The organism is Rhodopseudomonas sp., assembly GCF_036404135.1.
Lineage (GTDB): Bacteria > Pseudomonadota > Alphaproteobacteria > Rhizobiales > Xanthobacteraceae > Rhodopseudomonas_A.
Map to the genome: position 1 here is coordinate 1 of NZ_DASWPE010000070.1, position 42549 is coordinate 42549.

Here is a 42549-nt window from a genome sequence, read left to right on the forward strand (position 1 = left end):
CAGGATCACCGGGCGGGTGCCGCGGCTGGTGGTGCGGACGAACGACTGGTCGATCTTGATGGTGTCGAACGGGAAGCGCTGCAGATAGGCCAGCGAGGAATGCCCGGTGCCGAAATCGTCGAGCGACAGCCCGGTGCCGAGTTCGCGGATCCGGTGCAGCATTTGCGCGGCGTGTTCCGGATTTTCCATCACCAGCGATTCGGTCAATTCCAGCTTCAGCGTGCCACGCGCCACCGTGGAGCGCGACAGCACGGTGCGGATGTCGTGCAATAGGTCGTGGCGCAGCAACTGCCGCGACGAGACGTTGACGCTGGCGAAGATCGGCTCGCGCGAGCGCATCGCGCGCTGCCAGATCGCCAGTTGCTTGGCGGTCTGGTCCATCACGAACATGCCGAGATCGATGATCAGTCCGATCTCCTCGGCGATGGCGATGAACTCCACCGGCGACATCCGCCCGAGCTTGGGATGATCCCAGCGCGCCAACGCTTCGAAGCCGGCGATCGAGCGATCCTCCAGCCGCACGATCGGCTGATACAGGATGGTGATTTCCTGGCGCTCGATGGCGCGGCGCAATTCGGATTCCAGCGTCAGCCGGTCGGTCTTGCGCGCCCGCATCACCGGCTTGTAGACGTCGATGCGATCGCCGCCGATCCGCTTCGAGTGATACATCGCCAGCTCGGCGTCCTTGATGATCTCGTCGGTGAGCTGCGCCTGCGGATCGGATAGCGCGAGGCCAATCGAGGCGGTGAGGAAGATCTCGCGGTCGTTGAAGGCGATCGGCGCGCGGATGGTCTTGCGGATGGTCTCGGCGAAGGCGGTGATCTTGGCGGGGTCCTGCTCCGACATCAGGATCAGGCCGAACTGATCGCCGGCGAGCCGCGCCAAAGTGTCCTGCGGCTTCAGAATTCGCGTGAGCCGGCGCGCCAGCGTCAGCAGGATCGAATCGCCGACCGCGATGCCGACCGAATCGTTGACCTGCTTGAAGCGGTCGAGGTCGATCACCATCAGCGTCGGTCGCAGGTTCGGCATCGACTTGGCGAAATTGGCCACCGCATTGAGCCGGTCGATGAACAGCTTGCGGTTCGGCAGCCCGGTGAGGTTGTCGTGCACGGAATCGTGCAGCATGCGTTCTTCGGCGTTCTTGATCTCGGTGACGTCGGTCAGCGTGCCGACCACGCGCGAGACTTCGCCATCGGAGCCGACCACCGGGCGCGCCTTCAGCGCGAACCACATGAAGCGGCCGTCCGGGGTGCGCAGCCGGAAATCCTGGGTCAGCCGGCCGCGGCGCTGGTCGAGCACCGAGTCGAGCGCGGCGCGAAACCGATCCTGGTCGAGCGGATGCAGCACTTCCAGCCATTTCGCCGCGGAGCCTTCCAGCGTGCCGCGCTTCAACCCGAGCAGGGTTTCGGTCTCTGGGCTGGTGAACACCTTGTCGGCGGCGACGTCCCAGTCCCAGATCAGGTCGCCGGAGCCGGTCAGCGCCAGCGCGCGGCGCTCGATGTCTGACACCACGCCGGTCGGCGCGCTGCCGCCGGCAAAAGCGTGCTGCATCACCGTGAAGCCGATCAGCATCACGATCAACACCAGGCCGCCGAGCAGCGCCGGGCCGACGATGTCGTTGGTGACGCTGCCGGCCACCGTCATGCCTGCAGCGATCACCCACACCACCAGCAGGAACCAGGTCGGGATCAGCAGCACCGCGCGGTCGAAGCCGTGGGTCGACAGATACAGGATCAGCGCGAAGCCGGCGAACGCGATCAACACCAGCGACATCCGCGCAATGCCCGACGCCACCGCGGGATCGAACAGCGCCAAAGCCACCAAGGATCCGAGAAAGACCAGCCAGCCCAGCGTGATGTGCGAATAGCGCACATGCCAGCGGCTGAGGTTGAGATAAGCGAACAGGAACACCAAGAGCGTGGCGGCGAGGATGGCTTCGCCGGAGGCGCGCCACACCCGCTCGGCGCCCGACGACATGTCGAGCACCTTGCCCCAGAATCCGAAATCGACGCCGATATAGACCAGCACCGCCCAGGCCAGCGCCGCCGCCGCCGGGAACATGATGCTGCCCTTGACCACGAACAGGATGGTCAGCACCAGCGCCAGCAGGCCGGAGATGCCGATCACGATGCCCTGATACAGCGTGAACGAGTTGACCTTGTCCTTGTAGGCCTCCGGTTCCCACAAATAGAGCTGCGGCAGCTTGTCGGTGCGCAATTCGGCGACGAAGGTGATCACCGCGCCGGGGTCCAGCGTGACCCGGAACACGTCGGCGGTGGGGGAATCCTGGCGCTCCGGGCGGTCGCCGGTCGACGGCGTCACCGTGGCGATCCGCGACATTCCGAGATCCGGCCAGAACAGCCCGGAGGAGACGATGCGATAATGCGGCGCGACGATCAGCCGGTCGAGCTGGTCGTCGGTGTTGTTAGCCAGCGCGAACACCACCCAGTTCTGGCCGCCCTCGCGGGCGCGCACCTCGATGCGGCGCACGATGCCGTCGGTGCCGGGCGCGGTCGACACCTGAATGCGGTCGGCCTCGCTGCGCTGATGATCGAGCACCGCGGTGAGGTCGATCGCGGGCGCGTCGCCGCGGACGCTGACCGCGTCGATGGCATTCGCCGGTGAGCCGGCCGCAACCATCATCAAGCCCAGCGCGGCGAGCGCGAGGCACCTGATCAGACGCAATGTCGGTTCTCCGCGTTGGTCGTCACGTCACGCGCACCCCTGTGCGGTTCTGACGCGCGATAAATGACATGAATGTGAGGGCTTTCAAAGGCTTTCCGGACCGCGCCGGGCCTCACAGCGTCAACACAATTTTGCCAATATGTTGGCTGGATTCCATCCGGCGGTGCGCCTCCGCCGCCTCGGCGAGCGGGAAGCTGCTGTCGATCAAGGGCTTGAGCCGGCCCTCGCGGAACAGCGGCAGCACCCTGGATTCGATCGCGGCGACCATCGCCGCCTTGTCGGCGTCGCTGCGCGCCCGCAGCGTCGAGCCGGTATGCTGCAGTCGCTTCATCATCAGCTTGACGAAATTGACGGTGGCTTTCGGGCCGTGAAGAAACGCGATCTGAACGATGCGGCCGTCGAACGCCGCGGCGTTGTAGTTCTTCTCGATGTAATCGCCGCCGACCATGTCGAGGATGACGTCAGCGCCATGGCCTTGGGTGAATTCCTTGACGATGCCGACGAAGTCTTCGGTCTTGTAGTCGATGGCGCGGTCTGCCCCGAGTTTGACGCAAGCCGCGGCCTTGTCGTTGGAACCGACGGTGACGATCACGGTCGAGCCGAACGCCTTGGCAAGCTGGATCGCCATGGTGCCGATGCCCGAGGAACCGCCGTGAATCAGCAGGGTTTCGCCGGGCTTGAGGCCGCCGCGTTCGAACACATTGTGCCACACCGTCATCAGCGTCTCAGGCGTGGCGCCGGCCTCGATGATCGACAGCCCGACCGGCACCGCCATCGCCTGGGCGTCCTGGGCGATGCAATAGGGGGCGTAGCCGCCGCCCGCGACCAGCGACATCACGCTGTCGCCGAGCTTGTGCCGGCTGGCGCCCTCACCGAGCGCGACCACTTCGCCGGCCACTTCCAGGCCGGGCAGATCGCTGGCGCCGGGCGGCGGCGGATAACTGCCGGAGCGCTGCGCCACGTCCGGCCGGTTGACGCCGGCGGCCTGCACCTTGATCAGGATTTCGCCGGGGCCGGGCTGCGGCACCGGGCGGGTCTCGGGCAGCAGCACCTCGGGACCGCCCGGCTTGCTGATTCCGATCACGGTCATTTGCGCGGGTACGGGTTCCATGATTTGTCCTTGCGAAGCGGGTAGGGCGGGAGAAGATCGGCTAGGATTAGACAGCCGGTGCCGCACTGGCAACCGTTCCGGATCACGCAAAAGTGGGGCAAAGCCGATGGCGATTGAGGACGACGACAAGCCGAAGAAGAAATTGAGCCACGAAATCGGGCAGGATCTGTCGCTGCTGTCGGTCGAGGAACTGAACGAGCGGATCGCGCTGCTCACCGCGGAGATCGATCGGCTGCAGGCGGCGATGACGATGAAACGCGCCACCCGCGACGCCGCGGATCGGATCTTCAAAACCACCCGCTAAGCGCGGATCACTTCGCCGCCAGCCCGAGTTCCCGCAAAATGCAAACCAAACCTCAACAAAACCGTTCATTTACGCGATATTAAGCTTTCCAGCCTATTACTCTGATTGTCCATCTTTGGACGCCGAGTGGCTCCTGTCCACTCTGCTTTGACGCCTCCCTGTTATCAACTTCAAAGCCGCCGGCAACGGCGGCTCTTTTTTGCGCTCCGGTTTTCTACGGAGCGAGGGACGCGATGTTAACCCTTGCAGGCGACGCGGCTGGACTCTGCCCCGCGGGCGCGCAATGATTTGTTCATCATAACCGGCTGGCAAAACAGGCTGGGGACGGAACAGGTGGCGTGAGGCGTTAACGATGTCGGATTCAATGCAGGGCGACTCCGCTCTCGTTCATTTCAGCGAGCGGCTGACCAATTCCGCAGCGTTCAGTGCGCTGTTTCGCGACGGCATGGATCTGGTCGAGGAAACCGCCGCCTATCTGGACGGCATCGGCCGCTCCGAGGCCAAGACGCTGGATCGCTCCGTCAGCCTGACCTATGCGACCGAAAGCATGCGGCTGACCACGCGGCTGATGCAACTCGCCTCCTGGCTGTTGCTGCATCGTGCGGTCAAGGAAGGCGAGATGACGCTGAGCCAGGCCAACCGGGAAAAGACCAAGGTCAAGCTCAGCGCCGCTGAGCCCGGCCCGGCCGAGATGATCGCGAAACTGCCCGAGCAGTTGCAGGAACTAATCGCCCGCTCGATGCTGCTGCAGGACAAGGTGCGCCGGCTCGATACCACCATGCACGCCGACGGGTCAGACCGCGCCCCGATCGGCAATCCGCTGGTGCCGCAGCTCAATCGGCTGAAGGCGGCGTTCGAGCGCTAGACTGAAAGGCCGGCACTGAAAGGCGGGGGCAGGGACACCGAGCCTGTCCTATATTCGGTGACAACAACTTTCGCCGAGGCGCCGATGACGGGTCCGGACTCAACGGACGACAGCGCAACGGTGACCAGCCATCTGCTGGCCTATTTGCGCTCGCATGGCAAAAAGCTCGACCTCATTCTCGATACCCTGGGCCGTCATCGCGAGCATCTCGGTCCTGTTGACCGCAACATCGGCGACGTTGGGCGCGACGTCGGCGACCTCCGGCGCGACGTGCAGGAGGTCAAGGGCGACCTCTTGCAATTTAGGTTGGGGTTGAAGCATCCAACCTCAAACCATCGTCATCCCGGATTGCGAGTTCGAAGAACGAGCAAGTCCGCGATCCATATCCCCTTCAGGGGTTACGGATTCCGGGCTCACTCGCAACTGTCGCTGCTCGAGCCCCGGAATGCCGGCCTATAAAATCTCGAAGCGCATCAACAGCCGGGAAGAGCCGCGCGTCCGTTAGCCGCAGAAAGCGAATATCTGCCGGCAACGCAAAAAAACGCCCCTGCAGGCAGGGGCGTTCGGTTTTCCAGCGATTGTGATCAGGTGAGGCAGCCGCCGAGCGGCCTTAGCCTCAGCCTTGGCCTCAATCCTTCTTGAGGAAGCCCGAAAACTTCTTCTGGAACCGGGACACCCGGCCGCCGCGATCGAGCATCTGCTGCTGGCCGCCGGTCCAGGCCGGATGCGACTTGGAGTCGATGTCGAGGTTCAGCTTGTCGCCTTCCTTGCCCCAGGTGGAGCGCGTCACGTATTCCGTGCCGTCCGTCATGACTACCGTAATGCTATGATAATCCGGGTGAATTTCGGCTTTCATGAATGATCCTTCGGGGCCTTTTGGCCCGCAACACGGCGAATTGAGGGGTGGATTTCCGCGTTCCTATATCGCACGACGCGGGTCAAGACAAGGTATTCACCGGATTTGCCAGCAGCCTTGCCCACGTCTATTTACAATCCTTCAAAAGTGACGCGGCGGTAAACATCGATGATCCAAAAGATCCGGCCCGACACCAAGTCAAAAGGCACCGTGATTGCGCTGTCGCTGGAAGCGATCGCGGAAAGCGAGAAGGTCGTGCCGGCGGGGCGCCCGGCGCCGAAGGCCGAGCCGCTGACCGATGGCGTGTCCGCGGCGAAGGCCGCGGCTAAGCCCGGCCGGCTGCGCCCCTTGTTGTTGCTGGCGCCTTACGTCGACCGCTATCGCTGGCGCGCCAGCTTCGCCTTCGTGGCGCTGACGGTGGCCGCGGCGACCACGCTGCTGGTGCCGCTGGCGGTGCGCCGGCTGATCGATTTCGGCTTCAGCCCCGAAGGCATCGCGCTGATCAACAGTTATTTCCTGGTGATGGTGGTGATCGTCGCGGTGCTCGCGGTGGCGAGTGCCGCGCGTTACTACCTGGTGATGACGATCGGCGAGCGCATCGTCGCCGATCTGCGCCACGACGTGTTCGCGCATCTCACCAAGCTGTCGCCGTCGTTCTTCGATTCGGCGCGCAGCGGCGAACTGGTGTCGCGGCTCACCGCCGACACCACCCAGATCAAATCCGCGGTCGGCGCCTCGGTGTCGATCGCGCTGCGCAACATGATGCTGTTCATCGGCGCGGCCTCGATGATGGTGATCTCCAGCCCGCGCTTGAGCGGCTTCGTGCTGGCGGCGATCCCGTTGATCGTGCTGCCGCTGGTGGCGTTCGGCCGCTGGGTGCGGCGGCTGTCGCGCAACGCCCAGGATACTTTGGCCGATGCCTCGGCCTATGCCTCCGAACTGGTGTCCTCGATCCGCACCGTGCAGGCCTATACCAATGAGGGGCTGTCGAACCAGCGGTTCGGCCGCGAGGTCGAGCAGGCCTATGAGGCGGCGCGTAGTTCCACGGGCGCCCGCGCTGTGCTCACCGCGATCATCATCTTCATCGTGTTCTCCAGCGTGGTGGCGATCCTGTGGGTCGGCTCGCACGACGTGGTGTCGGGCGACATCAGCGCCGGCCGGCTCAGCCAGTTCGTGATGTATGCCGCCTTCGCCGCCGCCGGCCTCGGCCAGCTCAGCGAAGTATGGGGCGAGGTCGCCGGCGCTTCCGGCGCCGCCGAGCGGCTGTTCGAAATTTTGCGGGTCAAGCCGGATGTCGCGGCGCCGGCCTCGCCGCGCGCGTTTCCGGTGCCGGCGCGCGGCGACGTCGTGTTCGACAATGTCAGCTTCGCCTATCCGATGCGGCCGGAGACCCCGGCGCTCGACGGCGTGTCGCTGTCGGTCCGCGCCGGCGAGAAGGTGGCGATCGTCGGCCCCTCCGGCGCCGGCAAAAGCACGCTGTTCCACCTCTTGCTACGGTTCTACGATCCCTCCTCCGGCAAGGTCTCGCTCGACGGCGTGCCGATCGCCGCCGCCGGTCCGCAGTGCCTGCGCGAGCGCATCGCGCTGGTGTCGCAGGAGTCGGTGATTTTCGCCGCCTCCGCGCGCGACAACATCCGGTTCGGCCGTCCCGACGCCAGCGACGCCGAAGTCGAGCGCGCCGCCGAACAGGCCCACGCCACCGAATTCATTCGCCGGCTGCCGCAGGGCTTCGAGACGCAATTGGGCGAGCGCGGCGTGACGCTGTCCGGTGGCCAGCGCCAGCGCATCGCCATCGCCCGCGCGATCCTGCGCGACGCGCCGCTCTTGCTGCTCGACGAAGCGACCTCGTCGCTCGACGCCGAGAGCGAAACCTTGGTGCAGACCGCGCTGGAAGAATTGATGCGGCACCGCACCACGGTGGTGATCGCGCATCGCCTCGCCACCGTGCTGTCCTGCGACCGCATCGTGGTGATGGAGCAGGGCAAGATCATCGAGCAGGGCACCCATGCGCAGCTGGCCGCCGCCGGCGGGCTCTATGCCCGCCTCGCCCGGCTGCAGTTCGAGGTGGCGTGAGGGAACGGACGCTCCGACACATCAAGCCGCGCGCCGCTGCTTCGGCCTCATGTCTGGTGGATTGCATTGAACAGGCGCTCACTGCGATTTACAGCGATGCGTAGGACATGCCGCCCGCCAGCCAAAATCGTTTACGCAACGGCGATGTGCGACTAGACTCCCGCGATGGCATCATTGAGCGGCACCGTGACATCGGATTTTGATCCGCAGCTATATCTCAGGATGCATCCTGACGTGCGCTTGGCCGCCGCCGATCCGGTGCAACACTATCTCAAATACGGGCGAAGAGAGGGGCGGTCGATTCGTCCGACCTTGCGTCACGAGAAGCTGTTATCATTCATCGATTACAACAAGCTCGGCTTGGAAGTGGGGCCAAGCCACAGCCCGATATGCCCAAGATCCCGAGGTTACAAAGTCGAGATTCTTGATCATCTCAGTCAACCGGACCTGAAGACGAAATACGCTCAACACGGCGTGGATTTGAATGCCATCGAAGCCGTGGATTTTGTCTGGAGCGGCCAGCGCTTTAAAGATCTCACACGACGGAATCACGAGTACGGTTGGGTTGTCGCGTCCCATGTGATCGAACACACCCCGGACTTGATTAGTTTTCTTCAGGGCTGCGACGATATTTTGCAGGACGACGGCGTGTTGGTCCTCGCGGTTCCCGACAAGCGATTCTGTTTTGACTATTTGCGGCCTGTCACATCTCTCGCCGCCATAGTTGATGCGTATGAAGCAAAGCGAACGGTGCATTCGGCAGGGACTGCCGCGGAATATTATCTGAACGTATGCCAGATTCCTCCCGGTAAGGCTTGGACCAAGGTCACGAGTTCCGATTTGCGGATCATTCATTCGGTGGCCGAGGCCAAATCCGCAATGGAGGCGGCCAGGAATTCAGTCTTCATCGACCTTCATTCCTGGTGTTTCACGCCTTCCAGCTTTCGACTGATCCTGCATGATTTGTTCACGCTTGGATTTATCCAAAGCCGTGAGGTCGGATTCTTCGACAGCAACGGCGGTGAATTCATCATCGCTCTCGGGCGAAAAGGGGCTGGGCCTGAAATTCCCCGCACTGAGCTTGCGTTGATGGCGGGACGCCCGTTTTCAGCTGCGCGAGGAGTCGGCGAGGCGGGAAATGTGGTCCTGAATATCGGACGGAGGGTTTCACGGCGCCTCCGCCGTCTAATCGGGCGACTTGGTCATGCGGTGCGATGATCAGCTACGGCTCCCACACCATGTTCAGCACCGCACGGCCCGAAGCGTTGGTCTCCTCGCCGGTCACGGCGAAGCCGTTGCGTTCGTAGAACTTGATGGCGCGGAAATTGTCGGCGTTGACCTTCAGCGTGACGCCGGTGGGCGATAGCCGCTTGGCCTGATCGACCAGCGTGGCCGCGAGGCCGCTTCCCCATTGCGCCGGCGCCACCACCAATTGATCGAGATAGCCGCTGCCATCGATGGTGACGAAGCCGGTCAATTCGCCGTCCTGCTCCGCCACCACGACGCTGGCGTTCGGCAACAGCTCGCCGCGCCAGCGCTCGCGCCACCAATCCAGCCGCGCGGCGAAGTCGATCGACGGGTAGGTCAGTTGCCAGGTCTTCAGCCACAGCGCGATCGAGGCGTCCTCGTCGTCGGCCTGATAGCGCCGCAGATCAAAGCCTTGCGTCATGCCTCAGCGCTCCGTCAGCTTCAATTCGATGCGGCGGTTGCGCTTGTAGGCGTCGTCGGTCGCGGCGACGTCGAGCGGCTGGAATTCACCGAACCCGGCGGCGACCAGCCGCTGCGGCGGCACCCCGAGCGAGACCAGATATTGCACCACCGAAATCGCGCGGGCGCTCGACAATTCCCAGTTGGATTTGAACTGCCCGGTGATCGGGCGAACGTCGGTGTGGCCGTCGACCCGCAAGACCCAGGCGATTTCCGCCGGAATCTGCTTGTCGAGATCGGTCAGCGCCGCAGCCAGCTTGTCGAGTTCGGCGCGACCCTCGGGCAACAGCTGCGCCTGGCCGGTGTCGAAGAACACTTCCGACTGGAACACGAAGCGGTCGCCGACGACGCGGATATCCGGCCGGTTGCCGAGGATGGCGCGCAATCGCCCGAAGAATTCCGAGCGGTAGCGTGACAATTCCTGCACCCGCTGCGCCAGGGCGACGTTGAGCCGCTGACCGAGATCGGTGATCCGGCTCTGCGATTCCTTGCCGCGCTGTTCCGAGGCGTCGAGCGCCTCTTCGAGCGCGGCGAGCTGGCGGCGCAGCGCCGAGATCTGCTGATTCAACACCTCGACCTGCGCCAGCGCGCGGGCCGAGAGCTGCTTCTCGGAATCCAGCGCCTTGTTGAGCTCGGTGGCGCGGCCGGCGGCGTCGTTGCCGGCGCCGGCGAGGCCGTCATAGAGGCCCTTGACGCGGTCGCGCTCGGTTTCGGCGGAGGCCAGGCCGGCGCGCAGCTGCGACAGCTGATCCTCGAGATTGAGTTTGCCGAGCTTTTCCAGCGACAATAGGTCGTTGAGCTGCGCGAGCTTGGCGTTGAGCTGCTCCAGCGCCTTGTCCTTGCCGGTGACCTCCTGCGACAGGAAGAACTGCACCACCAGGAACACCGACAGCAGAAATACGATCGACAAAACCAGCGTCGACAGCGCGTCGACAAAGCCGGGCCAGTAGTTGAAGCCGGGATCGTTGCGGCGGCCGCGGGCTAGCGCCATTCAGAGGTCTCCGCGGCGAGCGGCAGCGAGCGCGGAGCGCGCCCGGCGGATCAACAAGCCGTCGCCCTTCGAGGCCGTCGCTGCGCTCCGGCGCCTCAGGGTGACGGCGACCGGGTTCGCTGCGCGGGCGGCTACGACGGCGGAAGCGTCATCCTGAGGTGCGCGCCGCATTTGCGGCGCGCCTCGAAGGATGGCCACAAGTGAGGTCGGCATCCTAATTCTTCTCCGGCTGGCGGGCGAGGTGCTGCAGCAGCGCCTTGATCTCGCGGTTTTGCTCGCCCTGGCCGTCGGCCCATTCGCGGATCAGCTGCTGTTCGCTGCGCATGTGCGCGACGAGACTCTGGATCGCGTCGGCGAGGTTGGCCATCGCCGTGGTGGTGCGGCGGCTGGAGCCGTCTTCGAAGGCGCGGCGCAGCCGCTCGATCGCGCCTTGCAGCTCGGCGCTGCCTGCCGCGGCACCGGGCGCCGCGACCGCGCCGTCGCCGACATAGTCGCGCACCGTGGAGGCCAGCCAGTCCTCGAGGTCGGTGTAGAACCGGTTCTGCGCCTGGCTGGATTGCAGATCGAGGAAGCCGAGGATCAGCGAGCCGGCGAGCCCGAACAGCGACGAGGAGAACGAAATGCCCATGCCGCCGAGCGGCGCGGCGAGGCCTTCCTTCAGCGTGTCGAACAGCGAGCCGGCGTCGCCGCCGACCTTGAGGCCGTCGATCACCTTGCCGACCGAGCCGACGGTTTCGATCAGCCCCCAGAAGGTGCCGAGCAGCCCGAGGAACACCAACAGCCCGGTCATGTAGCGCGAGATGTCGCGGGCCTCGTCCAGCCTGGTGGCGATCGAGTCGAGCAGATGCCGCATGGTCTGCTGAGAAATCGACATCCGGCCCGAGCGCTCGCCGCCCAGAATCGCCGCCATCGGCGCCAGCAAAGTGGGGCGCTGCGGCAACGCCAGCCCCGGATCGCTGATGCGAAAATTATTCACCCAGGCGACCTCGGGATAGAGCCGGATCACCTGGCGGAACGACAGCACGATGCCGATCAACAGCACCGCGCCGATCAGCGCGTTGAGCCCGGGATTGGCGAAAAAGGCGGTGATGATCTGCTTGTACAGCACCACCAGGAGCAGCGCGCACAGCACCAGGAACACCAGCATGCGGATCAAAAAGATCCGCGGCGACGACAGCTTGTTGAACGCGACGTCGATCGCGGAGCGGGAGCCTTGCGCCATTGTTGGTGTCACCATTCGTTGCAGGCGAGGTGGTTGCGGCTTCAATATGGCACAGCGCTGGCCGGAAGGAAGCATCGCCCGGTGCAATCCTTTGGAACCCGGCCGATACCGCCGCAGCCGGCCGCGCCGCGCCCGCCGTTGCCGGCGAAGGGCGGTTACTCGCCGGCCTGCAGTTCGCGCCGCGGCGGCATGGCGAACAGGTCGGGCCGCGCCGGTTGCGGGCCGGGCGGAGCCGCCGGCGCATCATGGCTGAAATCCAGCTCCTCGATCCGGCCGGCGCGGCGCTCGATCTTGTCGGCCGAGATCAGGATCTGGCGGACGTCCTCATTGACCTGACCGAAATGGGTCTGCAGCTTCAGCACGCGGTCGCGTAGCCGGCTCAGATCGTCGCCGAGACTCATCACCTCGGTGCGGATCTGGTCGGCGGCGTCGCGCATCCGCGCGTCTTTCAGGATCTGCTGCATCACCTGGATCGCCAGCATCAGCAGAGACGGCGACACCAGCACGATGCGGGCGCGGTAGGCTTTCTGAATGACGTCGTCGAAGCGCTCGTGGATTTCGGCATAGACCGATTCCGACGGCACGAACATCAGCGCGGTGTCCTGGGTCTCGCCGGGGATCAGGTATTTTTCGGCGATGTCGGTGACGTGGCGTATCACGTCGTTGCGCAGCCGCTGCGACGCGGCGCGCCGCGCCTCCTCGGAGCGGGCGTCGCGCAGCGCGGTGATCGCCTCCAGCGGAAACTTGGCGTCGATGCACAGCGGCCGCTGATCGGGCAGGAACACCACGCAGTCCGGCCGCTTGCCGCTGGACAGCGTGTATTGGAACGCATAGGCGCCGGTCGGCATGCCGTCGGCGACGATCGCCTCCATCCGCGCCTGGCCGAACGCGCCGCGCGACTGCTTGTTGGCCAGCACGTCGCGCAGCGTCGTCACCTGCGCGGTGAGCTCGGTGAGGTTGTGCTGCGCGTCGTCGATGATGCCGAGCCGCTCGTGCAGCACCCGCAGGCTGTTGAGGGTGTGGCGGGTGGTGTGCTCCATCGACTGGCCGACCCGCTGGGTCACCGAATCCAGCCGCTCGCTGACCGCGCGTGCCATTTCGGCCTGCCGGCCGGCCAACGCCTGGCCCATCGCCGCGACCCGGCCGCTCGACTCGTGCTGCGCCCGCATCATCTCGGCCAGCCGATATTCCAGCTCGTCGGCGCGGGCGGCCTGCGCCATCGCCGTCGCGCTGCCGGTGCCCAATCCGCGGGCGATGATCACGGCAATGGCGGCGAGCAGCAGCAGCGTCACCGCGGCAAAGCCGATCGCCGCTTCACCGACGCTGACCGGCAAGTCGCCAACCGTGAACAGGATGTCGTTCATGTCAGCATTGTAGCAGACTAGATGCGGTATGAGAACGAAGGAAGAACATTTATGGTTAACCACGGCTTAAGGGATATGGTTAACCGCGGGCTAACCATCATGGTTAATGCCGGGTTAAAGATCCGCCCGGTCTGAATCGTTGTGTGGTAGCTAAAGTGGCATCCGCAGCGGATTGACCGGGGCGGTATCGCAGATTAAATCGCAACAATGGCCCTGCGCGAAATCATCATCATACCAGACAAGCAGCTTCGCTTGATCTCCAAGCCGGTCGAAACGGTCAGCGCCGAGGTGCGCCGGCTCGCCGACGACATGTTCGAGACCATGTACGAGGCGCCCGGCATCGGCCTTGCCGCGATCCAGGTGGCGCAGCCGGTGCGGCTGATCACCATGGATCTGGTCCGCAAGGAGGGCAACGGCCAGACTGAGCCGCGCGCCTTCATCAACCCGGAAATCGTTTCGGTGTCCGAGGAGATGAACGTCTACGAGGAAGGCTGCCTGTCGATCCCGGAATATTACGCCGAGGTCGAGCGGCCGAAACAGGTGCGGATCCGTTACACCGACCTCGACGGCAATGTGAAGGAAGAGGATGCCGACGGGCTGTTCGCCACCTGCATCCAGCACGAGATTGACCATTTGAACGGCGTCTTGTTCGTCGATCACATCTCCAAGCTGAAGCGCCACATGGTGATGAAGAAGTTCGAGAAGGCCGCCAGGCACGGCGTCAAATACGTCTGACGGTTTTGACCGGCGATGGCGGGTTTGATATCATTGATATCAAAGGAACCGCCGATGGCCGACCTGCTGATCCGCGACATCGATCCCGAGCTGAAGCGCCGTATCGAAATGAGGGCGCAGGAAACCGACATCAGTCTGTCGGATGCTGCGAAACTACTTATACGGCGCGGCCTCGCGGCGGGTGAAACTCCGCGCCGATTGGGCACCGAATTGTTCGCGCTGGTGCCGCCGGAACATCGCGTTGATCTCGACTGCGAAATTCCTGATGTGGCCAGCGAGCCCCCGGACTTTTCGTGATCATTCTCGACACCAACGTTGTCTCCGAAGCCCTCCGACCGAAGCCGAACCTCGGGGTGCGCGATTGGCTCGATACCCAGCCGGCTGACGCGCTTTTCATTTGCGCGCCGGTGTTGGCCGAGATCCGCTTCGGCATCGAACGGCTGGACGCCGGCGTGCAGCGGCAGAAGCTATTGGCCTCGGCTGCGCGGCTGGAAAGCGTGACGTTCTTCGACCACATCCTTCCGTTCGATGCTGTTGCGGCGACGATCTATGGGCGGATCGCGGCGCAGCGCCAATCGGCGGGACGGCCGATTGGCGTTATGGACTGCATGATCGCTGCGATCGCGCTCGCGCATCAAGCCGCCGTCGCCACGCGCGACAGATATGGCTTTGACGGCGTCGGCCTGACCGTTATCAATCCGTTCGAAATTTGAACGACCGCAGGATTCTCCATGCCGCTTCGCCTGATTTTCATGGGCACCCCGGATTTCGCGGTGCCGACGCTGCGCGCGCTGGCCGCCGCCGGCCACCAGATCGTCGCGGTGTATAGCCGCGAGGCGAAACCCTCCGGACGCGGCATGAAACTGCAGCCAACCCCGGTGGCGCAAGAGGCCGAGCGGCTCGGCATCCCGGTGCTGACGCCGAAGACGCTGCGCTCGGCGGAGGCCGCGGCGGAATTCGCTGGCTTCCACGCCGACGCCGCGGTGGTGGTGGCCTATGGCATGATCCTACCGCAGCCGATTCTGGACGCGCCGACATTCGGCTGCTTCAACCTGCACGGCTCGCTCTTGCCGCGCTGGCGCGGCGCGGCACCGATCAACCGCGCCATCATGGCCGGCGATGCGGAGTCCGGCGTGATGGTGATGAAGATGGACATCGGCCTCGACACCGGCGACGTGGCGCTGACCGGACGGATCGCGCTCACCGACGCGATGACTGCGGCCGACCTGCACGACGCGCTGGCGCCGCTCGGCGCCGAACTGATGGTGGAGGCGATGGCGCTGCTCGAGCGCGGTGCATTGCGCTTCACCAAGCAGCCTGAGGACGGCGTGACCTACGCCGCCAAGATCGACAAGGCCGAGGCGCGGATCGACTGGACCAAGCCCGCGCGCGCCGTGCTGCGCCATATCCACGGGCTGTCGCCGTTTCCCGGCGCCTGGTGCGAGCTGCCGATCGAGGGCGATTTGGTGCGGGTGAAGATTTTACGCTGCGCGCTCGCCGAGGGCTCAGGCGCGGCGGGCGCCTTGCTCGACGACCGCCTCACCATCGCCTGCGGCGACGGCGCCATCCGCATCCTGCAATTGCAGCGCGCCGGCAAGCAGCCTATGCAGGCGCAAGATTTCCTGCGCGGCACGCCGCTGCAGCCACCGCTGCGGGTGTGCTAGCCTGTTACCCGCGCCGTCACCCCGAGGAGCCCGCCGCAGGCGGGCGTCTCGAAGGGCGACGGCCTTCGTTATTCCTTTCAGCCGCCATCCTTCGAGGCTCGCCGCAAGCGCGGCTTCGCACCCCGGATCAAGTCCGGGGCAGGCTCTCAGGATGACGGCGCGTCTTGCCAGGATCGTCGCCGAACATGCCGCGCTACAAGCTTATCATCGAATATGACGGCAAGCCTTATTGCGGCTGGCAGATCCAGGACAACGGTCCCTCGGTGCAGGGCGCGCTGGAGGATGCGGTGAAGGCGATCTGCGGCAGCTTCGTCCGCGTCAACGGGGCGGGGCGCACCGACGCCGGCGTGCACGCGCTGGCGCAGGTGGCGCATTGCGACATCGCCAAGGAATTTGCGCCGGGCCGGCTGCGCGATGGGCTGAACGCGCATCTGCGGCCGCATCCGATCGGCGTATTGAGCGCCGAGATCGTGCCGGACACGTTCGAAGCGCGGTTCTCGGCGGTTAGGCGGCACTATGTCTATCGGATCAGCAACCGCCGCGCCAATCTGGCGCTGCAGATCGGCAAGGTGTGGCGGCTGCCGCGACGGCTCGATACCGCGGCGATGCACCAGGCCGCGCAGCGATTGCTCGGCAAGCACGACTTCACGACCTTTCGCGACACCGAATGCCAGGCCAAATCGCCGGACAAGACGCTGGATCAGCTCGACGTGATCCGCGACGGCGACGACGTTTCGATCGTCACCTCGGCGCGCTCGTTCCTGCACAGCCAAGTGCGCTCGATGGTCGGCTCACTGGTCTGGGTCGGCGAGGGGCGCTGGAGCGCCGACGATCTCGCCGCGGCGCTGGCGGCGCGCAACCGCACCGCCTGCGGCCCGGTGGCGCCGCCGGATGGATTGTATCTGGTGAAGGTGGATTATTGAGGCTCTTCTTCACCTCTCCCCGCTTGCGGGGAGAGGTCAACCGGCAGAGCGCAGCGCAGCCGGTCGGGTGAGGGGGCGTTTCAGCAGGTCACCGACTCACCAACCCCTCAGCCCAACCCTCTCCCCGCAAGTGGGGCGAGGGGGCTCGCCGCCGCTCTTGCGATGTGGTCGGTTCGATTGAGAGGTGTATTAATTATCTGAACGACCCTTCCCGCGGGCGGCGCAACGCTAGTCATTCCGGGGCGCGGGGCCGCAGGCCGAGCGAACCCGGAATCTCGCGGCGAGCACCCGCGTGCCGTCGCGGAGCAAGATTTCGGGTTCGCTCGCGGCTATCGCGCTCGCGCCCCGGAATGACGATTTCCATTCAGGCGAAATACCGTTCCAGCACGCCGCGATAGATCTGCGTCAGCGTCGCGAGGTCGGCGACCGGGGTGCGCTCGTCGATCTTGTGCATGGTCTGGCCCACCAGGCCGAACTCGATCACCGGGCAATAATGCGTGATGAAGCGCGCATCCGAGGTGCCGCCGCCGGTGTTGAGCTCGGGCCTGCGGCCGGTGACCTGTTCGATCGCCGCAGCGACCAGATCGGTGAACGCGCCGGGCTTGGTGACGAAGGCGGCGGCGTTCGACGGCAGCCAGTCGATCCGAGCCTTGATGCGGTTGCCGCAGGCGGTCTCGACACGCTGTTCGATCAGCGCCTGCAAACTCTCGGCGCTGTGCTGATCGTTGAAGCGGATGTTGAACCGGGCGCGGGCCTGTGCCGGAATCACATTGGTCGCCGGGTTGCCGACGTCGACCGAAGTGAACTCCAGGTTCGAAGGCTGGAAGGTGTCGCTGCCGGCATCGAGCGGATCGTTGCCGAGCGCCACGATCAGCGCCGCGATATCCGGCACCGGGTTCGATGCGCGGTGCGGATAGGCGACGTGGCCCTGCACGCCGTCGACGATCAACGTGCCGGACAACGATCCGCGGCGGCCGATCTTGATGCAGTCGCCGAGCGCCTCGACATTGCTGGGTTCGCCGAGCACGCAGTGGTCGAATTTTTCGCCGCGCGCCGCCGCCCATTGCAAAAGCTTGACGGTGCCGTTGACCGCGACGTCTTCTTCGTCGCCGGTGATCAGGAACGAAATCGAGCCTTGCCCCGAGTCATGCGGCTGGCCGCCATGCGCCGCCAAATACTCGAGCACCGCGGCGACGCTGCAGGCGATGCCGCCCTTCATGTCGACCGCGCCGCGGCCGTACAATTGGCTGTCGTGCACCTCGCCGGCGAAGGCGCCGTGCGACCACGCCGCCACATCGCCGGGCGGCACCACGTCGGTATGGCCGGCGAAGCAGAGATGCGGCGCCGAGGTGCCGATCCGGGCGTAGAGATTGTCGATGTCGGCGGCGCCGGGCTCGCTGAAGGTCACCCGATGCACGTCGAAGCCGGCGGCCTGCAGCAGCCGCTCCAGCACCCCGAGCGCGCCGGCGTCGGCCGGGGTCACCGAGGGGCAGCGCAACAGGTCTTGCGCGATGGAAAGGGCGTCGATTGGGTTCACAGGCATCAATATCTCGCGGGCTCGAGCGGATCGGGTCCATAGGCATTCGGGCCCGGCGTGCCGCGCAGGCAGCCGAATTCGACGAACGCCCAGATCGAGATCGCCGCACTCAGCAGCGACAGCGCCACGCCGCCACCGCCATGAACCACGGTCCGGCCGCCGCCGCCGAGCAGGCTCGGGCCGAGCCAGAACACCAGCAGCCACCAGGCGCTCTTGTCGCGGTCGTGCAGCCGCTTGATGGCGACCGCGAGGCCGGACCAGATCCCGATCAGGAACAGCAAAGCCCCGCCGAGCCACAAAGCGATGCCGGTGCCGGCGAAGGCGAAACGATCGTCCTTGTCGAGGTCGCCGATTACCAGCAAGGCGATCCCGGCGAAGGCGATCCAGGCGGCGACGTAGATCAGCGCCGCGAGCCAATATTTGCCGCGGTTGATGCGGCCATTGCAGCTGAACAGCAGCGTGGTCAGATCCATCTCGACTCTCGACGGCGGCGGCGCCCGCGTGGCGCCGATTGCATGTTAGTTCAGTCGCGCAACAATTCGTTGATGCTGGTCTTGGAGCGGGTGCGCTCGTCGACCCGCTTGACGATCACCGCGCAGGCGGTGGAGGGGCCGGGCGCGCCGTTTTTCAAGGGACGGCCGGGCAGGTTGCCGGGCACCAGCACGGCATATTCCGGCACCTCGCCGACGAAAATCTCGCCCGACTCGCGGTCGACGATCTTGGTCGAGGCGCTGAGAAAGACCCCCATCGCCAGCACCGCGCCACGGCGCACGATGACGCCCTCGGCGACCTCCGAGCGCGCGCCGATGAAGCAATCGTCCTCGATGATCACGGGACCGGCCTGCAGCGGCTCCAGCACGCCGCCGATGCCGACGCCGCCGGAGATGTGCACGCGCTTGCCGATTTGCGCGCAGGAGCCGACCGTCGACCAGGTGTCGACCATGGTGGCCTCGTCGACATAGGCCCCGAGATTGACGAAAGACGGCATCAGCACCACGTTCTTGGCGATGAAGGCGGAGCGCCGCACAATCGCGCCCGGCACCGCGCGGAAGCCGGCGTCGCGAAACCTATTCTCGCCCCAGCCTGAGAATTTCGACGGCACCTTGTCCCACCAGGTGGCGCCGCCGGGGCCGCCGGAAATCGTGCTCATGTCGTTGAGCCGGAACGACAGCAGCACCGCCTTCTTCAGCCACTGGTTGACGGTCCATTTGCCGTCGTCGCCGCGCTCGGCGACCCGCGCCTCGCCCTTGTCCAACAGGTCGAGTGCGTGCTCGACGGCGTCGCGGACTTCGCCCTTGGTCGCGGCGCCGACGGTATCGCGCGCGTCGAACGCGGTGTTGATGGAGACTTCGAGAGCGGACAGCGACATCGGGGATTCCTTAGGCGATTGGCGGCGCGGCGAGGCTGCTTTTGTCGGGATTTGGCCGGGGAGAGTCAAGCCGGCGCGGCTGCGGGGCACCGCCGCGCCGCCCATCCGGCCGTCATCGCCCGGCTTGAACGGGCGACCCAGTATTGCAGAGACTTCATGGCGGAGACTTGATGTCCGAGACCTCGCGCATGCAGGCCCGCAGCTTCTACGTCTACATCCTGGCCAGCCAGATTGGCGGCACGCTGTACATCGGCGTGACCAACGACCTCGTTCGCCGCGTCGCCGAACATCGATCGAAGGCCGCCGAGAGTTTCACCAAACGCTATGAAAGTGGATCGGCTGGTCTATTTCGAGTGCTTCGACGATATCGCGGCCGCGATCCACCGCGAGAAGCGGTTGAAGAAATGGAAGCGCGAGTGGAAGGTGCAATTGATCGAGAAAGACAATCCGGATTGGAATGATCTCTATCCGTGGATTGCAGGGATCTGAACGGACGCTCTGGGATACTGGGTCGCCCGGTCAAGCCGGGCGATGACGGTTTTTCCTGGAGTGGGCTCTGCGGCCTATTACGCCGTGCTCAACCCCGTCAAAAACCCGGTCAGATCGTCGGTGACGAAATCGACATGGGCGGCGTCGCGGCCTTCGAGCTCCCAGTCCTCGCGCACCACCGCCTTGCTGCCGTCCGGCACCACCAGCACCGTGGTCATGCCGAGCCGATGCGGCACTGCGAGGTTGCGGGCGAGGTCCTCGAACATCGCGGCGCGCGCCGGATCGACGCCGTGCAGATCGAGGAAGCGCTGATAGGTCTGCGGCGCCGGCTTCGGCTCGAGTTGCGCGGCGATGATATCGAACACCGCCTCGAAATGATGTTCGATGCCGAGGCGCTCCAACACCTTGGCGGCATGGGCGGCGGAGCCGTTGGTGAGGATCAGCTTGCGCCCGGGCAAGGCGGCGATGGCGTCGCCCATCGCCGGATTGGGCTCCAGCGGCGAATGGTCGATCTCGTGCACGTAAGCCAGGTAGTCGTCGGCGCGCACGCCGTGCTCGGTCATCATGCCGCGCATCGTGGTGCCGTAGCGGTGATAGTAGTCCTTCTGGATCCGGAACGCGTCCTCCGCCGGGATGTCGAGATAGGAAGCGACGAAATCGCGGATCCGGACGTCGACCTGCTGCCACAGATTGACGTGATGCGGATACAGCGTGTTGTCGAGGTCGAACACCCAGGTGTCGATCTGGGTGAAATTGCGCTGTTGATCCTGCGTCATTGGTCCAGTCATGGTTCTGCTTCGCCTCTCCCGTTGGTAGAGGTCGGATCGCGCCCGTCTTTCTATCACGGCACCGCGAAGCGCAGCGTCTTGCCGCCGCCCGACAGATCCACCGACGTAAAGCCGGTGCGGTTGAAGCCGCGCCCGGCACAATCGCTCTGGTCGGTGATCTCGAACTTGCTGTCGCGGGTGCACAGCATCACGCCGCCGCCCCAGTTCAGCGGCTTGTCCTTGATCCGGACGGCGCGATTGTCGGCGTCCACGGCCTCAGCGAAACTGTAGAGCTGTCGCGGCTGGCCCGAGACGTCGGGGTGCAGGCATTTGCCGGGATCGACGCGGTACCAGCCGCGGCTGGTCACCGCCTTGCCGTCGTCGCTGCCGACTGCGGCCATGATCTTGTGCGGGGTGTCGTTGCACCAGGTCAGCCCGTTGGTGGAGGGCGACTCGACCGCCTTGATCATGCTGTCGAAGAAATTCGGCGCCTGCACGATGTCGGTACCAAGCCCGCGGCTTTTCAGGAACGCCGCCAGCGCGGCTTGCGTCTTCGGGCCGTCGACGCCGTCGATCGGGGCGGCGTCGTAGCCGGCGATCACCAAAAGCCGCTGGATGCCGGCGAGCTTGGCCTGCTCGTCGTCATATTCGCTGTCCTCGGCGAGATAGGCGACCAGATTGCCGTCCTCGGTCGCGGTCGGCTTGATCTCGGTGAAGGGGGCTGCGGTCTGGCCGCTGCGGCATTGCCGCGCCGCGGCGATGACGAAATTGTCCGGCGCGATGCATAGCCGGTCGCTGCCGTTCTGCGGCACCGGCGAGGCGCCATAGACTCCGAGCGCGCGGGCATGCAGCAGGATGCGGTCGGCGCTGAGCGTGCCCTGCACCACGACGCGGCATTGCGCCGGATCGATCCGGAACCAGCCACGGGTGGCGGTTGCGGCCTTGTCGTCGATGCCGATCGCGGCCTCGACCACATAGCTCATGCGGTTGCAGAGCTTCAGGTCAGCGTGGGCGGGGGCGATGCCGGCCGCCAGCGCCAAAAGCGCCGCGCCGAAGCGCAGCGCGCTCCTCATGGTGAGGAGCGCGCTCTTGCTGGCGCGCGTCTCGAACCATGAGGGCCGCGCGCGCCTTTGGCCATCCTTCGAGACGCACGGCTTCGCTCTTCGAGCTGCGCCGGGCTCCTCAGGATGACGGCCGTGCTGGCGTCGGCGGCCCCGGAAAATGGCTCGGCTGTTGCCGGCCATCACTTGTGGATCAGCGTGCCGGTGCCCTGGTTGGTGAACAATTCCAGCAGCACCGCGTGCGGGGTCTTGCCGTCGATGATCACCACGCCCTGCACGCCCTGTTCGAGCGCGTAGATGCAGGTCTCGACCTTGGGGATCATGCCGCCGGAAATGGTGCCGTCGGCGATCAGCCGGCGGGCGTCCTTGACCGACAATTCCGGGATCAGCTTCTTCGACTTGTCGAGCACGCCCGGCACGTCGGTCAGCAGCAGCAATCGCTTGGCCTTCAGCGCGCCGGCCACCGCGCCGGCAAAAGTGTCGGCGTTGACGTTGAAGGTCTGGCCACTCACCGAGGTCGCGAGCGGCGCCAGCACCGGGATCAGCTCGTGGCCGATCAACTGGTTGAGCAGCGTGAGGTCGACCTTTTCCGGTTCGCCGACGAAGCCGAGGTCGATCACCTCCTCGATGCGGGAATCCGGATCGACCATGGTGCGGGTCGCCTTCGAGGCGCTGACCATGTTGCCGTCCTTGCCGCACAGCCCCACGGCCTTGCCGCCGGCCTCGTTGATGTAGCCGACCAGTTGCTTGTTGATCGAACCGGCCAGCACCATCTCGACGATCTCGATGGTGGCGGCGTCGGTGATGCGCAGCCCCGCGGCGAATTCCGATTTGATGCCGAGCCGCTGCAGCATGGTGGCGATCTGCGGGCCGCCGCCATGCACCACCACCGGATTGATCGCGGTCTGCTCCAAGAGCACGATGTCGCGCGCGAACGCCTTGGCGAGATCCTCGGCGCCCATGGCGTGGCCGCCATATTTGATGACGATGGTCTCTTCGTCATATTCCTGCATATGCGGCAGCGCTTCCGACAGGATGCGAGCCTGATCCAGCGGGCTGATGAGGGGCGCGTCGGTCATGAACGGGATCTCACGATTCGCGGGGAGGGTGGTTTCGACGCCAAGAGCGCTAGCATTTCGGCGCGTGCGATCCTAGGGGCGGATGGCGTGCCAAACATGTGAGGCGCTTCTCCCTTCCACAAGGGGAGAGGAAAGAAAGGCGCGCTCTATTGCTGGCGCGGCGGCGCCAGCGCGGCGGCAGCGAGCACGAGCCAGCTCAGGATCATGGTGGTGCCGCCAATCGGCGCAGCCATCGGGAACAGGCCGAAGCCCGCGAATTGCCGCAGCGTCAGGTCGCCTGTGAACAAGAGCGCCCCGATCTCGAAACCGCAGGCTGCCAGCAGGCCCGGCAGCGCGCGAACCAAGCCGCGCTCGGCGAGCAGCACCGCGGCGATCGCGGCCAGCGCGTGAAACAGCAGCATCGACGAGGCGGAGCCGAGCCTCGCGGCGTCGGGCAGATGCGCCGCCATCGCCGCAAGTGCCACGCCGCAGCCGCCCATCAGCCCGGCCAGCGCGATCAGCACGCGGACGATGGCGCCGCGGCTCATCGGCTGCGCTCGCCGATCAATTTGATCATCGCCGCGCGCAACTCAGGCATGCCGTCGCCGGTGCGCGACGAGGTCACCAGCAATTCCGGATAGGCGGCGGGGTGCTTGCGCAACGCCGCCTCGACGTCGACGCGGCGCTGCGCCAGTTCGGCGGGCTTCACCTGGTCGGCCTTGGTCAGCACGATCTGATAGCTCACCGCGGATTTATCGAGCGTGTTCAGCACGTCCTGATCGACCTCCTTGAGGCCGTGGCGGGCGTCGATCAGCACATAGACCCGCGCCAGCGTCGAGCGGCCCTGCAGGAAATTGTGGATCAGCGAGGTCCAGGAGGCGATCTTGGCTTTCGGCGCCGAGGCGTAGCCGTAGCCCGGCATGTCGACCAGCCGGAAATTGGCGTCCTGCGGGCCTTCGAAGAAGATCAATTCCTGGGTTCGGCCCGGGGTGTGCGAGGTCCGCGCCAGCGCGTTGCGGCCGGTCAGCGCATTGATAAGGCTGGATTTACCGACATTGGAGCGGCCGGCGAACGCCACTTCGAGGCCCTGCATCGGCGGCAGCGTCTCGATCGAGGGCGATGCCCAGATGAACTGCCAGTCGCCGGCGAACAGCTTGCGGCCCTGTTCGATCAGCTTCGCATCAAGGTCGTCGGTCATGCGAAGGCTTTCCGCTAGGTGGCTGCGATCATTCGCAACCACGACGTCATTCCGGGGCGGGAGCTCTTTGCGAGCAAGCCCGGAATCCATAACCACCGCGGGGATTATGGATTCCGGGCCTGCGCCCCAACAGGGGCGCATCCCGGAATGACAACAGTGATGTTGTGCACGACGCGGTGCTCAGGTTGCCTTCGCCTTCTTCTTCTTGCCGACGAAGGTGGCTTTGAGATTGTCGAACAATTCGACCTTCACGCCGTTGCGCCGCATGATGAAGCCCTGTTGCAGCACCGACAGCAGGTTGTTCCAGGCCCAGTAGATTACTAGACCGGCCGGGAACGAGGCCAGCATGAAGGTGAAGATCACCGGCATCCAGGCGAAGATCATCTGCTGGGTCGGATCCGGCGGGGTCGGATTGAGCTTCATCTGCACCCACATCGTGAAGCCCATCACCAGCGGCCAAGCGCCGAGCACCAGGTAATGGCCGATCACCGGCACGTGGGTCGGATCGAACGCCAACAGACCGAACAGGTTGAACAGGTTGGTCGGATCCGGCGCCGAAAGGTCGTGGATCCAGCCGTAGAACGGGGTGTGGCGCATTTCGATGGTGACGAACAGCACCTTGTACAGCGAGAAGAACACCGGGATCTGCAGCATCACCGGAAGGCAACCGGCGACCGGATTGATCTTCTCCTTGCGGTAGATCTCCATCATCTCCTGCTGCTGCTTGGCCTTGTCGTCCGGGTGACGTTCCTTCAAGGCGGCGAGCTGCGGCTGGATCGCCTTCATCTTGGCCATCGAGGCGTAGGATTTGTTGGCGAGCGGCAGGAACAACAGCTTGATGATCACCGTCACCAGCAGGATGGAGATGCCGAAATTGCCGACCAAGTGGAAGAAGAAGTCGAGCGCCACGAACATCGGCTTGGTGATGAAGTAGAACCAGCCCCAATCGATCAACAGGTCGAAATGGTTGAGCTCGAGCGCCTTGTTGTAGCCGCCGAGCCCCAGCGCCGGGAAGTTGATGCCGACCACGCCGGCTTCCTTGGCGCCGGCGAACAGCCGGGCATTAGCCGTGCCGGTGCCGCCGATCGCGATGGTCTGGGCGTCCTGCAGGTAATCGGTCTGATAGGTCCGCACATTGTTGGCGAGGTTGGAGGAGAACCGCGCCTGCAATTGCGCATTGGTGTCCGGCAATAGCGCCGAAGCCCAATATTTGTCGGTGATGCCGAGCCAGCCGTTGGTGACCTTGAAGTTGACCGCCTTGGCTTCGTCGATCTTGCTGTAGCCGTATTCCTGCAGGCCCTGGTCGCCGAGATAGCCGACCAGACCTTCGTGCAGGATGTAATAGCCGGAGACGTGCGGGGCGCCGTGGCGCGAGATCAGCGCGAACGGATACAGCGTGACTGGGGCGTTGCCGACATTGGTCACCTCGTCCTTCATGGTGAACAGATAGCGTTCGTCGATCGAGATGGTGCGGCGGAAGGTCAGGCCCTCGCCATTGTCGTATTTCAGCGTCACCGGCTGGCTCGGCGACAGGCTGCCGGTGCCTTCCTGTTCCCACAGCGTGTTCTGGTCCGGGATCTTGACCGAGGAGCCGGCGGCGGCGACCCAGCCGAATTCCGCATAATAGGGGTTGGCCGAGCCCGACGGCGAGTACAGCTCGATCGCCGGCGAGGTCGGGTCGACCGTTTCGCGGTACTGCACCAGCGCGATGTCGTCGATCCGCGCGCCCTTCAGCGCGATGCTGCCGCTGATCCGCGGGGTATCGATCTTGACCCGCGGCGAGGCGGCGAGCGCGGCTTCGCGGCTGACCACCGGGGTGATGGGAGCGGGCTGGATCGCGTTGGGCGCAGAGCCGGCCGGCGCGGCGGCGGCGTTGGGCTGCGGGATCGCCGCGCCTGGGGTGGCCGGGGTCGCAGGCGTGGCGGGCTGGGCGCCGGATTGCGGCGCCGGGGCCACGGTCTGGCTCTTGCTGGCGAGCTCGGCGGCGCGCTGCTTTTCCATCTGCGGGATGTTGAAGAAATATTGCCAGCCGAGCAGCACGAGGCCCGACAGAATCACGGCAAGAATGGTGTTGCGGTTGTCGGTCATCGGTCAGGTCTCATCATTCAGTTCGGGAGTGGCGACCCCGCCCGATTCGCTCGAGCGCGATGTGGAGATCATCGATCATGACGGAAAAGCCGCGATCGAGCGCGGCGCGGCGGCCGATTAGCACATAGTCGCTGTGCGGTCGCATAGCTCCGCCGTCCACGCGTTTGACAACTTCGCGGAGCCGGCGGCGGATTCGGTTGCGCTCGGTGGCGGTGCCGATCTTCTTGGTCACGGTAAAGCCGACCCGGATCGGGCCGTCATCGTCGCGATCTCGGCCCTGCAGCACGAAGGCAGGTCTGCTCATCCGTGCCGCATTGGCAACGGCGATGAAGTCCGCCCGCTGCCTTAACCGATCCATGATGAGATCTCGATGACGCCCGTCAGGCGCTCAGACGCTTGCGACCGCGGGCGCGGCGCGCTGCGAGGACCTTGCGACCACCGACGGTTGCCAGGCGGGCGCGAAAGCCGTGACGGCGCTTGCGCACCAATTTGCTGGGTTGATAAGTCCGCTTCACGGGTCGTTCTCCGCTGACCGGGCAATTAGCCGAGGAATGTGATGAAGTCCAAAGATGCTGGCCCAAACATGGCCCGTTTCCGGCCCAAAATTGAACCGCCCCGGTCAAGCCGGGCCATCGCGGACAGTTGGCGCGGCTTATACGGGAGCGTCCTGTTTTCGTCAATCACGCCGTCTCTCAAGGCGGCATTCACCTGACGCGGGTCTGTTTTCGCATGCCGCGCGCAACATATAGAGTGCCGGCGGCGTGATCGCCGCGCTGCGGCCTTGCAGGCCGCGCGGCCTCAAGGCGCCGTTAAGCCGCGCGCCACATGATCGAACGGTAATTTGACCGGCGGTGATGCCGGGCGCATCTTGTTGCGAATAAAAGTTTCAGGAAGGCAGCCAACTGGAACCGGCGACGGAGCAGGACGAGGTCCGAGTATGGCGGCGCCGGCGATGGCTGGGGCTGTCCGGCAAGCTGTTGCTGCTGACCATCCCGCTGGTGCTGATCGCCGAGGTGCTGATCTACGTGCCGGCGATCGCCAATTTCCGGCTGAACCGGCTCAACGACCGGCTGGCGGCGGCCAATACCGCGGCGCTGGTGCTCGATGCCTCGCCCTCCGGCATGGTGCCGGAGAGCCTGGCGCGGGATATTCTCGACAGCATCGGCGCGCGCGCGGTGGCGATCAAGATGGGGCAGCAGCGCCGGCTGCTGGCCAGCGGCGAATTGCCGCCGCAGATCGACCACGACGTCGACATGCGCAGCGTCACGCCCTGGGAGGCGATCGTCGATTCCTTCGAGGTGATGTTCGAAAGCGGCAATCAGGCGATCCGGGTGATCGGCCCGGCGCCCGGCGGCGGCCAGTTTCTCGAAGTGGTGGTCGACGAACTGCCGCTGCGCCAGGCGATGTATCGGTTCTCCAGCAATCTGTTGCTGGTGTCGCTGACCATCGCCATCCTGACCGCGGCGCTGGTCTATCTGGCGCTACATTTCCTGTTCGTACAGCCGATGCGCCGGCTCACCGCCAATCTGGTCGGCTTCCACCAGAATCCGGAGAGTGCGGCCAACATCATCGTGCCGAGCCAGCGCACCGACGAGATCGGCGTCGCCGAACGCGAACTCTCCGACATGCAGCGCGACCTGGTGTCGATGCTGCATCAGAAGAGCCGGCTCGCCGCGCTGGGGCTCGCGGTGTCGAAGATCAACCACGATCTGCGCAATCTTTTGGCGTCGTCGCAATTGCTGTCGGACCAGCTCGCCAGCGTGCCGGACCCGCGGGTGCAGCGTTTCGCGCCGAAGCTGATGCGCTCGCTGGAGCGCGCCATCGCGTTCTGCCAGTCGACCTTGTCCTACGGCCGCGCCCAGGAGGCCGCGCCGGATCGCCGCATGCTGCTGATCGAGCCGGTGGTCAACGAGGTGCGCGAAACCGCGGGACTGGCCTCCGACGCCTCGATCACCTGGGTCAGCTCGATCGAGCGCGGCCTCAGCATAGATGCCGATCCCGACCAGCTATTCCGGGTGCTGCTCAACCTGGTGCGCAACGCCGCGCAGGCGCTGGAGGGGCATCCGCCGAGCGACGCCGGCATCCAGCAGATCCGCATCACCGGCCGCCGCGAGGGCGCGGTGGCGATCGTCGAAGTCTCCGACACCGGCCCCGGCGTGCCGCAAAAGGCCCGCGCGCATCTGTTCGAGGCGTTTCAGGGCTCGGTGCGGGCCGGCGGCACCGGGCTGGGGCTTGCCATTGCCGCCGAACTGGTCCGCGCCCATGGCGGCGACATTCATCTGGTCGAGGGCACCATCGGCGCCACGTTCCGAATCACCATTCCCGACCGCCCGGTAGAATTGCTGACCATCCGCGGCGAACGCGCCAGGGCGTAACGCGCGATCCCGCTGCATGATCCGAAAAGTGGATACCGGGTTTTCGGACCGGATCACGCTCGATCAAGACTCGGGAGCATAGGAGGATTCGGGGAACGTCGTCCTGCGCCGCGGCAATGCGGGCGCCGGATCACGCTCGATCAAGACTCGGGAGCATAGGAGGATTCGGGGAACGTCGTCCTGCGCCGCGGCAATGCGGGCGGTCGAGGCCACGACATCCGAAAATTCTCGTCATAATTCTTTTCAAACGGGTCGGCTCTGCCGCCCTCGGGCGGCGCGTTGTCGCCGGATCGACCGCGAAAATTGCCGTGAAACCCCGGCTTTTCTGGCCGAATCGGACGATTTTCGGGGGCGAACGGCCCGTCATGGGCCGCCGCGCGTCGAACCGCCCGATCTGGCGGTCAGAGCTTGCCAAGCCGATCCGGAGCCGGTAGCTATGGCGCGCTTTCGCAACGCCAGACGCTGCGGAGGCCAAGCGGTCTGCGGCGCCACGCCGCACGATCCGCGACAGGGCGCCCGTAGCTCAGCTGGATAGAGCACTAGACTACGAATCTAGGGGTCAGGAGTTCGAATCTCTTCGGGCGCGCCATTTGCATTTTGCCGCCGACGCCAACGCCAACACCGCGGATCACCCGATGCGCGCCGACCCGCAACGCGGCGGATTTTACTGACGCTGGCCGCGGGTTATTGCGTCGCGGCTGATGCGGCCCGCGGCGAGCCTGTGACCGAGAGCTGTTCCGGTTCTGATCGAACCAGAACCGAAGCTCTAGATTCTTGTCTTGATGCGTATTCTTCACGCGAGCCGGGATCCACTTCGCTCGAAAACGCTATAACTCGCTCGAAGACGCTATAACGCAACGTCACTGCGGCGCGGCCGTCGCGGCAGTTCCGGATTTGTTGATGCGATACAGCAGCGCCGAGCCGCGACCGGCGACGACCTCCAGGTCGCGCACCATGGGGCGTCCCGGCAACGGATCGATCAGCAGGACATAGTCGTAGTTGAGGCGCCAGTCGCGCAGATAGCTGGCATAGGCCAATGTCAGCCGTGAAAACGTCTCCTGGCCAAGCACCGACCATTCCACCGGCTCGGCCAGCGGCTGCGCGATCTGCAGATAGGGCGGCTTGACCGCCAGCGGCTGCTGGCTCGGCGAAGCAAACAGCAACGGCAGGAACGCGCCGCGCTCGATGGTCAGCAGCGAGCCGAGGTGGCCGTCGAGCCGGTAGATGCCGGGCAGCGCCTGGCCGGGGCGCGCGGCGTTCGCGGTCATGTATTGCGCGTGGCCGCGCACCACCAGCACGCGGGCGCCGGGTTCGACCGCGGCGATTGCCGTTCGCAGATCGGCAATGTCGATGCGGTGCGCGATCCATGCCGCGCCGACGGAACCGCTGCGCAGCATGATCAGCGCGCCGAGGATCGCGCCGGCTAGCAAGGCGCAGCGCGGCTGAAGCTGCGGCAGCACCGCGGCGAACGCCAGCAGTCCGATCATCAGCGCGATACGGACGTCGAGGAACGAGCCGCCCTTGATCTCGGCCGGCTGCAGCACGAACACCAGCGCCAGCACCACGAAGGCCAGCCGGGCTGCCGGCGCCACGCTGATGTTGCGGCGGTTCAGCACCACGAAGCAATACACCACGACGCCGGTCAGCAGGGTCAGGTTCTTGCTGTAGGTCATGAACGGCGTCAGCGAGGCCCAGAGCTTGGGCATGCCCTGCCAAGTGCCGATGTAAGCCGGCCCGTCGGCGAGCGGCGAGGCGAGATAGAGCGCCGCCGCCGGGCTCAGCGCCACGCCGAGCAGCAGTGCCGAGCGCAGCAGGTCGGCCCAGCGCGGTCGTCCCGCCTCCCACAGCCGGGCGGCTTCGTTGGAGCCGATCAGCAACGCAAACAGCATGACGCCGAACAGATGGCAGAAGAAGGTCACGCTGACCGACGCAGCACCGAGCACGGCGTTCAGCAGCCAGCCGCCGCGCCGTCGCAGCGCGATCCAGCCGGCGGCACCAGCCAGCGCCAGCCCGAGCGACAGCAGGAAATTCATGAAGCCGAGGAAGAACACGCCATTATAGGCGATCAGCCCGGAGGCCAACGACCACAGGGTGAAGCGGCCGAACACCACCCGGCTGTAGATGATGGCGCCGATCACCGGCGCGTACAGGCTGAGCGCCAAGCATAGCCGGCCGCCGACATGCACCGGCAGCAGTTTCAACAGGCCGACGCCGATGACGTCCATGCCGAGGTTGGGCAGGATCTCCCAACGCGGTTCGAACATCCGCGACAGCGTGGCGTCGTCGGGATGCGCCAGGATGAAATAGCGGGCCAGATGGTTCGGGTAGTCGAGCACTGGCGGAACGTCGACCAGAAAGAACGGCACCGCCAACGCGATCGCCAGCGCCACCGCGGCGCCGATCCAGATCCGTCCAGCGTAGCACCTTAATAACGCGTCGAGAGAGCGGCTGGACGGCGAATTGGGCTGCACCACAAATGAGAGCCGTGATGCCGCCGCCTGATCGCTCATCGATCCCCACCTCGATTGCCGACGCCATCGCGCGTCCGGCGCGACAAGCCTCCGGCGCGCCCTAGCTATTGGCAGGAGAGTGTAAAGATCGACTAAACCGCAGGTTGGAATTCCGCCAGCTTGGCTAAGGCCGCGGCGGCGTGCCCGGCGGCAGGCTGCGGCCGCGGCTCACGCGCGCAGCTTAGAGCGGCGCGATAGCCGGCGCGTCCCAGCGCGGCTGCCCGGCATGCGACGCGCGCATCGCCAGCCGGTTGATATCGGGCGCCCTGAAGCCGTCGGGGCGAAGCCGCTCCGCCGGGTCGGTGACCAGGACCCAGCCATTGTCCTCGATCTGCATCACCGCCTCGACATCGTCGCCCCAGCCGCAAAGCACCAATTCCAGCTTGGAGAAGCCGCCGCAGTCGGCCGCGAAGGCCTCGGCGATAGCTTCCACCGCGCCGCTGACCTGCGCCGCGTCGCGCCCCAGCACGTCGCGCACCACCACGGTGATCGCGCCGCGCGCGCCGTCGATGCCCTTCATGATGACGTGCGGCTCCGGCGCCTGCTGGCGGGCGAAGCGGCGGGCACTGAGCAGATGGCTGGTCGGCAGCTGGTCGAGGTCGCGCGCCGGGTTGTGCCGGTCGATCGCGATGGTGGCGCCGTCGCGCAGCGCCGGATCGGTTTGACAGTAATCCTCCGGCAGCCAGGCGGTCTCGATCTGGCGCTGCGCGGCGGTCAGGATCCAGGCCTGGTCGAGCAGGAAGTGCTCCGGCAGATCGGGATAGCCAAGGCTGAGGTCGCGCCAGGCCTGCAGCAGCGCGCGCGCCGGCTCGGTCGGCGCAAAGAACATCGCCGCGGGATCGATTTCGCCGCTCCGCCTTCGGTGCACGGCGAAGTCGCAGCCCAGGGATTGCGGCAACACCGGGTGACGGCGGATTTCGGCGGCGGGATCGACCCAGAACACCGGCCGATCGGCCCTCGCCAATTGCCGCAGGATGAAATCGATCTTCTGCGTGCCGCGCGACAACGGCTGGCTCGGCAATCGCTCGACGACGCCGTCGAGGCCGTTGAGATCGATGAAGCTGCGAAATCGCTGCAGTCGTGTCTCGGGGATGCTGCCGGAGCGGTACGAGGACAGAAACAACGTTCCGGTCTTGCTGTACATTCCGGTGCGAACCGACACCGGCTCGACACCACCCCACCACAGATGATGCGGCGCCGCGGCGCCCTCCGCGCCGATCGATCCATGGATCGCGAGTCTGGATTTCAGCGCGTCGAACGCCGGGTGCTCGCCAAACGGCAGGATGACGACAGCCTGCGGATCGAGCGAGCCGACCAGCGTCTGCATCCGCGCCGGGCTCGCGGGATCGAGCACGATCACCGAACTGCCCGGCGGCACCGCGCTGCGGCCGTCCCATAGCACCGCTGCGCTATGCTGCTCGCACAGCTGCGCGACGCGGCGGCGTTGCGCGGCGCCGAGCGCCAGCGACGCGAACCGAGGCGCAATCTTGAACTCGTCGACGACGTTCATTCGGGGACCTATCGGGCTGAACATCACTGATACGGTCGCCGAACCGAATTCAGGCGGACGCAATCCACCGCCGGAACGTTTCCAAATATAACAATTATCGTCCGTGTAGTTCGGATCGTGTCTGTTCATTGCTGAGCCATCGCTCAGCGCAGGGCAGCCGGCGGTTATTCGCGCGTAGCAGCGGTTTCTCGCCGCCATCGCCGCGGGCTCGTGGTCTCAGCAAGCACAAAAAGCGCTAGCATCGCAGGGTGATTCGGAAAATTTTGCCGAGTGAAATGCGGAATGATCACGCTGCGGCGGTGATCGTCCATGCAATGCGGTGGGGGTGTGTGATGTTGCGCAACGGCCGCGCCGACCAGGCTTTATCGGACATTTGCCGGCGCTGGATCGGCGGGTCGCGCGCCGCGACCGGCGGCGTTGCGATGCCGGAATGGGGTCGGAAAATGCCCGCCGCAGGTCGGCAAAATTTGCCGCAAACCAGGCAGTTTTTGCCCGTAAGTCACTGTAAAATAATCGAAAAATCTCCGCCCGGATTTTTCTGGCCGCGCGTTCAACACTTCGAAGCCGCGCGAACCCAGGGTTCGTCGGCGTAGCGGGTCGGGAGATGGTGATGGCGTTCGCGCTCGATGTCTGGGCTCCGGTTGAAGTTGCACCGGCGGTGATTGCGAAGTCGAATTCGGTTTCGTCCGCGCCGACGGCGCCGTGCGATCAGGACGCGCCGCCGCCGCCGTTGGACGAGGACGAACAGCTTCTCAACCGGCTCGCCGAGAACGACGAGGCCGCGTTTCGGCTGTTGGTCGAGCGCCACATCGATCGCGCCTTCGGCATCGCGCTTCGCATCGTCGGCAATCGCGCCGACGCCGAAGACGTGGTGCAGGACACCATGCTCAAGGTGTGGACGCATCGCGGCCAGTGGCAGCACGGCCGCGCCAAGTTTTCGACCTGGCTGTATCGCGTGGTCACCAACCGTTGCATCGACCTGCACCGCCAGCCGCGCACCGACAATGTCGACGCGGTGCCGGAGCCGGTCGACGCCCGGCCCGACGTCGTCAGCACCATGCAGCGTGACGAGGTTACGCATTTGCTGGAGGACGCGATGCGGCGGCTGCCGGAGCAGCAGCGCATCGCGGTGATCTTTTCGTACCACGAGAACATGAGCAACGGCGAGATCGCCGAGGTGATGGAAACCACGGTGGCGGCGGTGGAGTCGCTATTGAAGCGCGGCCGCCAGCAACTGCGCGACCTGCTGCGTCGCCACGAACGGGACATCCGCCACGTGTTTACCGATTGATAACCACGTCGCCGCGCCGCTTGTAATAGCCCGCCTGATTTCTACCGGCCGATCCGTTCTACGCAGCGGACGGGGGCTGGCCTGCGTCCGGGATTCACGCCCCCAGCGGCCGACGTCGCCGCATCATCCGAAGGAGCAAGCATATGCCCGTCATTTCCACCAACACCGCTGCGAACACCGCGGTCCGCTATCTGAATGTCAACTCGGCGCAGGAATCGAGTTCGTTGGCGAAGTTGTCCAGCGGATCGAAGATCAACAAGGCTTCCGATGACGCCGCCGGGCTCGCGATCTCGACGCGCATTTCCTCCGACATCACTACCTTGCAGCAAGCCGCGACCAACGCCTCGCAGGCGAGCTCGATCCTGCAGACTGCCGACGGCGGCGCCTCCAACATCAGCGACATCCTGGCGCGCATGAAATCGCTGGCGACGCAGTCGTCGTCCGGCACCGTGACCGACGACAGCCGCACCTATATCAACTCGGAATTCACCCAGTTGGTGTCGGAAATCGACAGCATCTCCAGCGGTACCCGCTACAGCAGCACCAGCCTGTTGAACGGCGACTTCACCAGCACGGCGATCATGGTCGGGACCGATAAGACCGACACCATCACCATGTCGCTGGCCAATCTGACCTCGAGCACCCTCGGCTTCTCGGCGTCGTCGACGATCGGCAGTCAGACTGCCGCAACGGCGATGCTGACCACCATCGACTCCGCGATCGACACCGTCTCCGGCGCTCGCGCCGATATCGGCGCGCTGGAATCGCGGTTCAACTTCAGCGCCGACTCGATCTCGACTCAGACGGAAAACCTGCAAGCCGCCAACTCGGCGATCACCGACGTCGACATCGCCTCCGAGCAGGCGAAACTGTCGGCCTCCGAGGTCAAGGTGCAGGCGGCAGTGTCCGCGGAATCCGCGGCCAACCAGATGCCGCAATATCTGCTGAAGCTGCTCGGCTAGAGCGCGGCGCCTAGATCAGCGGTGGGCCGGCGTTGGCGCGGGTCCACCGCTCCGTGAACGGAGCATCCCATGACGTCGGTCAGCAGCAGCACCAGCAGCACGGCAACAACCAGCGGTACGGCCAGCAGCAGCTCCTCGGCGAACGTCACCACGACAGGCACCACCAACTCCACCAGCGTCGATTGGGATGCGTTGATCGAGGCGCAGGTTGCCGCCAAGACCGCGCAAGCCACCAATATCACCACCAAGATCACCGCCAACAAGGCCAAGATCGCGGCCTACCAGAATCTTCAGTCGCTGCTGAGCACGCTGGCAACCAGTACAAAATCGCTCAGCAACTCGGTGATCAACTCGCTGTCCGGCAGTGCCTTCGCCACCCGGTCGGCCACCATCACCGCGACCGGCGATCTCAGCGCCAGCTCGGCGCTGTCGATGTCGATCAGCGACGGCGCCGCAACAGGCGACCACACCCTGACCATCAGCCAGCTCGCCACCGCGCAGAGCGTGGTCGGCACGGCGGTGGCCGACCGGACCTCCGAACTCGGTTACGACGGCACATTTTCCATCGGCGTGGCGGGCGGCACCAGCGCCGACATCGCGGTGACCAGCGACATGTCGATGGACGACATCGTCTCTGCGATCAATGCACAAACCTCGACCACCGACGTCCAGGCCTCGATCATTCAGGTCTCCAGCTCCAAATACGAGATGGTGTTGACTGCCACCGTCGATAACGCAGAGATCAAGACCAGCAGCGTCAGCGGCACCGACGTCATGAACAAGCTTGGCGTCACCGACAGCGATGGCGGCTTCGCCGACGTCCTGCAGACCGCGCAGGCTGCAGTCTTCACCTTGGACCATGTCGAACTCACTCGCGACAGCAACGACATCACCGACGTACTGACAGGTGTGACGTTCAACCTGCTGCAGACCACTCCCACCGGAACCGCGATCAATGTCAGCATCGGCACCGATACCGACACGATCGCAACCGACGTGCAGAGTCTGGTCACCGCCTACAACGCGTTCCGCGACTACGTCTACAGCCAGCAAAGCGTCGGATCTGACGGCACCGCGGATTCCAGCGAAGTGCTGTTCGGCGATTCGACGATGCGCGATGTCATGTCGCAGGTGATGGCCGCGTTGAACACCTCGATCGGCGGGCTGTCGCTCGCCGATCTTGGCCTGTCGTTCGACGAGACCAACGATCTGGAGTTCGATTCCAGTACGCTGGCCGACACCCTGACCACCAATCTCGACGGCGCGGTCGCGCTGATGGCGACCAGTGTGACGACCTCGTCGAGCAACCTTTCGGTGATCAACACCGGCAGTTCGCCGCCGGCGTCGTTCACGCTCGATCTGACGGTCGATGCCAGCGGCGCGCTGACCTCGGCGTCGGTCGGCGGCGACAGCTCGCTGTTCACGGTCAGCGGCGATACGATCATCGGCGCGGCCGGATCGATCTATGCCGGCCTGGCCTTCAATTATCGCGGCTCGACGTCGCAATCGATCAGCGTGACCTCGACCTCTGGAATCGCGGCGCAGATCTATTCGCTCGCCAAGACGATCTCCAACACCAGCACCGGCTCGCTGCAGGTTCTGATTACCAATCTGCAGACCCAGGACGACACCATGCAGCAGCGCGCCGACACCATTACGTCGGCGGCGGCAACCTACGAAGCCAATCTGAAAGTGGAATACGCCAACTATCAGTCAGCAATCGAATCGGCGAATTCGATGCTGGACTACCTGACCGCCCTCTTGAAATCCAGCAGTGATTCCTGATGTATCATTCGAGTAACCAGCACGCGGCGCAAGCCTACCGCAGCGCCGCCATCGCGGTGCCGCCGTTGCAGGCAGTGGTGATGCTGTACGATGGCGCGATCATGTTGTTGCGCAGGTCGCTGCATGCCGCCGAGGAGCGCCGCTTCGAGGACAGCCACGCCGCGATGATCCGGGCGACCGCAATTCTGCGCGGGCTCAGCCATCATCTCGACTACGACCGCGGCGGCGCGGTCGCGGAACGGCTGCACCGCACCTACAATGCGCTGATCATGGCCTGCCTGCGCTCCTACGGCCGCCCCGACGCCGCGGCGCGCTTCGCCCGGATCATCGCCAGCCTTACCGAATTGCGCGACGCCTGGAGCTTCGTCGCCGCGACCGCGGTCCGGCCAGCGGAGCGGGCGTAACCGGCGCCTCGATCGTCCGCTCTCCGCGCGCCCGGAGCCGTTCGGCCCCGGGCCGGGGCACGTTTCCATTTGTTGCAAAATGTGAAAAGCCGTTTCCGGGCTCGCCACGGCGTGCTAGTCTTTCCGAGTCGGTACCTCGTAAATATACGAGTGACTTCAGGACTCTAGCACACTTGGGCCGAGTTTCGCATGATCAATGTGGCGGATTTCCAGGATCTGCTCGACCGGCTCGGGGATGATCTCTCCGGCTGGCCGATGCCGCAGCGACAGACCGCGGAGGCGCTGCTGCGCGACTCCGACGAGGCGAGGGCGATGCTCGAGGAGGCGCGGCTGCTGCGCCGCGCTTTGGCTGCGCCCCCGGTCCGCGCCAGCGCGGCGCTGACCGATCGGATCATGCGGGCGATCCAGCCCGCGCCGGCGGTAGCCGATGCAACGCCCACGCAGCCGGCTGCCGCGCGCGAGCCGCTGCTGAGTTCGCCGGCCTCGCGCCGCTAAAAAGCCGCGCGATGCCGCCGAAGTTCTGCGAACCGCATTTCCTCTTCTTCCGAATCTGATGTGAACTGCGCGCGACGACGTCGCGCGTAGCGGCAGCACGCGTTGCGCAGCATCCAAGCCCCCAAGGCGTATTCGCCGCGCGTCATCATGACAGCCCGGCAAAAAATTCCGCGACCAAATAAGTAGTCCGGTTCCGTCGGTTGCCTTGCCAGCGCGAGGCCGCAAGGCGCGCGGCGGCGCATCGCCGCGCCGAATCTGCGATCGGCGCGCGGCGCAGAAAAACTCTGCCTGAATCCGCGGCGCCGTCCGTTTCAATACAGAACGGCAATCACGTCACTACAGCAAACGGAAAAGGCCTTCCGGCGCTCGCGCGCCCGGACGCGGCTGGAGCCCGCCATGAGCGTAGACGCAACCACCGCAACGACCAACACCACCACGGCGACCACATCGTTGCCGAGCACTACCGCCTCGCTGACATCGGGCGATTTTCTGACGCTGCTGGTCACCGAGTTGCAGAACCAGAATCCACTGGACCCGACCAGCACCACCGACTTCATGACCCAGTTGACGTCGTATGCCAATTTCGATCAGCAGCAGACTCTGAATACTAACCTGACGTCATTGGCGACGTCGTTCAACAGCCTGCTGACTTTGAATTCATCGAATTACATCGGCCACACCGTCACCGCCAAGGCCGACTCAGCGACGCTGGAAAACGGCAACATCAATTTCGGCTATTCGCTCAACTCGGCCGCCTCCAAGGTCACGCTGACCGTCGCCGACTCCTCGGGAAACACGGTGTGGACCGGCAGTGGAACCACCGCGGCAGGCAGCAACAGCTTCGCCTGGGACGGCAAGACCACCGACGGAACGCAGCTCAGCGACGGCGGCAGCTACTCGCTCTCGGTCAACGCCACGGATTCCAGCGGCAACTCGGTCTACGGCTACACCACCGTCACCGGCACGGTCACCGGCGTCGATAGTTCGAGCGGCACCACAATGCTCGATCTCGGCGAAACCGCGGTCGCGACCAGCAGCATCATCCGCGTCACTAATTGAAACAGTACGGAGTCAAGCCATGAGCCTTTCGGGCGCATTATCCTCGGCGATCTCGGCATTGAGCGCACAGAGTCAAGCCATGGCGATGATCTCCGACAACATCGCCAATTCGCAGACCGTGGGCTACAAGACCACGACGGCATCGTTCCAGGACCTGGTGACAGGTTCGACCAGTGCGACGTCGTATTCGTCGGGCGGCGTCACTACGTTGTCGAAGTCTAATATCTCCGACCAGGGTCTGCTCACCACCACGACCAGTTCGACCGATATCGGAATCTCCGGCAACGGGTTCTTCCCGGTGACCACGGCGCTGACAGGTGGACAGACGCTGTACTCCCGGGCCGGCTCGTTCACCAAGGACGACGCCGGCTATCTGGTCTCCAGCGGCGGCGCTTATCTGCTCGGCTGGCGCACCGACGCCGAGGGCAACGTGATCGGAAGCGCCAGCGCCGACAACATGGTGCCGATCGATACCAGCGTGGCGGCGACCAGCGGCAGTGCTTCGACCGAGACCACCTTCGCGCTCAATCTGCCGGCCGACGCCACCTCCACGAACGACGCCACCCCCAACGCTGCCACCGACACATTCACTAGTTCCATGTCGGTTTACGATTCGCAAGGCGCCGCGAACTCGATCCAAGTGACGTGGCAAAAGACCGGCACCAACACCTGGAGTGCCTCCTTTGGTAATCCGACGCTGTCGTCGGATTCGACCAAGACCACCGGCACGACGGCGACGGAATCGGTCGTTCTCACATTCAATACGGACGGCTCGCTGAAATCGACCGACCCCGCGTCGCCATCGATCTCCGTGAATTGGACTAATGGCGCCGGCACCGGCACGAGCACCACCAGCACCATCGCGCTGAATCTCGGCACCGGCACCGATGGCGTTACCCAATATTCCTCCGGCGCGAGCACGCCGGCGATCGATCTGACCAGCATCCAATCCGACGGTCTGCCTTACGGCAAGCTCAGCAGCATCGCGGTCGGCGGCGACGGCAACGTTAACGCCACCTATTCGAACGGCCAGACCATCGCGATCTACAAAATTCCGGTGGCGACCTTCACCGCGCCGGACCAGCTCGAGGCGGAAAGCAACGGGTTGTATTCCGCCACCATGGCGTCGGGCGGCGCGGTGGTGCAGGCCTCCGGTGCCAATGGTGCCGGCACCATCAAGGGCGGCGAGTTGGAAGCCTCGACCACCGATACCAACGAGGAGTTCAGCAACATGATCTCGGCGCAACAGGCCTATTCGGCGGCATCGCAGGTGATCACCGCGGTGAACAAGATGTACGACACGCTGATTTCGGCGATGCGATAGGAGCGGCGATGACCGATCAGACCGGCGACGATCCACTGCTGCAACTGCGCCGCTTGGCGACCACGGTGCGCAACGCCAACCGGCGCGACAGCCGCCGCCGGCTTCTGGCGCTGGAAAGCCAGGTGCGTGCGGTGCGGGGCGAGCTTTCCGCGCGCTGCCGCCGGCTGGTCGAAGACATCAACGCAGCTGGCGCGCACATCAGCGCCATCAATGCCTATGCGCGATGCGCGTCGCTCGGACGCGGATCGGTGCAGGGTCGGGCCAATGGCAAGGTAACGGGGAACTAAGATGCTGGACAGGCCATCACGACAGACGTCGAAAGCCAGCGGCGGAGAACAGATCGAAGAACTGGTTGCGCTGATCGAGGCGCTGATCGAGGTGGTGCGCGAAGAGAACGCCGCACTGGCGATCGGGCTGCCGGCGTCGCAATCGCGCCACACCGAACTCAAGAGCAAGCTGGCCGGGCTGTTCGAGGTCTGGGTGGCGGAGGCGTCGACGCGGCGGATCAGGCTGCACAGCTCCGACAAGGCGCTGCAGGAGCGCTTCATGAACCGGATCGAATGCCTGCGGCTGTCCATGGACGAAAATGTGATCCGGCTGCGTGCCGCGATCGAGGCCAGCCAGCGCCGCATCGACGCGGTGATGGCCGCGATCCGCGAGCAGATTTCCGATGTCTCGCCTTACAGCGCCAACGGCCGCGTCAAGGGACGCGCCGCGTCCTACGGAACCAGTATTCGGATCTAGCGCGGTCGTTCAGACTCGTCGTCCGCGACGAGGTCTGAAAACCACACCGGAGCCACCCCGCGTCCGATCGAATCCGAAGTTCCCGGAAGGACGCGCAGTCGAACGGCGAACTTCGGATTCGGGACATTAGCTGCCCGGCAGTGAGGTCATCGTGTCGCTCGATATTGCCAGGAGCATCGCCGTCAGTAGCCTGATGACGACGCAGGTCCAGATCAGCGTTGCCTCGGCGAATATCGCCAACGCCGACACCGCCGGCTACACCGACAAGACCGCCAATCAGGTCGCGCTGGTCAGCGGTGGCGCGGGAGCTGGCACCACGATTACCGGGATCACCAGCAACGTCGATAAATTGTTGCTAAAATCGTTGATGCAGGCGACTTGGTCGCTCGGCGCCGCCGATACCAATAATAGCTATCTTGACAAGTTGCAGGCGTTGTACGGTTCGACCAGCGACAACGACGGATCGGGGACCTCGCTGGCCAATACCATCGCGGCGCTGGAGACCGCGATTTCCTCGCTGTCGAGCTCCTCGGGTAGTGCCGCGTTGCAGGCCAACGCGGTCAGCGCGCTGGACGATGTGGCGTCGCAATTGCGTGAGACCTCCAGTGGCATCCAGGGCCTGCGCGGCGACGCCGATCAGGACATCGCCTCGTCGGTGAGCGACGTCAACCAACAGCTCAGCAACATCGCCAGCCTGAACTCCCAGATCAAGCAGGCGGCGGCCTCCGGCCAGCCGACCGCGGACCTCGAGGACCAGCGCAACACCGCGCTGCAGGACATCTCGTCGAAGATGAACGTCAGCTATTTCATCTCGTCGAGCGGTGACATGCAGATCTATACCGGTTCCGGGCAGGCGCTGCTTGACAGCACCGTCCACAAGCTCAGCTTCACCGCGGCGTCGAGCGTCACGGCAAGTTCCTCCTATAGCGCCACGCCGCCGAGCGGGCTCAGTGGCATCACCGTGAACGGCGTCGACGTCACTGCGCAGATCAGTTCCGGCGACATCGGCGCTCTGATCAGCCTGCGCGATTCGGTGTTGCCGGCGGCGCAGGATCAACTCGACCAATTGGCCACGCAGCTTGCCAGCAGCCTGAACGCGGTGTCCAACCAAGGTACGGCGTTTCCGCCGCCGTCCAGCCTGACCGGCACCACCGCGGTGACCAGAGATACCCTGCTCGACGCCACCGGCACGGTGCGGATCGCCGAGACGGACCAGACTGGGAAGTTGACGTCGTATGCCGATCTTGATCTGTCCAACTACGCTACGGTCGGGGATCTGATCGATGGCATTAACAACGGCGACAACGGCCTTTCCGGGGTGTCGGCCTCGATCGATGGCAACGGTCACTTGGTGATCTCCAGCACCAGCAGCGGCGATGGCGTCGCGATCAACGAAATGACCAGCTCGGTCGGCAGCAGCGGCGTCGGACTGTCGGATTGGCTGGGCCTCAACGACGTGGTGACGGCAACCGGAGCATCGGATTTTGCGGTCAACAGCAGCCTGTTGTCGAATTCCGGCCTGCTGCCGGTGGCGACGCTGGACTCGTCGGCGTCGCTCACCATCGGCAGCCAGGTGCTCAGTTCCGGCTCGACCACGGTGGTCAACAATTTGTATTCGGCGCTCACCGGGTCGACCAGCTTCAGCGCGGTCGGCGGGCTCGGCTCGACCACCGGATCGTTCGCCGAGTACGCCGCGGCGATCGTCTCCGACGTCGCCTCGAAGGCCTCGGCGGCATCCAACACCTATACCACCAAGCAAACCACGCAGTCGACCTTCGCCAGCGCGCTGTCGTCAGAGTCCGGCGTCAACCTGGATGAGGAGACCGCGAAGATCAGCACGCTGCAGAATCAATATGCCGCGGCGTCGCAGTTGATCCAGGCCATCAACGAGATGTTCGCATCGCTGCTGACGGCGGTGCAGAGCTCGACGTCATAGGAGCGGTTACGATGGCGATGCGCGTTGCTACCTTTTCGATCAGCGACCAGATGATCGCCGCCGCGTTGCGGACGCAGAGCACGATGG

General features: G+C 64.9%; 41 protein-coding genes, 1 tRNA gene and 1 pseudogene. 23 read left to right on the plus strand and 20 right to left on the minus strand.

Translation table 11 applies throughout. From position 1 onward, the window contains the following. Both VGC77_RS07775 and VGC77_RS07780 read right to left on the minus strand, forming a co-directional pair. Positions 1-2685: EAL domain-containing protein (locus tag VGC77_RS07775; protein WP_331171000.1), on the minus strand; the 2685-nt coding region annotated here is incomplete at its 3' end. Between the two features lie 112 nt (positions 2686-2797). Then, positions 2798-3796: an NAD(P)H-quinone oxidoreductase gene (locus tag VGC77_RS07780; protein WP_331171001.1), complete on the minus strand. Its 999-nt coding sequence runs from the start codon at positions 3794-3796 to the stop codon at positions 2798-2800. 106 nt (positions 3797-3902) lie between these two features. Between VGC77_RS07780 and VGC77_RS07785 the strand changes: the two genes are divergently transcribed. The 3 genes from VGC77_RS07785 to VGC77_RS07795 all read left to right on the plus strand — a co-directional run bounded on the left by VGC77_RS07785 (position 3903) and on the right by VGC77_RS07795 (position 5424). Further along, positions 3903-4100 carry a DUF1192 domain-containing protein gene (locus tag VGC77_RS07785; RefSeq protein WP_331171002.1) on the plus strand — a complete coding sequence of 66 codons (198 nt, stop codon included), beginning with the start codon at positions 3903-3905 and terminating at the stop codon, positions 4098-4100. 352 nt (positions 4101-4452) lie between these two features. Continuing rightward, on the plus strand, positions 4453-4965 hold the full coding sequence (locus tag VGC77_RS07790; protein ID WP_331171003.1) for a DUF1465 family protein: 513 nt from the start codon (positions 4453-4455) through the stop codon (positions 4963-4965). An 84-nt stretch (positions 4966-5049) separates the two neighbouring features. Continuing rightward, the gene (locus tag VGC77_RS07795; protein ID WP_331171004.1) at positions 5050-5424 is read left to right on the plus strand and encodes a hypothetical protein; all 375 of its coding nucleotides are present in this window, start codon (positions 5050-5052) and stop codon (positions 5422-5424) included. A gap of 169 nt (positions 5425-5593) precedes the next feature. Here VGC77_RS07795 and rpmE read toward each other — a convergent pair whose 3' ends face one another. Next, positions 5594-5821, minus strand: coding sequence for a 50S ribosomal protein L31 (gene rpmE, locus VGC77_RS07800; protein ID WP_331171005.1), 228 nt, complete (start codon positions 5819-5821; stop codon positions 5594-5596). A 168-nt stretch (positions 5822-5989) separates the two neighbouring features. Between rpmE and VGC77_RS07805 the strand changes: the two genes are divergently transcribed. After that, positions 5990-7894, plus strand: a complete 1905-nt coding sequence (locus tag VGC77_RS07805) for an ABC transporter transmembrane domain-containing protein (protein WP_331171006.1) — start codon at positions 5990-5992, stop codon at positions 7892-7894. A gap of 165 nt (positions 7895-8059) precedes the next feature. Then, complete coding sequence (locus tag VGC77_RS07810; RefSeq protein ID WP_331171007.1) at positions 8060-9112, plus strand: methyltransferase domain-containing protein; 1053 nt, start codon at positions 8060-8062, stop codon at positions 9110-9112. Between the two features lie 4 nt (positions 9113-9116). Here VGC77_RS07810 and VGC77_RS07815 read toward each other — a convergent pair whose 3' ends face one another. The 4 genes from VGC77_RS07815 to VGC77_RS07830 all read right to left on the minus strand — a co-directional run bounded on the left by VGC77_RS07815 (position 9117) and on the right by VGC77_RS07830 (position 13178). Continuing rightward, positions 9117-9563, minus strand: coding sequence for a GNAT family N-acetyltransferase (locus VGC77_RS07815; protein WP_331171008.1), 447 nt, complete (start codon positions 9561-9563; stop codon positions 9117-9119). Between the two features lie 3 nt (positions 9564-9566). Further along, complete coding sequence (locus VGC77_RS07820; RefSeq protein ID WP_331171009.1) at positions 9567-10592, minus strand: peptidoglycan -binding protein; 1026 nt, start codon at positions 10590-10592, stop codon at positions 9567-9569. Between the two features lie 214 nt (positions 10593-10806). Then, positions 10807-11814 carry a flagellar motor protein MotA gene (locus VGC77_RS07825; protein ID WP_331171010.1) on the minus strand — a complete coding sequence of 336 codons (1008 nt, stop codon included), beginning with the start codon at positions 11812-11814 and terminating at the stop codon, positions 10807-10809. A gap of 155 nt (positions 11815-11969) precedes the next feature. Next, positions 11970-13178 carry a DNA recombination protein RmuC gene (locus tag VGC77_RS07830; RefSeq protein ID WP_331171011.1) on the minus strand — a complete coding sequence of 403 codons (1209 nt, stop codon included), beginning with the start codon at positions 13176-13178 and terminating at the stop codon, positions 11970-11972. A gap of 207 nt (positions 13179-13385) precedes the next feature. Between VGC77_RS07830 and def the strand changes: the two genes are divergently transcribed. The 5 genes from def (at position 13386) to truA (ending at position 16500) form a co-directional block, all read left to right on the plus strand. Beyond that, positions 13386-13913: a peptide deformylase gene (gene def / locus VGC77_RS07835; RefSeq protein ID WP_331171012.1), complete on the plus strand. Its 528-nt coding sequence runs from the start codon at positions 13386-13388 to the stop codon at positions 13911-13913. A 54-nt stretch (positions 13914-13967) separates the two neighbouring features. Beyond that, the gene (locus VGC77_RS07840; protein ID WP_331171013.1) at positions 13968-14210 is read left to right on the plus strand and encodes a hypothetical protein; all 243 of its coding nucleotides are present in this window, start codon (positions 13968-13970) and stop codon (positions 14208-14210) included. After that, positions 14207-14626: a type II toxin-antitoxin system VapC family toxin gene (locus VGC77_RS07845; RefSeq protein ID WP_331171014.1), complete on the plus strand. Its 420-nt coding sequence runs from the start codon at positions 14207-14209 to the stop codon at positions 14624-14626. Before VGC77_RS07840 ends, VGC77_RS07845 begins: the two co-directional genes overlap by 4 nt. Positions 14627-14644: 18 nt before the next feature. Continuing rightward, complete coding sequence (gene fmt / locus VGC77_RS07850; protein ID WP_331171015.1) at positions 14645-15577, plus strand: methionyl-tRNA formyltransferase; 933 nt, start codon at positions 14645-14647, stop codon at positions 15575-15577. Between the two features lie 185 nt (positions 15578-15762). Then, positions 15763-16500, plus strand: coding sequence for a tRNA pseudouridine(38-40) synthase TruA (gene truA, locus VGC77_RS07855; RefSeq protein WP_331171016.1), 738 nt, complete (start codon positions 15763-15765; stop codon positions 16498-16500). 364 nt (positions 16501-16864) lie between these two features. Here truA and dapE read toward each other — a convergent pair whose 3' ends face one another. Genes dapE through dapD form a run of 3 tightly spaced genes read right to left on the minus strand, consistent with a single transcriptional unit; the run spans position 16865 to position 19406 of the window. Next, a complete protein-coding gene (gene dapE, locus VGC77_RS07860) occupies positions 16865-18043 on the minus strand; it encodes a succinyl-diaminopimelate desuccinylase (RefSeq protein ID WP_331171017.1) in 1179 nt (392 codons plus the stop codon). Continuing rightward, the gene (locus tag VGC77_RS07865; RefSeq protein WP_331171018.1) at positions 18043-18510 is read right to left on the minus strand and encodes a DUF805 domain-containing protein; all 468 of its coding nucleotides are present in this window, start codon (positions 18508-18510) and stop codon (positions 18043-18045) included. Before VGC77_RS07865 ends, dapE begins: the two co-directional genes overlap by 1 nt. Positions 18511-18560: 50 nt before the next feature. After that, the gene (gene dapD / locus VGC77_RS07870; protein WP_331171019.1) at positions 18561-19406 is read right to left on the minus strand and encodes a 2,3,4,5-tetrahydropyridine-2,6-dicarboxylate N-succinyltransferase; all 846 of its coding nucleotides are present in this window, start codon (positions 19404-19406) and stop codon (positions 18561-18563) included. Positions 19407-19594: 188 nt separating this feature from the next. Between dapD and VGC77_RS07875 the strand changes: the two are divergent. Further along, positions 19595-19895 (plus strand): annotated as a pseudogene (locus VGC77_RS07875) (GIY-YIG nuclease family protein). Between the two features lie 77 nt (positions 19896-19972). Here VGC77_RS07875 and VGC77_RS07880 read toward each other — a convergent pair. The 8 genes from VGC77_RS07880 to rpmH all read right to left on the minus strand — a co-directional run bounded on the left by VGC77_RS07880 (position 19973) and on the right by rpmH (position 26582). After that, positions 19973-20671 (minus strand): pyrimidine 5'-nucleotidase, encoded by a 699-nt coding sequence (locus tag VGC77_RS07880; protein ID WP_331171020.1) that lies wholly within the window; start codon positions 20669-20671, stop codon positions 19973-19975. A gap of 65 nt (positions 20672-20736) precedes the next feature. Then, positions 20737-21735, minus strand: a complete 999-nt coding sequence (locus VGC77_RS07885) for a DUF1036 domain-containing protein (RefSeq protein WP_331171021.1) — start codon at positions 21733-21735, stop codon at positions 20737-20739. 170 nt (positions 21736-21905) lie between these two features. Further along, positions 21906-22802 (minus strand): acetylglutamate kinase, encoded by an 897-nt coding sequence (argB, locus tag VGC77_RS07890; RefSeq protein WP_331171022.1) that lies wholly within the window; start codon positions 22800-22802, stop codon positions 21906-21908. A gap of 146 nt (positions 22803-22948) precedes the next feature. Beyond that, a complete protein-coding gene (locus VGC77_RS07895) occupies positions 22949-23329 on the minus strand; it encodes a DUF423 domain-containing protein (protein ID WP_331171023.1) in 381 nt (126 codons plus the stop codon). Next, a complete protein-coding gene (gene yihA, locus VGC77_RS07900) occupies positions 23326-23979 on the minus strand; it encodes a ribosome biogenesis GTP-binding protein YihA/YsxC (protein ID WP_331171024.1) in 654 nt (217 codons plus the stop codon). Before yihA ends, VGC77_RS07895 begins: the two co-directional genes overlap by 4 nt. Positions 23980-24159: 180 nt before the next feature. Continuing rightward, positions 24160-26067, minus strand: coding sequence for a membrane protein insertase YidC (yidC, locus tag VGC77_RS07905; protein WP_331171025.1), 1908 nt, complete (start codon positions 26065-26067; stop codon positions 24160-24162). Positions 26068-26080: 13 nt separating this feature from the next. After that, positions 26081-26425: a ribonuclease P protein component gene (gene rnpA / locus VGC77_RS07910; RefSeq protein ID WP_331171026.1), complete on the minus strand. Its 345-nt coding sequence runs from the start codon at positions 26423-26425 to the stop codon at positions 26081-26083. 22 nt (positions 26426-26447) lie between these two features. After that, positions 26448-26582, minus strand: a complete 135-nt coding sequence (gene rpmH, locus VGC77_RS07915) for a 50S ribosomal protein L34 (RefSeq protein WP_011471298.1) — start codon at positions 26580-26582, stop codon at positions 26448-26450. 387 nt (positions 26583-26969) lie between these two features. Between rpmH and VGC77_RS07920 the strand changes: the two genes are divergently transcribed. Together VGC77_RS07920 and VGC77_RS07925 are read left to right on the plus strand one after the other, a co-directional pair. Next, a complete protein-coding gene (locus tag VGC77_RS07920; protein ID WP_331171039.1) occupies positions 26970-28442 on the plus strand; it encodes a HAMP domain-containing sensor histidine kinase in 1473 nt (490 codons plus the stop codon). Positions 28443-28954: 512 nt separating this feature from the next. Then, positions 28955-29031 (plus strand) — tRNA-Arg (locus tag VGC77_RS07925). Positions 29032-29302: 271 nt separating this feature from the next. Here the strand turns inward: VGC77_RS07925 and VGC77_RS07930 are convergent. Together VGC77_RS07930 and VGC77_RS07935 are read right to left on the minus strand one after the other, a co-directional pair. Then, positions 29303-30952: a hypothetical protein gene (locus VGC77_RS07930; RefSeq protein ID WP_331171027.1), complete on the minus strand. Its 1650-nt coding sequence runs from the start codon at positions 30950-30952 to the stop codon at positions 29303-29305. 181 nt (positions 30953-31133) lie between these two features. Further along, positions 31134-32462 (minus strand): hypothetical protein, encoded by a 1329-nt coding sequence (locus VGC77_RS07935; protein WP_331171028.1) that lies wholly within the window; start codon positions 32460-32462, stop codon positions 31134-31136. 610 nt (positions 32463-33072) lie between these two features. Here VGC77_RS07935 and VGC77_RS07940 point away from each other — a divergent pair. From VGC77_RS07940 to flgK, 10 genes are all read left to right on the plus strand, one after another. Continuing rightward, positions 33073-33753 carry an RNA polymerase sigma factor gene (locus tag VGC77_RS07940; RefSeq protein ID WP_331171029.1) on the plus strand — a complete coding sequence of 227 codons (681 nt, stop codon included), beginning with the start codon at positions 33073-33075 and terminating at the stop codon, positions 33751-33753. Between the two features lie 143 nt (positions 33754-33896). Then, entirely contained in the window at positions 33897-34715 is an 819-nt protein-coding gene (locus tag VGC77_RS07945; RefSeq protein WP_331171030.1) for a flagellin, read from the plus strand. A 69-nt stretch (positions 34716-34784) separates the two neighbouring features. Further along, complete coding sequence (gene fliD, locus VGC77_RS07950; protein ID WP_331171031.1) at positions 34785-36500, plus strand: flagellar filament capping protein FliD; 1716 nt, start codon at positions 34785-34787, stop codon at positions 36498-36500. After that, positions 36500-36904 carry a flagellar export chaperone FliS gene (locus VGC77_RS07955; RefSeq protein ID WP_331171032.1) on the plus strand — a complete coding sequence of 135 codons (405 nt, stop codon included), beginning with the start codon at positions 36500-36502 and terminating at the stop codon, positions 36902-36904. Before fliD ends, VGC77_RS07955 begins: the two co-directional genes overlap by 1 nt. 189 nt (positions 36905-37093) lie before the next feature. Next, entirely contained in the window at positions 37094-37399 is a 306-nt protein-coding gene (locus VGC77_RS07960; RefSeq protein WP_331171033.1) for a hypothetical protein, read from the plus strand. A gap of 396 nt (positions 37400-37795) precedes the next feature. Continuing rightward, on the plus strand, positions 37796-38458 hold the full coding sequence (locus VGC77_RS07965) for a flagellar hook assembly protein FlgD (protein WP_331171034.1): 663 nt from the start codon (positions 37796-37798) through the stop codon (positions 38456-38458). Positions 38459-38477: 19 nt separating this feature from the next. After that, positions 38478-39782 carry a flagellar hook protein FlgE gene (gene flgE, locus VGC77_RS07970; RefSeq protein WP_331171035.1) on the plus strand — a complete coding sequence of 435 codons (1305 nt, stop codon included), beginning with the start codon at positions 38478-38480 and terminating at the stop codon, positions 39780-39782. A gap of 8 nt (positions 39783-39790) precedes the next feature. Next, complete coding sequence (locus VGC77_RS07975; protein ID WP_331171036.1) at positions 39791-40069, plus strand: hypothetical protein; 279 nt, start codon at positions 39791-39793, stop codon at positions 40067-40069. A gap of 1 nt (position 40070) precedes the next feature. Beyond that, entirely contained in the window at positions 40071-40526 is a 456-nt protein-coding gene (locus VGC77_RS07980; RefSeq protein ID WP_331171037.1) for a flagellar protein FlgN, read from the plus strand. Positions 40527-40677: 151 nt separating this feature from the next. Beyond that, positions 40678-42462 carry a flagellar hook-associated protein FlgK gene (gene flgK, locus VGC77_RS07985; protein WP_331171038.1) on the plus strand — a complete coding sequence of 595 codons (1785 nt, stop codon included), beginning with the start codon at positions 40678-40680 and terminating at the stop codon, positions 42460-42462. Positions 42463-42549: the final 87 nt, after the last annotated feature.

Excerpts from the sequence above, each read along its gene's own strand:
- VGC77_RS07780 (WP_331171001.1), bottom strand. The coding sequence starts at position 3,796 with ATGGAACCCGTACCCGCGCAAATGACCGTGATCGGAATCAGCAAGCCG.
- VGC77_RS07785 (WP_331171002.1), top strand. The coding sequence starts at position 3,903 with ATGGCGATTGAGGACGACGACAAGCCGAAGAAGAAATTGAGCCACGAA.
- VGC77_RS07790 (WP_331171003.1), top strand. The coding sequence starts at position 4,453 with ATGTCGGATTCAATGCAGGGCGACTCCGCTCTCGTTCATTTCAGCGAG.
- VGC77_RS07795 (WP_331171004.1), top strand. The coding sequence starts at position 5,050 with ATGACGGGTCCGGACTCAACGGACGACAGCGCAACGGTGACCAGCCAT.
- rpmE (WP_331171005.1), bottom strand. The coding sequence starts at position 5,821 with ATGAAAGCCGAAATTCACCCGGATTATCATAGCATTACGGTAGTCATG.
- VGC77_RS07805 (WP_331171006.1), top strand. The coding sequence starts at position 5,990 with ATGATCCAAAAGATCCGGCCCGACACCAAGTCAAAAGGCACCGTGATT.
- VGC77_RS07810 (WP_331171007.1), top strand. The coding sequence starts at position 8,060 with ATGGCATCATTGAGCGGCACCGTGACATCGGATTTTGATCCGCAGCTA.
- VGC77_RS07815 (WP_331171008.1), bottom strand. The coding sequence starts at position 9,563 with ATGACGCAAGGCTTTGATCTGCGGCGCTATCAGGCCGACGACGAGGAC.
- VGC77_RS07820 (WP_331171009.1), bottom strand. The coding sequence starts at position 10,592 with ATGGCGCTAGCCCGCGGCCGCCGCAACGATCCCGGCTTCAACTACTGG.
- VGC77_RS07825 (WP_331171010.1), bottom strand. The coding sequence starts at position 11,814 with ATGGCGCAAGGCTCCCGCTCCGCGATCGACGTCGCGTTCAACAAGCTG.
- VGC77_RS07830 (WP_331171011.1), bottom strand. The coding sequence starts at position 13,178 with ATGAACGACATCCTGTTCACGGTTGGCGACTTGCCGGTCAGCGTCGGT.
- def (WP_331171012.1), top strand. The coding sequence starts at position 13,386 with ATGGCCCTGCGCGAAATCATCATCATACCAGACAAGCAGCTTCGCTTG.
- VGC77_RS07840 (WP_331171013.1), top strand. The coding sequence starts at position 13,968 with ATGGCCGACCTGCTGATCCGCGACATCGATCCCGAGCTGAAGCGCCGT.
- fmt (WP_331171015.1), top strand. The coding sequence starts at position 14,645 with ATGCCGCTTCGCCTGATTTTCATGGGCACCCCGGATTTCGCGGTGCCG.
- truA (WP_331171016.1), top strand. The coding sequence starts at position 15,763 with ATGCCGCGCTACAAGCTTATCATCGAATATGACGGCAAGCCTTATTGC.
- dapE (WP_331171017.1), bottom strand. The coding sequence starts at position 18,043 with ATGCCTGTGAACCCAATCGACGCCCTTTCCATCGCGCAAGACCTGTTG.
- VGC77_RS07865 (WP_331171018.1), bottom strand. The coding sequence starts at position 18,510 with ATGGATCTGACCACGCTGCTGTTCAGCTGCAATGGCCGCATCAACCGC.
- dapD (WP_331171019.1), bottom strand. The coding sequence starts at position 19,406 with ATGTCGCTGTCCGCTCTCGAAGTCTCCATCAACACCGCGTTCGACGCG.
- VGC77_RS07880 (WP_331171020.1), bottom strand. The coding sequence starts at position 20,671 with ATGACGCAGGATCAACAGCGCAATTTCACCCAGATCGACACCTGGGTG.
- VGC77_RS07885 (WP_331171021.1), bottom strand. The coding sequence starts at position 21,735 with ATGAGGAGCGCGCTGCGCTTCGGCGCGGCGCTTTTGGCGCTGGCGGCC.
- argB (WP_331171022.1), bottom strand. The coding sequence starts at position 22,802 with ATGACCGACGCGCCCCTCATCAGCCCGCTGGATCAGGCTCGCATCCTG.
- VGC77_RS07895 (WP_331171023.1), bottom strand. The coding sequence starts at position 23,329 with ATGAGCCGCGGCGCCATCGTCCGCGTGCTGATCGCGCTGGCCGGGCTG.
- yihA (WP_331171024.1), bottom strand. The coding sequence starts at position 23,979 with ATGACCGACGACCTTGATGCGAAGCTGATCGAACAGGGCCGCAAGCTG.
- yidC (WP_331171025.1), bottom strand. The coding sequence starts at position 26,067 with ATGACCGACAACCGCAACACCATTCTTGCCGTGATTCTGTCGGGCCTC.
- rnpA (WP_331171026.1), bottom strand. The coding sequence starts at position 26,425 with ATGGATCGGTTAAGGCAGCGGGCGGACTTCATCGCCGTTGCCAATGCG.
- VGC77_RS07930 (WP_331171027.1), bottom strand. The coding sequence starts at position 30,952 with ATGAGCGATCAGGCGGCGGCATCACGGCTCTCATTTGTGGTGCAGCCC.
- VGC77_RS07935 (WP_331171028.1), bottom strand. The coding sequence starts at position 32,462 with ATGAACGTCGTCGACGAGTTCAAGATTGCGCCTCGGTTCGCGTCGCTG.
- VGC77_RS07940 (WP_331171029.1), top strand. The coding sequence starts at position 33,073 with ATGGCGTTCGCGCTCGATGTCTGGGCTCCGGTTGAAGTTGCACCGGCG.
- VGC77_RS07945 (WP_331171030.1), top strand. The coding sequence starts at position 33,897 with ATGCCCGTCATTTCCACCAACACCGCTGCGAACACCGCGGTCCGCTAT.
- fliD (WP_331171031.1), top strand. The coding sequence starts at position 34,785 with ATGACGTCGGTCAGCAGCAGCACCAGCAGCACGGCAACAACCAGCGGT.
- VGC77_RS07955 (WP_331171032.1), top strand. The coding sequence starts at position 36,500 with ATGTATCATTCGAGTAACCAGCACGCGGCGCAAGCCTACCGCAGCGCC.
- VGC77_RS07960 (WP_331171033.1), top strand. The coding sequence starts at position 37,094 with ATGATCAATGTGGCGGATTTCCAGGATCTGCTCGACCGGCTCGGGGAT.
- VGC77_RS07965 (WP_331171034.1), top strand. The coding sequence starts at position 37,796 with ATGAGCGTAGACGCAACCACCGCAACGACCAACACCACCACGGCGACC.
- flgE (WP_331171035.1), top strand. The coding sequence starts at position 38,478 with ATGAGCCTTTCGGGCGCATTATCCTCGGCGATCTCGGCATTGAGCGCA.
- VGC77_RS07975 (WP_331171036.1), top strand. The coding sequence starts at position 39,791 with ATGACCGATCAGACCGGCGACGATCCACTGCTGCAACTGCGCCGCTTG.
- VGC77_RS07980 (WP_331171037.1), top strand. The coding sequence starts at position 40,071 with ATGCTGGACAGGCCATCACGACAGACGTCGAAAGCCAGCGGCGGAGAA.